The sequence below is a fragment of the uncultured Arcobacter sp. genome (assembly GCF_937982575.1).
Lineage (GTDB): Bacteria > Campylobacterota > Campylobacteria > Campylobacterales > Arcobacteraceae > Arcobacter.
Window position 1 is genome coordinate 1 of record NZ_CALJLR010000011.1, and the last position, 42041, is coordinate 42041.

Annotated in this window: 40 protein-coding genes and 1 pseudogene; 25 read left to right on the top strand and 16 right to left on the bottom strand. The window is 32.3% G+C overall.

From position 1 onward, the window contains the following. Nucleotides 1–158 precede the first annotated feature (158 nt). Nucleotides 159–1334 (top strand): calcium-binding protein, encoded by a 1176-nt coding sequence (locus Q0617_RS08875; protein WP_298752570.1) that lies wholly within the window; start codon nucleotides 159–161, stop codon nucleotides 1332–1334. A gap of 183 nt (nucleotides 1335–1517) precedes the next feature. Then, complete coding sequence (locus tag Q0617_RS08880) at nucleotides 1518–3161, top strand: cadherin repeat domain-containing protein (protein ID WP_298752572.1); 1644 nt, start codon at nucleotides 1518–1520, stop codon at nucleotides 3159–3161. A gap of 5 nt (nucleotides 3162–3166) precedes the next feature. On the opposite strand, the gene Q0617_RS08885 is transcribed toward Q0617_RS08880, so the two are convergent. From Q0617_RS08885 to Q0617_RS08900, 4 genes are read right to left on the bottom strand one after another with little or no spacing between them, the layout of a single operon-like run. Then, entirely contained in the window at nucleotides 3167–3778 is a 612-nt protein-coding gene (locus Q0617_RS08885; RefSeq protein ID WP_298752574.1) for a response regulator transcription factor, read from the bottom strand. A gap of 6 nt (nucleotides 3779–3784) precedes the next feature. After that, nucleotides 3785–5167 carry an HlyD family type I secretion periplasmic adaptor subunit gene (locus Q0617_RS08890; protein ID WP_298752577.1) on the bottom strand — a complete coding sequence of 461 codons (1383 nt, stop codon included), beginning with the start codon at nucleotides 5165–5167 and terminating at the stop codon, nucleotides 3785–3787. Next, nucleotides 5157–7337, bottom strand: coding sequence for a type I secretion system permease/ATPase (locus Q0617_RS08895; protein ID WP_298752579.1), 2181 nt, complete (start codon nucleotides 7335–7337; stop codon nucleotides 5157–5159). The genes Q0617_RS08890 and Q0617_RS08895 overlap by 11 nt, the downstream gene beginning before the upstream one ends. Further along, nucleotides 7327–8637, bottom strand: a complete 1311-nt coding sequence (locus tag Q0617_RS08900; RefSeq protein ID WP_298752581.1) for a TolC family outer membrane protein — start codon at nucleotides 8635–8637, stop codon at nucleotides 7327–7329. Before Q0617_RS08900 ends, Q0617_RS08895 begins: the two co-directional genes overlap by 11 nt. A gap of 540 nt (nucleotides 8638–9177) precedes the next feature. Between Q0617_RS08900 and Q0617_RS08905 the strand changes: the two genes are divergently transcribed. From Q0617_RS08905 to Q0617_RS08915, 3 genes are all read left to right on the top strand, one after another. After that, nucleotides 9178–9792 (top strand): DUF6088 family protein, encoded by a 615-nt coding sequence (locus Q0617_RS08905; RefSeq protein ID WP_298752583.1) that lies wholly within the window; start codon nucleotides 9178–9180, stop codon nucleotides 9790–9792. Further along, nucleotides 9785–10768, top strand: a complete 984-nt coding sequence (locus Q0617_RS08910; protein WP_298752584.1) for a nucleotidyl transferase AbiEii/AbiGii toxin family protein — start codon at nucleotides 9785–9787, stop codon at nucleotides 10766–10768. The genes Q0617_RS08905 and Q0617_RS08910 overlap by 8 nt, the downstream gene beginning before the upstream one ends. A gap of 94 nt (nucleotides 10769–10862) precedes the next feature. Then, a complete protein-coding gene (locus Q0617_RS08915; RefSeq protein WP_298752586.1) occupies nucleotides 10863–11036 on the top strand; it encodes a hypothetical protein in 174 nt (57 codons plus the stop codon). On the opposite strand, the gene Q0617_RS08920 is transcribed toward Q0617_RS08915, so the two are convergent. Next, entirely contained in the window at nucleotides 11037–12491 is a 1455-nt protein-coding gene (locus tag Q0617_RS08920; protein ID WP_298752588.1) for a VWA domain-containing protein, read from the bottom strand. It lies immediately after the preceding gene. 276 nt (nucleotides 12492–12767) lie between these two features. Between Q0617_RS08920 and Q0617_RS08925 the strand changes: the two genes are divergently transcribed. Next, nucleotides 12768–13715 (top strand): WYL domain-containing protein, encoded by a 948-nt coding sequence (locus tag Q0617_RS08925; protein ID WP_298752590.1) that lies wholly within the window; start codon nucleotides 12768–12770, stop codon nucleotides 13713–13715. Here Q0617_RS08925 and Q0617_RS08930 read toward each other — a convergent pair. Together Q0617_RS08930 and Q0617_RS08935 are read right to left on the bottom strand one after the other, a co-directional pair. Beyond that, a complete protein-coding gene (locus Q0617_RS08930; protein WP_298752591.1) occupies nucleotides 13672–14175 on the bottom strand; it encodes a hypothetical protein in 504 nt (167 codons plus the stop codon). The genes Q0617_RS08925 and Q0617_RS08930 overlap by 44 nt on opposite strands. 3 nt (nucleotides 14176–14178) lie before the next feature. Next, nucleotides 14179–15381 carry an RtcB family protein gene (locus tag Q0617_RS08935; RefSeq protein ID WP_298752594.1) on the bottom strand — a complete coding sequence of 401 codons (1203 nt, stop codon included), beginning with the start codon at nucleotides 15379–15381 and terminating at the stop codon, nucleotides 14179–14181. 168 nt (nucleotides 15382–15549) lie between these two features. Between Q0617_RS08935 and Q0617_RS08940 the strand changes: the two genes are divergently transcribed. From Q0617_RS08940 to Q0617_RS08990, 11 genes are all read left to right on the top strand, one after another. Beyond that, a complete protein-coding gene (locus Q0617_RS08940) occupies nucleotides 15550–16185 on the top strand; it encodes a DUF6088 family protein (RefSeq protein WP_298752600.1) in 636 nt (211 codons plus the stop codon). A gap of 90 nt (nucleotides 16186–16275) precedes the next feature. Beyond that, nucleotides 16276–16458, top strand: coding sequence for a helix-turn-helix domain-containing protein (locus Q0617_RS08945; protein WP_141050275.1), 183 nt, complete (start codon nucleotides 16276–16278; stop codon nucleotides 16456–16458). 3 nt (nucleotides 16459–16461) lie between these two features. Then, nucleotides 16462–19185, top strand: a complete 2724-nt coding sequence (locus Q0617_RS08950) for a DEAD/DEAH box helicase family protein (RefSeq protein WP_298752603.1) — start codon at nucleotides 16462–16464, stop codon at nucleotides 19183–19185. Then, nucleotides 19186–20712, top strand: a complete 1527-nt coding sequence (locus tag Q0617_RS08955; RefSeq protein ID WP_298752606.1) for a restriction endonuclease subunit S — start codon at nucleotides 19186–19188, stop codon at nucleotides 20710–20712. It abuts the gene before it with no gap. After that, on the top strand, nucleotides 20712–22199 hold the full coding sequence (locus Q0617_RS08960; RefSeq protein WP_298752609.1) for a class I SAM-dependent DNA methyltransferase: 1488 nt from the start codon (nucleotides 20712–20714) through the stop codon (nucleotides 22197–22199). The genes Q0617_RS08955 and Q0617_RS08960 overlap by 1 nt, the downstream gene beginning before the upstream one ends. Before the next feature lies 1 nt (nucleotide 22200). Further along, on the top strand, nucleotides 22201–23094 hold the full coding sequence (locus Q0617_RS08965; RefSeq protein ID WP_298752611.1) for a hypothetical protein: 894 nt from the start codon (nucleotides 22201–22203) through the stop codon (nucleotides 23092–23094). Continuing rightward, the gene (locus Q0617_RS08970) at nucleotides 23094–23945 is read left to right on the top strand and encodes a toll/interleukin-1 receptor domain-containing protein (protein ID WP_298752613.1); all 852 of its coding nucleotides are present in this window, start codon (nucleotides 23094–23096) and stop codon (nucleotides 23943–23945) included. Before Q0617_RS08965 ends, Q0617_RS08970 begins: the two co-directional genes overlap by 1 nt. Next, nucleotides 23923–25980: a DUF4435 domain-containing protein gene (locus tag Q0617_RS08975; RefSeq protein ID WP_298752615.1), complete on the top strand. Its 2058-nt coding sequence runs from the start codon at nucleotides 23923–23925 to the stop codon at nucleotides 25978–25980. Before Q0617_RS08970 ends, Q0617_RS08975 begins: the two co-directional genes overlap by 23 nt. A gap of 12 nt (nucleotides 25981–25992) precedes the next feature. After that, nucleotides 25993–27648: an RNA-binding domain-containing protein gene (locus tag Q0617_RS08980; protein ID WP_298752616.1), complete on the top strand. Its 1656-nt coding sequence runs from the start codon at nucleotides 25993–25995 to the stop codon at nucleotides 27646–27648. A 52-nt stretch (nucleotides 27649–27700) separates the two neighbouring features. Next, nucleotides 27701–27973 (top strand): hypothetical protein, encoded by a 273-nt coding sequence (locus Q0617_RS08985; protein ID WP_298752619.1) that lies wholly within the window; start codon nucleotides 27701–27703, stop codon nucleotides 27971–27973. Continuing rightward, nucleotides 27963–28799 (top strand): metallophosphoesterase, encoded by an 837-nt coding sequence (locus Q0617_RS08990; protein ID WP_298752621.1) that lies wholly within the window; start codon nucleotides 27963–27965, stop codon nucleotides 28797–28799. Before Q0617_RS08985 ends, Q0617_RS08990 begins: the two co-directional genes overlap by 11 nt. A gap of 108 nt (nucleotides 28800–28907) precedes the next feature. Here the strand turns inward: Q0617_RS08990 and Q0617_RS08995 are convergent, their stop codons facing one another. Then, nucleotides 28908–29111 (bottom strand): hypothetical protein, encoded by a 204-nt coding sequence (locus Q0617_RS08995; protein ID WP_298752624.1) that lies wholly within the window; start codon nucleotides 29109–29111, stop codon nucleotides 28908–28910. Nucleotides 29112–29139: 28 nt separating this feature from the next. Beyond that, nucleotides 29140–30066: a hypothetical protein gene (locus tag Q0617_RS09000; protein WP_298752627.1), complete on the bottom strand. Its 927-nt coding sequence runs from the start codon at nucleotides 30064–30066 to the stop codon at nucleotides 29140–29142. A 580-nt stretch (nucleotides 30067–30646) separates the two neighbouring features. Here Q0617_RS09000 and blaOXA point away from each other — a divergent pair. Further along, nucleotides 30647–31453, top strand: a complete 807-nt coding sequence (gene blaOXA / locus Q0617_RS09005; RefSeq protein WP_298752630.1) for a class D beta-lactamase — start codon at nucleotides 30647–30649, stop codon at nucleotides 31451–31453. Here the strand turns inward: blaOXA and Q0617_RS09010 are convergent. The 3 genes from Q0617_RS09010 to Q0617_RS09020 are packed head-to-tail and all read right to left on the bottom strand — an operon-like array spanning nucleotide 31448 to nucleotide 32717. After that, a complete protein-coding gene (locus Q0617_RS09010) occupies nucleotides 31448–31795 on the bottom strand; it encodes a hypothetical protein (protein ID WP_298752633.1) in 348 nt (115 codons plus the stop codon). The genes blaOXA and Q0617_RS09010 overlap by 6 nt on opposite strands. Then, nucleotides 31796–32203, bottom strand: a complete 408-nt coding sequence (locus Q0617_RS09015; RefSeq protein WP_298752636.1) for a hypothetical protein — start codon at nucleotides 32201–32203, stop codon at nucleotides 31796–31798. Then, nucleotides 32196–32717, bottom strand: a complete 522-nt coding sequence (locus Q0617_RS09020; RefSeq protein ID WP_298752639.1) for a hypothetical protein — start codon at nucleotides 32715–32717, stop codon at nucleotides 32196–32198. The genes Q0617_RS09015 and Q0617_RS09020 overlap by 8 nt, the downstream gene beginning before the upstream one ends. 99 nt (nucleotides 32718–32816) lie before the next feature. Here Q0617_RS09020 and Q0617_RS09025 point away from each other — a divergent pair, with 99 nt between their 5' ends. Together Q0617_RS09025 and Q0617_RS09030 are read left to right on the top strand one after the other, a co-directional pair. Next, a complete protein-coding gene (locus tag Q0617_RS09025; protein WP_298752642.1) occupies nucleotides 32817–34601 on the top strand; it encodes a DUF262 domain-containing protein in 1785 nt (594 codons plus the stop codon). Between the two features lie 51 nt (nucleotides 34602–34652). Then, entirely contained in the window at nucleotides 34653–34832 is a 180-nt protein-coding gene (locus Q0617_RS09030) for a hypothetical protein (RefSeq protein ID WP_295021066.1), read from the top strand. Here Q0617_RS09030 and Q0617_RS09035 read toward each other — a convergent pair. Next, nucleotides 34827–35558, bottom strand: coding sequence for a helix-turn-helix domain-containing protein (locus tag Q0617_RS09035; RefSeq protein WP_298752646.1), 732 nt, complete (start codon nucleotides 35556–35558; stop codon nucleotides 34827–34829). The two genes, Q0617_RS09030 and Q0617_RS09035, sit on opposite strands and share 6 nt — an antisense overlap. Before the next feature lie 75 nt (nucleotides 35559–35633). Between Q0617_RS09035 and Q0617_RS09040 the strand changes: the two genes are divergently transcribed. From Q0617_RS09040 to Q0617_RS09060, 5 genes are all read left to right on the top strand, one after another. Further along, nucleotides 35634–36311 carry a hypothetical protein gene (locus tag Q0617_RS09040; protein WP_298752649.1) on the top strand — a complete coding sequence of 226 codons (678 nt, stop codon included), beginning with the start codon at nucleotides 35634–35636 and terminating at the stop codon, nucleotides 36309–36311. 12 nt (nucleotides 36312–36323) lie between these two features. Further along, the gene (locus tag Q0617_RS09045) at nucleotides 36324–37736 is read left to right on the top strand and encodes a DnaB-like helicase N-terminal domain-containing protein (protein WP_298752652.1); all 1413 of its coding nucleotides are present in this window, start codon (nucleotides 36324–36326) and stop codon (nucleotides 37734–37736) included. A 69-nt stretch (nucleotides 37737–37805) separates the two neighbouring features. Further along, a complete protein-coding gene (locus Q0617_RS09050; protein ID WP_298752655.1) occupies nucleotides 37806–38168 on the top strand; it encodes a hypothetical protein in 363 nt (120 codons plus the stop codon). Further along, on the top strand, nucleotides 38168–39343 hold the full coding sequence (locus Q0617_RS09055; protein ID WP_298752659.1) for a site-specific integrase: 1176 nt from the start codon (nucleotides 38168–38170) through the stop codon (nucleotides 39341–39343). The genes Q0617_RS09050 and Q0617_RS09055 overlap by 1 nt, the downstream gene beginning before the upstream one ends. A 33-nt stretch (nucleotides 39344–39376) precedes the next feature. After that, a complete protein-coding gene (locus Q0617_RS09060; protein WP_298752664.1) occupies nucleotides 39377–39757 on the top strand; it encodes a YbgC/FadM family acyl-CoA thioesterase in 381 nt (126 codons plus the stop codon). On the opposite strand, the gene Q0617_RS09065 is transcribed toward Q0617_RS09060, so the two are convergent. The 3 genes and pseudogenes from Q0617_RS09065 to Q0617_RS09075 all read right to left on the bottom strand — a co-directional run. Continuing rightward, nucleotides 39737–40990: a hypothetical protein gene (locus tag Q0617_RS09065; RefSeq protein ID WP_298752666.1), complete on the bottom strand. Its 1254-nt coding sequence runs from the start codon at nucleotides 40988–40990 to the stop codon at nucleotides 39737–39739. The genes Q0617_RS09060 and Q0617_RS09065 overlap by 21 nt on opposite strands. Further along, nucleotides 40987–41643, bottom strand: a complete 657-nt coding sequence (locus Q0617_RS09070; protein WP_152299229.1) for a uracil-DNA glycosylase — start codon at nucleotides 41641–41643, stop codon at nucleotides 40987–40989. The genes Q0617_RS09065 and Q0617_RS09070 overlap by 4 nt, the downstream gene beginning before the upstream one ends. Before the next feature lie 130 nt (nucleotides 41644–41773). Next, nucleotides 41774–41986, bottom strand: a pseudogene (locus Q0617_RS09075) (desulfoferrodoxin family protein); the annotation flags it as partial. Between the last annotated feature and the right edge of the window lie 55 nt (nucleotides 41987–42041).

Below are 42041 nucleotides of genomic sequence, written 5' to 3' on the forward strand. Positions count from 1 at the left end.
GTGATAGTTTTACATATACAAATTCAGAGGGTAATACGGCTACGGTAAATGTAACCGTCAATCCGGTTGCTAGTGCACCAACTGTGACTGTTTTACCAGATTTGACTCCTGAAATTGTACAGGATTATGAAGATGAAACCTTTACAGAGTACGATCCAATGATCAATTCTAGTACCAGTACTGGTATTTTAGCATTTGATGGATATGCTAGAAGCGTTTCTATGAGCATTAAAAGTTTTGACGGAACAGAAGGAAAAGATACTGGAACCGTTGAATTGTTAAGAGATGGCGTAGTTATAGAAACTTATTCTTTAAATGATTATCTGACTACAAATCCTAGTGGATCAATAGGTATACCTCTTACTTTTACATCTGATGTTTATTTTAATGAAGTTCGTGTAAGCAATACATCTACAAATGATCAATTTCAAGTGAAAGATGTAACTCTTGTTTCCCCTTATTTAGTGACTTATAGTATTGATGCAAGTGCAACAGTGACAGATGATGGTGAAATTTTGAGTAATCTTATACTCAAAGTCCCATCTTCTTTAGATGGGGTATTAGTAGTTGACGGTTTTGCTCCTAATGCTATTTTGAGTGCAGACGGTGACTATAACTACTATTCTATTCCTGCAGACAATGAGAGTGTAGAATTAATATTTGATTTTGTTGATGAACTTACCGCGACGGAATTGACTGACTTAGGAACTTTAGTTGACACTATTACTGGTAGCGCAACTTCTTGGGAAAGTGGGGATGGTTTCGCACTTGCTGCAAGTAGTGGCAGTGATACAATTGCTGGAACTACTGAAGATAATGAAATTTTTGGAGAAGAAGGTGATGATGTTATTTTTGGAGGGGATGGAACTGATACTCTCTATGGTGGAGATGGTGATGATACAATAGCTGGCGAGGTTGGTGATGACTATATAGATGGTGGCGCTGGAGCAGATGCTCTATACGGTGGTGCGGGCAATGACACTATTGAATATGATACTTTAGATACACTGATAGATGCAGGAGATGGCAGCGATGCGCTTATAGGAAATGCAGAAACTATCAATCTTGCTAATGTAGACAATATTGAAGTGATTCAGCTAAGTTCTGGTGCGACGGTAATTGGTACTGGTGATGCTAATGCAATTAATCCAAGTGATGTTATGGATGCAACGGATGGAAATAATACATTAGTGATTGAATCTTCAGATGAAGGTGCATATACAATTAATGTGGATACTACTTTATTACAGTTTAGTGAAAATGTAGATGGTTATAATATTTATACCGATGATACTGTTACTTTAAAAATAGAAGACAGTATTATAGTAGAGTAATAATTTCTATTTTACTTGCAGTCAATCACGACTGCAAGTAACTCCTTTTTATCAATACTAAAGTACTATTTACATGTAAATTTATATATGTTAGTATTTTTGTATAAATAAAACTCGGAGGTGCAAAATGGCTACTGGAAAAATTGTAGGGCAGATACAGGTTACAGAGGGCAATATAAAATTGTGGGTATAGATGGAGTTGTTCGCGAACCTGTGTATGGCAGTTTTATGTACGAAGATGAACAGATTATAAGCGATGATGCAGGTGCTCTGTTTCAGATTAAGTTTTTAGCACTTCCGGAGGCATCAGCATATACCGGTGTATTTAGAATTTTGGCAGACGGTTCCGTTATCCACGGCAGAGATGCAATGCAAAGCATAGCTAGTGATGAGAGTTTGGTTGATATTTTAGAAACAGCTGAAGTTAAAGAAGATAGTGAAGATTTAGAAACAGCAGCCGGTGAAGAGGAAGCTGAAGGAAGCACTGCTTTTACTGAAACTGATATCGTTGCAGACTCTAGCGTACTGGGATTTAGCAGAGGTCCAAATAGTGCGCTTGGATTTGGCGTAACTGAATTTGGCACAGAAGATGTTGTTTATGACATTGGACAACTGTATGTTACTTCACCCGATATTACTCCATCTGAGGTAACTTCGCCTGATGTTAATCCATCTGATTTAACTCCGCCAATTTTTACATCTTCTAACATAGCACTTTTCAATGAGACGGACACAGCTCCTGTTTTGCAGGTTACGGCAAGCAGTGAAAATGGTGTCAGCTATAGCATCTCAGGAGGAGATAGTGAACTATTTACTATTGATCCAGTAAGTGGTGTTTTAAGCTTTAAAGAGGCGCCTGACTATGAAAATCCAAAAGATTTGGATAGTGATAATGAGTATAACCTATATGTAACAGCAACAGACTCAGCGGGGAACTATACAACTCAACTTTTATCAGTTCCTATTAACAATATTACAGGAAATGTAGAGACTGCTCCAGCTGATAGCTTAGTTCTGCATACATTTGACAGCCCTCCAGGCAATAATAATGAAGGTTGGATTGGCGAAGGTAATGAGAGCAATATGGGAGGAGGAAGCACTACAATTCCGCCAAATGAACTAGGATGGTTTACTCAAGACAGCGACACAAGATCGCATGATTTTGATCTGAGTGATCATGTAGATGAAGAGGTAAATATTTCGTTTACGCTCGGCGTAAATGAGTGGGAAGGTGATGATACCTTTATAGTAAGAGTTTATGACAGTGAAGATAGTGTCATACAAACTCAGACATACTCTCCTGATAGTGAGGGGCTTGGGTATTATGACTATGACTTTGATGTTACCGTTCCCGAAAATGGAATTATCAAGGTTGAATTTCAATCGCAAAATACTGAAGATCAGGGAGGAGACAAGGAGGCTTGGAGTATTGACAACTTTGAGATAAGTGGTCCTGATGGAGAACAGGTTCTCACATTTGAAGGAGAGAGTTCATCCGGAGGCACGATAGATATTGGGGTATTGTTAGATCAAAATAATGATTTTGAGGGTGATGCTCCAGATTCTATAGATGAAATCGATCTCTCTAGCGGTGATTATACTTTGTCAAATATCACATTGGCTGATGTTGTTGATATAACAGATGGTGACAATGTACTAAAAGTTACGGGAGAGAGTGGTGATGGAGTAAATAATTTGACAGATAACGGATGGATACCTGATCCTTCACCTACAGTTACAGAAGATGGTTATGCTACATATACAAATATAGATGATCCGAGTGTGCAGCTTCTTATCGATGTAGATATACCGATTGAAACAGTTTAATTTTGCTATTTAAACTTTAGTGCAAGAGAGATTCTGTCAGTTACATTTGCCTTTTCAAATATATTGTGAATATGGCTTTTAACTGTAGATAACGCAATTTTCTCTCTTTGCGCAATCTCTTTATTACTTAAACCTTCAGCCACCATAAATGTGATGCTTTTTTCTTTTTCTGTTAAAGATGATACAAAGTCAGGTTCATCTTTCTTTTTGTTTTGAATATATTTATTAATAATAAAATAGGTCAAATCAGGAAAAAGCCAGTTGTTTCCATTTTCAACTGTAGAGAGCATTTTTAGCAAGTTTTCTTTGTTTATATAGGAGTTTTCATATCCTTTGATGCCGTTTCCAAGCAGAGTTGATGCATGATAAACTTCAGGCACGGCATTAAAGAGTAAAATTATTGCATGCGGATACTCTTTTAACTTCACTAGCGTCTCTTCAATATTTAGTACACTCATCTCATCTAACATTACAATAACTCTGTTTTTCTCTTTTGTCAGATACTCTCTCAATTGATCAAAGTTATCTATATAAATTGTGTCATATGAATCTTTTAAAGCACTTTTCCAGTGCTTTAAAATAGATGACATCGTAGTAAATAGTATTATCTTTTTCATGGAAGCTTACCTTTCGCTTAGTACATTTTCCCGTGCACGCAATATTGGTTTTAATATATAATCCAGAACAGTTTTTTTACCGGTCATAATATCAACACTTGCAGTCATACCGACAATTATATTAAGTTTTTTATATTCATTTCCTAAGTAGTTTTTATCAGTTTTTATGCGGACAAGATAGTAGTTCTGTCTGCTGACTTCATCATAAATAGTATCAGCACTAATATGGGTCACTGTACCTTCAAGTGAACCGTATATTGCAAAATCATAAGCAGAAAATTTTACAATAGCTCTTTGACCAGGAAATAAAAAAGCAATATCAGCAGGTCTGATTTTTGCTTCAATAAGTAAATTGTCCTGTGAAGGAACAATTTCTATAATATCCATTCCTGGCTTAACAACACCGCCTACTGTATTTACAAGTAGTCGTTTAACTTTTCCATCAACAGGGGAGCGCACAAATGTGCGCTTGACTTTATCCTCTCTGGCAATATTTGCTCTCTCTATTCGAGACATTTCAGCTACAACTTCATTGAACTCCTCTTTAGCGGCATTGCGAAATCGCAATTCAACTTCTTTGATGTTATTTCTTTGCTCCTCTATAATAGAGTTGAGGCGCGGAATAGAGAGTTTTGTTGATCTCATTTGTCCTTCGATGCTGCTGGCTTCTCTTTGAAGTTTCAGATATTCAACTTCTGATACTATTCCTTTATCAACAAGCGGCTTATTGAGTTGCAGCTCTCTTGTGATAAAATTAAAATTTTTTGTAAGATTATCCAGTTTTGCTTCAGCCTCTTTTAACTCATCTTTTTTTTGTTTTAAGCGGCGCTGATAGATAAGTATATTGTTTTCGAGCTGCTCTTTGTTGCTTAGATATAAAGATTTTTCACGGTTTATAAGTTCAGGTGCATTTTTTTTAGCTGTTTCACTTACTTTAAAAGGTGTTCCGGTTGATTCTGCTAATAATCGAATCGATTTCGCTTGAAGTTCATTGTAGCGGAGTTTGCTCTCTATAAAACTACTTACAAAACTTGTGTCGTCTATTTTTATAAGAATATCGCCTTTTTTTACATTTTCTCCCTCTTCAACAAGGATTTCGCTTACAATTCCGCCTTCAAGATTTTGTATGACTTGAATTTGGGTAGATGGAATAACTTTGCCTTCGCCGCGAGTTAGATCATCAATTTCCGCATAGTATGCCCAGTAAATAAGCCAGCCAATGAAAAAAGCACCGATCCATAACATTATTTTGGTTGATAGTGTACTCTGGTTTAAAAGCGCAGCACTGACAGAGTTCATATACTCTAAATCTTCTTCATTTTTTATACGAAGATTTTTAATATCTTTTTTTTTGTAAGAGTACTCTACAAAGTTATCTTCAAGACCCATGAGCTACTCTTTTTTGTTGTGTTTGCAGTTGTTTTATAACATTATCATGCGTATCATCCAAAATAATTCTTCCTCTGTCAAGCAAAATCAATCTTTGTGTAAGCGCAAGCAGAATGTTTTTATGCGATATTAAAACCATTGTTCTCTCTTTTTGATAACTGTTTATAGCTCTGATAAAATGGTTTTCATGCGTGCTGTCCATAGAGTTTGTCGGTTCATCTAGCAGAATAATAGGCGCTTGGTGTATAAACGCTCTTGCGATTGAGATGGATTGTTTCTGTCCGCCGGAGAGTCCGTCGCCTCTTTCACCAACAGGCATGTCGTAACCCATAGGATGAGCATTGGCAAAATCGCTTACGCCGCTTAACTTAGCTACATGTAAAATATCTTCATCACTTGCCCCCGGGGAGCGTAAAACAATATTTTCTTTTAGCGTTCCTTGAAACAAAACAACATCTTGCGGTACATAGGAGATATTGCGTCTTAAATCTGCCGGATCTATCTGTTTTATGTCAATTCCGTCTATTAAAATAGATCCTTCCGTTGGCTCATACAAACCCAATATAAGTTTTTCGATAGTCGTCTTGCCGGATCCGTTTGTTCCTATAATGCCGACAGATTCTCCGGGATTTATAACAAAGCTTATATCTTCTAGGATTTTATTGTCAGTTTCAGGATAGGTAAAACTTACATGCTTAAACTCTATTTTTCCTTTAAAAGATGGACGCTGAACATAGTTTTTTGCTTCTTCGCGTTCAACTGAGAGCTTCATAATGGTATTGATAACATCATATGCAGTTTTTGTTTGTTGAAAATTCGCAATAAGTGCAGCCACTTGACCAAGCGGGGCAAGCGTTCTTGAGCCAAGCATAACAACAGCTATCAATCCACCCATTGTTAGAGATTTTTCTCCTATTGCATAAACTCCGCCGATTATTAAAGATGCAGTATTTAACTGAACTATAAAATTTACAAATGTTGAAATAGAGTTTGATAAAATTTTGGATTTTAGACCTTTTTGCGCAACATCACCTGTAGCCTCTTCCCATTTCCATTGATATTGACCGCTTATACCCAAGGCTTTTATCGTCTCTAATGCGGTGAGTGACTCAATTAAAACAGCATTTTTATGTGCAGAAGCTTCATATGTGTTTTGAACACTGCGTCTCATCGGTTTTTCAACAATGATGCTGTAAATGATAATAATTAAAGCACCAACGATAGGAATAAAAATCAACCAGCCACCAATTATATATATAATAAATAAAAAGATTAGGGTAAAGGGCAGATCAATAATGGTAGCAATAGATGAAGCGGTAAAAAACCCTCTAATAGAGTCGAAATTTTTTAAGTTGTTTGCAAAAGAGCCTATAGATCGAGGTTTTGATGCTATTTTTAGATTGAGAACATGCTCAAAAATAATAGAGGACATAATGACATCGCTTTTTTTGGCTGCATTTTCCAGAAAATAGGAGCGTAGAAATTTTAAAACTATATCAAATATATAAATTGCAATAATACCTGTTGCAAATACCCAAAGAGTATCCATAGCATTGTTGGGTACAACTCTGTCATAAACATTGAGAGTAAAAATCGGTGTTGCCATAACAAATAAATTTATTAAAAAAGAGGCAACAATCACATCTGCATATATACCGGAAAAGTATCTTAGTGTTCCCCAAAACCAGTGATGATTTTCATGTTTGAGTAAACGGTTATGTGAATCTTTATATTGATGATTGTGTTTAAGCAGATATGCAAAATTAATATATTCAGCTTCTAAAAATTCTGTTTTTACCCAGTTTTCACCTTCACCGATTTCAGGAAGTATAATTTTTGCATATTTTCTGTCGGGACTTATTTCTGTTAAAATACAAGCTTTTTCACTCTCTTTGTCACCTTTTAAAATCAAAATAACAGGCAGAAGAAGAGGGGATATATCTTTAAATGAGTAGTCTATTAACTTAGAGCTAAATCCTGCACGCTGCGCTGCGCGATGAAAAGCAGATTTTGAACCTTTGGAATCAAGTGAAAAAAGTCTAGGAGTAGTTCTTCCAGGCGGAATAGGAAGATCAGCAATCAATGCGTCTGCACTAAAAGGACGACCATAGAGCTTGGTGAAAATCACCAAGCACTCTAGGAGCGGATTCTCAATTTTGTTACTCAACAACTACATCCATCTCTTCTAAGATTTTACCAGTATATGCTAAAATTTGGTAGTATGCTATTAGACGGTCATACTCAGTTATAACTTTGCGGTTTTTTGCACTGTTGTACTCAAGTTCAATATTTAAAAGATCGATAATGCTTCTTCTTCCTAGTTCATGCTCTTTTTGATAATCAGAAACAGTTTCACCACTCGCTTTTATCGTGTTTTCTAGGTGAATTAATTGCTGTTTTGTTGATTCAAATGTTTGCCAAGCAATTTCTGTATAAGCTTTTATGTAGAGTTTTGCATCTGCTAGCGTACTGTTTTTATTAAGCAATCTGTGTTGATTTGCTTGTTTGTTTGCTTTGTCTGCAAAACCATTAAAGATGTTATAGTTGATAACAAGAAGAGCGTTATAACCTGACTCCTCTTCATAAGCAGCTGGGAATGGATCTCCGCTTCCTTTTGAAGTGCCGTCTATATTTTTGTCCCAGTAAGCTTCTAGTTTAATATCCGCTTGCGGATAATAAGATGCTTCTGAGCGTTTAATTGCAGCATTTGCAGCTTGAATGTCTGCTTGTGAAACATCTATTGTAGGATTGTTTTGCATAGCAATCTCAACTAAAGATTCCAAATCATTAGCAGGAATATTTTCAATTGATGGTTTTTGTAAATCTGAAGCAGTTACTTCACCCGGATATATTCGTTCAAAACTAGAGATAGAGTTGTCATAATTTTGCTGTGCTAAATATTGGATACTTAGAGCATTTTCATAACGAGCTAAAGTTTGTTTATAGTCAGAACTGCGCCCAACTCCCGCTTTTACCTTTTCGTCTATTTGTGAAAGATATTTTTTATGTACTTCTACATTCTCTTTTGCGATTTGAAGCAGTTCATGATTTCTAAGAAGATCTATGTAGTATGTGGCAGTTTCAAGTGCCAGATTGTTTGCACTCTCTTTAACTTTATCGCTTGCAGATAAAACAAGTGCTTTTTGTTGTTTAAAAGCATATTTTGTGTCAAAACCTGCAAAAACATTTTGAACTAAAGTAACTGAAGCGTCTTGGCGTGTCAAATCAGACTTCTCTCTGCTGTTTGCTATAGTTTTTGTTTTTTCCGGACCAACTGAATAGGATAAATCAATTGATGGTAAATAGCCAGCTTGCGAACGAACAAGCAACTCTTTTTGAGTTAGATGATCCTCTTTTTTCATCTCAATTTGAGGGTGTGTCATAACTGACTTTTGAACCGCCTCCGTAATTGTCATAGCGCTCAATACTGCCGGTATCAAAGTTATAAGAACGAGTGATAAACCTTTCATTTGTTATCCTTTAATGTTAAATATGTTTTAGTATACTGTTGAATATATTAAGTTGTTCTTAACCTAATATAACTTAATTTAGTTTATGCATAGATTTTCAATAATTGTAAAAATATAGATACATTTTTATAAACAAGAGAAATATTAAGAAAGGATTAAATATTGAAAATACGAGTTTATTACGAGAAAGGAAACTTTTACTAAAAACCCCTATAAAGCCCATAAATAAAGGGTTTTGTATTTTCATAACTCTTCAAAATTTACCCTTTAAGAAAATCTTTTTGTCACAAGAAATGACACATCAAATCCACTTTTTGACACTCAAATTTTACATATCTTTCTAGAGTTATCTTTGGCTATCTTTTTTATCACATTATTTGTATTTCCTATAAAATAGAGTTGTCTTGGTTATCTGACTTATCTTAATAGTCTTTATATATTACATGATAGAAATAGATGACGATTATTACTTTATAAAGCTTAATAAAATCTAGAAAAAGATATACTTTTTTCTAGAAATATATTTTAAAGGAAATCCTATTGAAGCTCTATGATAGTGTATTTTATTTCATCTCTGGACATGGTAGGGGTTGGGCATTTTCATCAAATGATTTGATTAAAAAGTTTGAACGGCAACAAATAGATAATGTACTTTCAGATTTAGTAAAAGCCAAAAAAATCAGAAGAGTATCACGAGGGATTTACGACTATCCTAAATATAGTGAGCTTCTTCAAAAAGAGTTAAGTCCAGATATCGAGCAAGTTGCACGAGCAATTGGGAGAAAATTTAACTGGAGAATAGAAGTTTCAGGTGAGAGTGCTTTGAATATTTTAAATCTCTCTACCCAAATACAAGCAAAATATATCTACTTAAGTGATGGTCCAAATAAAAGCTATAAACTTTTTAATGATGTAGAAATAGAGTTTAAAAAATCTGTTTTAAAAGATATTGGTTTTAGATACAAAGAGAGTTCACTTATCGTTCAAGCTTTGAAGTCTCTTGGCAAAGAGCATATTACAGATGAAATTATAGAAAAAATAAAAGAGCAAATAGAGCCTAAAATGGTTGAAAAAATATTAAAAGATACACAAAGCACAACTGTGTGGGTTTATGAGATTATCAAGCAAATTTGTAAAGGTGATAGCCATGAATAAAGTAGCAAATTTATCAAAAGAGGAAAGAAAAGAGCTATTTAGTGAAACTGCTACACTTATGAACACAACAAATGCCATAGTTGAAAAAGATTTTTGGGTTGTGTGGACTTTAGGCAAAATATTTGAAGATGAGAGGTTGAACAAAATTCTTATGTTTAAAGGTGGAACAAGCCTTTCAAAAGTTTTTAATCTTATTGGAAGATTTTCTGAAGATATTGATTTGATTTTGGATTGGAGACTGGTAACAAAAGAAGATCCATTACAAGAGCAACAATCAAAAAACAAGCAAGTGAAATTTAACGAACAAATAAATGAAAATGCAAAAATATATATCAAAAATGAGTTACTGCCAATCATTTCGCAAATTTTATCACCACTTTGCACTTGCAACATTGCTGAAGATGGATTTTCTATCAATGTACGATACCCAAACGCCTTTGATGATAGTTATTTAAGACCTGAAATTTTACTTGAAATTGGACCACTAGCTTCATGGTTACCATCTGATAGTTTTGAGATAGCATCATTTGCAGCCCTTAAATTTCCACAAGTTTTTGAAAAAGTAAAATGCAGTGTAAATACGATAGTTGCTAAAAGAACATTTTGGGAAAAAGCTACTATATTGCACCACGAAGCAAATAGACCAAATGACTCCGCTATGCCTATAAGGTACTCAAGGCATTATTATGACTTAGCAATGATGGCTGAAAATAGTGTAAAAGATGATGCACTAGCCGATTTGGAGTTACTTAAAAATGTGGTTGATTTTAAACAAAAGTTTTATCCTAGAACTTGGGCAAAATATGAAGAAGCTAGAATAGGAACACTAAAGCTTTTGCCACCAGAATTTAGACTTGAAGCATTAAAAAAAGACTATCAAGCTATGCAAAATATGATTTTTGATAAAAAATTATCGTTTGATGAGATAATCAATATTCTAAAAAAACTAGAAAGTGAAATAAACAACACTTTGTAAAAGTAGTTTTTTTCTAAAAATTATGAATACCTATAAAGATATTTATAAAAGGAAGAAAACAATGAACGATATAAACCCAACTACAGGCTTACCGATGTCAGGCGGAGGAATTGATGCAGGTGGCACACCTTATGGCAATAGCTCTAATGGTTTTGATGATGAAACTAGTGGCGGTAGCTTCAATAACATTGCTAACTACTGGAGCTGGAAAGTTGATGTTGTAATTATGCTGATTGTAATTGGTGTAAATATTTATTTTTGGAACTAGCTACAAAGAGATTTTTTCAATCTCTTTGACCAAGTAATCTTTATCATCCCAAAGATGAGGGATAATCTCTAACATTTTTGAAGATATCCCATTTGCTTCTACGACATCAGCACTTAGTTTTATTGGTGTTCCTGCTCCATAACCAGCCAAATCCCAAAACAGAAGTTTACATTCACTATTGACTCGATGTTTATATTTATCAAAATATGTTTTGAAACTTTCACTACTTCTGTAGTAATCATCAGAGTACATTTGACAATCAGTAAATATAATAGCTTTATCCACTTTGATACCATCTTTTAAAAGTCTCTCAAAAGGTTTACTAACATAAGTTGCTCCATAATTTGCTCTTGAATTTATTATCAAATCAAACGGCTTAGTTGTATCAAAGCTAAACTCCTCACATCTATCTGCCCAAAAATAGAGTTTGAGATTTTGAGGGTTTATTTTTGAAGCGATTGAGGCTGTAAATAAAAGTGCATGTTCAAATAGATTTAGTCCCAATGACCTTGAACTCATACTTCCACTATCATCAATCATGATTGCTATCGTTTCATTTGGGTCGATGATAGTATCATCATTTTTTGTTGCTATCAAAAATGCCTCTTGTAGCACTTCTTTAAAAAGTGTACTCTTTGGATGATTTTTCAATGCCATATAGGTTTGAAAATATCTAAATGGCAATACTTTAGAGTTTTTAATTCTGTATTCATTGACAATATAACTTCTCCAAGATAAAAAAAGCTTATAATCAAACTCACCCTCAAAGATTTTACCGCTAAGCTTTAAAACCTCCATAAAACCCAGCTTTTTTGTTTTTAGACCTTCTTCAAAGAGTTCTTTGGCACTTTTATCTTTTGAGATATTTGTATGAATCGTATCGATTTTAGGCAAACTCTCATCAAGCACTTTTTTATAAAGTTCAAGATTTTTAGATGGTTTAGCGATGCGTATGATATCCTTGAGTTTCACTTTTTTCTTTTTTTGTTCATATTTTTTGAGTTGGTACTCATCAAATCTTGCTTCATCTAAAATATCTCTAAAAGCTCTTCGTATGCTATTTGGAACCATTTTATTTGGATGTCTAGAGTTCCAAAGTGAAACTATTTCTGTCATATCATCAACTCTTGCAATAGAGCCATAGACTGCTTTTCGAAGACACCCACTTTTGTCGTTGTGTTCAGCTAATAATACAATCAACACATGCGATATACTTCGCAAGTTCGTTTGCGTCCTTGCAAAAATAGAGAGTTTAGCTATAAAATCACTTTGATTAGATGCTATAAGATTTTTGATAATTTCTATTTTATCGTTCTCTTTTTCATAAAAACTATCCCCACTCATAGTGGCATTAAGTACTATGCTAGAGAGTTCTATTTTTGCGTCGTTTAGATAGTTGATACCGTTTTCATAGTTGTTGACTTTAGTAGTAGCTGTTTGGTTAAATTTTGACATGTATTGCTCCTAAAAATAAAAAGGGAGATGAAAGTGACTTGGACATTTCCACAGATAATTACGATGTAATCCAAATCCGTAATACTCCCTATTTAAAAAGAAGATGAAACCAAAAAGAGGGGTTGCTCACTTTGAGATTTTAAATCTCAACGCACAGAGTCTTTCATTTGCTAATTTTATTCGTTGTAACTCTTTTTCTTAATGCTTCTTTTTAAACATCAAAATTGTACAATCTATTTTTGACATATACTGTCCGTTTAATAAAAAAGAGGTTTTATGAGTAAAGTATCATCCACATATAGAGTCATAGAGATTTTAAAAGATTTAGAAGATGGCAAACTTTTATGTTTGACCAATTTAGCTTACAAATACGACACAAGTGAACGAAGTATTAGAAGGGATTTTGAGCTTATTCGAGAGATATTTGGTGATGTTTTGATAAGCCCCCAAAAGGGTTGCTATATAATCGTGAGTAAAAGTTTACTTGATAATGTTCTGAATTCTACTGAACTTTATATGCTCAAAAATATCCTCAAACTCTCAGATAAATCAAAACTATCCCTTTCAAAAGATGTGGATGAAAATATCAAAAAAGCGATGCTCAAAGAGGAATCAGACTCCCCATACCTTTTTAAACAAAAGCCTTATGAAGAGATTTATGAAAACAAAGAGAAATTCAAATTTTTAGAACATGCTATAAAGTTTAGAAAAGAGATAAAGTTTCGCTATACCAACTTAGATAAAATCAACTATTTCACACTAAAACCTTATAAAATAGTCTTTTTGAATGAAAATTTTTATTTAGCTTCGGAGATAGAACTCAAACGAAATGGTGTAAATGTTACTATGAGTAGAATTGCTATGATTGATGAGCTTAGTACTACTGGAAATTCATTTTATCATAACCCTGATATTATGAATTTTATCCACTATGTGCAATCTCCTTGGGGAACATATAAGCCAAATTTTAAAGAGCATCTCAAAGAGGTGATCATAGAAGTGCCAAAAGAGCAAGCAAAATATTTCAAACTTAAGAAGTTTTTCCCATCGCAAAAGATTTTAAGGGAAGATGAAAATGGCACGATTCAAATATCTTACACAGTTACAAGTGAAAACGAAGTGGTAGGGCTTATCAAACAGTGGATACCTTATGTTAAAGTGATAAGTCCACAGAGCTTGATCAATCTTTTTGAGAAAGTTGCGAGGGATTTTTATATTCACTAAAATATTTTTCTTTAATTTCATCAATAGTTTTTAAGCCTAAAACAACATGACTTTCAAGATTTTTTGAATAAACATTTTGTAGTTCATCAATCAAAATAGTATTAGCAATATATGGGATAATCATTGTATCATCACGGTATGCAATATTATCAAAATCAAAAATGATGCTCATATTCGCTTTTTGTATATTTTCATAAAAATCAAAACCTTGACTTTTTATTAGTTTTGGCAAAAAAGTATCACTGTAAAAATTGGTACATTTTTTGATAATTTCAACCTCTTCAAAATATGATGGAGTGAACTTTTTTGTTTTCATATCAAGGGTGAATTGAGTTTCTTTAGAGGTCAACATAGCAGTTGTCAAAATATCTTCAAAATAATTGCCCCACCAATTCATAAGACTCATGAATGAATGTTGAAAATTATGAGCGACAGATTTTAAATTTTTTCTTTTTGCCATCTCTTACCCCTTAATATTTAAAATCGGTCTAATATGCTCAACCACATCCACTAAATCTTTTTGTAACTCCATCACTTCAAAAATATTTTTATAAGCCTTTGGTGCTTCATCGATAGTCTCATCACTATGGTTTGTGATGATATTTACCATATCGTTATGAAACTCATCAAGGCTTAGAGTTTTTTTAGCTTGCATTCGTGACAGCACTCTTCCTGCACCATGGGATGAACTACATAGTGAATCTTCACACCCTTTGCCTATCACTACAAAACTTCCATCTTTCATATTCCCTGGTATCACACCATATTCACCAGTTTCGGCTCCTGTAGCACCTTTTCTATGAAGTACAAAACCATCTTCATCTATGATGGCATGATTGTGGTTTTTGTTGATAAAAAGAAGCTCTTTTAGATTGCCTAGGATATTTTTTATTTTTTCTATCATCTTTTTTCTATTTTTGAGTGCGAACTCCAAAGCACAGTTCATATCTTTGATATACTCAAGTCCCTCACTAGAATCAATAGAAAAACCATAATGCCCCTCAAGATTGGTTTTGAGATGTTTTTCTAGCTCTTTTTGGAGAAACTTAGCTTTTGCATCTTCAAACTTTTGTGGATTATGCTCTTTAAAATTGCTATTTTTGACTTCAAACTGATTTCCAAGTTCACTTGTGTCGATACTTTTTGCACAGGCTAATTTCATATAGTGTTCAGCTATGATTTTTCCAAATCCACGGCTCCCTGAGTGTATCACTATCCATAATTTTTTATCACTTCCAACTCCAAGCTCGATAAAGTGATTGCCACCGCCTAAAGTACCAAGTTGAAATTTACCTATACTATCCAGAACAGTTTTAGCAAAGTCAGTACAAGGTGGCAAATCATCACAACTTTGAGCCTCTTGTTGTTTATGATGACCTATTGGGATATCTCGTAAAATTGCTTCTTTTATGGCATGTAAATCCAACTCCTTTGAAGTGATATCAAGTTTTACTGCGCACATCCCACACCCTATGTCATACCCTACATAAGCTGGAAATATCATTTTATCTGATTTGATAACTGCTCCAATTGGAAGAGTATAGCCAGTATGAGCATCTGGCATCAATGCACCTGAAATATTGCAAGGTAAACACATAGCGGTGTTGAACTGCTCTAGTGCTTCATCTTCTAAAATCTCTGCATATATTTTTATTTTTTTCATCATAGTTTTCCAAATAGTAATTTATGATGTGATAGTATCAAAATAAATTGACATATTTTGTCCGTTTTAAAATTGAGTATTTTCAAGATCTTTAATCAAATTAAACATATTGACATTTTTATATATTTTCAGTAAAATTAATTAAATTTATTGAAAATAAAGGAGCAAGAGATGACCAAGCCAATCACTCAAAGAGTAAAATCAAAAATATCTTCATTATCTGATGGTGTGGCTTTTGCTTCAAATAGTTTTTATTTTGTAAATGCTAACAAAAACAGTATAGAAAAAGAGCTTTCAAATCTGACTGCTCAAGGTGTTATTAGAAGATTTAGAAGAGGAATCTACTATAAACCTCAAAAAAGTAGCCTATTTGGTGAAGTTTTACCAAGTCCAAGTTCTATTGCTAAAGCTATTGCAAAATTAAGTGATGCACATATGGTCCCAGATGGTTCTATGGCGCTGCATATGTTAGGATTATCTGACCAAGTTCCTATGAGATATGTCTATCTCAATGACAAACTTCATAAAAGTGAATTTGTAGGGAAAACAGAGATTGTATTTAAAAGAATAAATTCAAAAAAATTAATAGCTAGTGATAAAAAAGCAGGTCTTATTTTAAGTGCTATGGAGTATCTCGGGAATGATGCTTTCGCTGACAAAAAACTTATTTTGGATTTTGCAAAAAGATTAGATAGCGATGATGTAAAAGATTTACAAAATGCTTCAAAAGGGTATCCTTTATGGGTGCAAAATAGAGTGAATAGTATTATTTCAACAATGACAACAGAAAATACTCCTATTAATTAGCGACAAAATTATTCATTACTATTCATCAATACAACTTATACTTAGCCAAATTTGAGTAAAATAAATTATATTTTATTCAAGGTGCTAATCATGGAAGACAAATGGCTTACTGTCAACGAAATATGCGAATACCTTCACACTACAAGAGATACTGTTTATAAATGGATCGAGCAAAAGCAAATGCCTGCAAATAAAGTGGGTAGAAAATGGCTTTTTAGAAAAGATGAAGTTGATGCATGGGTAAAAAGCGGTAAAGCTGCGGATGAGAAGTAACCTATGAGTACAAATGATATAAATCAAAATCCAGAACAACTAGCAAGAGACAATATAGATAAGTTACTTCGAAACGCAGGTTGGGCAATACAAAGTGCCAAAAAAATCAACTGGAATGAATCTCTTGGAATTGCTATAAAAGAGTACCAAACAGATGTTGGTCCAGCTGATTATGTTCTTTTTGTAGATAGAAAGCCAGTTGGAATTGTTGAAGCAAAAAAAGAAGATGTAGGGCAAAATCTCTCAACTGTAGAAGAGCAGTCATCCGGCTATGCCAATGCGAAACTAAAATATCTGGGCAACGATCCACTAAAATTTGTCTATGAAAGCACGGGAGCACTTACTAGATTTACCGACCTAAGCGACCCAAAACCACGAGCCAGAGAAGTATTTAGTTTTCACACTCCAAAAACTTTGCTTTCATGGTCAAAACAAGAGAAAACTCTAAGGGGAAGATTTTTTGATATTCCTGAACTTGAAACAGATGGATTTAGACCTGCACAAATCAAAGCAATAAGAAATCTTGAGAGCTCTTTTAAGCAAAACAAACCAAAAGCACTTATCCAAATGGCAACTGGAGCCGGTAAAACATTTACAGCAGCTTCATTTATCTATAGACTTTTAAAGTTTGCAAAAGCCCATAGGATACTTTTTCTTGTAGATACAAAAAACCTTGGGGAACAAGCAGAACAAGAGTTTATGAAGTTTGTTCCTCAAGATGACAATAGAAAATTTACAGAGCTTTACAATGTTCAAAGACTAAGTTCTGGCTATATAGCAAGTGATGCACAGGTTTGTATCTCCACCATTCAAAGACTTTACTCCATCCTAAAAGGTGAAGAGCTAGACGACAAAGCCGAAGAAGAAAACCCAAATGAATCAAGTTGGAAACCTAAAGAACCACTACCAGTAGTTTACAATGAAAAATACGGCATCGAAACCTTTGACTTTATCGTCATAGATGAGTGCCACCGCTCTATCTACAACCTTTGGCAACAAGTCTTAGACTACTTTGACGCATACCTTGTAGGGCTTACAGCTACACCGGATAAAAGAACATTTGGGTTTTTCAATGAAAATGTCGTGAGTGAATACACCTATGAAGAGTCCGTAGCAGATGGAGTAAATGTACCTTATGATGTCTTTGTAATAGAAACAGAGATAACAAAAAATGGTGCAAAGATAGAGGCAAAAGAGCTAATTGAGAAAAGAGAGAAACTAAGCCGAAGAAAAAGATGGGAGCGAACAGAAGAGGAAGAAATTTACATGGCAAATAAGCTTGATAAAGATGTGGTAAATCCAAGCCAAATTAGAAACATCATCAAAGCATATAAAGAGAACTTGCCAAAAATATTTCCAAACCGTATAGATGAAAACGGCGAAATGGAAGTGCCAAAAACACTCATCTTTGCCAAAACAGACTCCCATGCAGATGACATCATCAAAATAGTTCGTGAAGAGTTTGGAGAGGGAAACGACTTTTGTAAAAAGGTAACATACAAGATAGATGAAGACCCAAAATCGGTAATAAATAAGTTTCGCAACAACTACAACCCTCGAATAGCTGTAACTGTAGATATGATAGCCACAGGAACAGATATAAAACCTCTTGAAGTGTTGCTTTTTATGAGAGATGTTAAAAGTACCAACTATTTCCAACAGATGATAGGAAGAGGAAGCAGAACCATCAACGATGATGACTTGCAACAAGTATCACGAATGGCAAAGGTAAAAACGCACTTTGTAGTGGTAGATGCCATAGGTGCTACAAAGTCCAAAAAAACAGATAGCAGACCACTAGAGAGAAAACCATCCGTACCTATGAAAGACCTCCTTGGAGCAGTTTTAATGGGTGCTACTGATGAAGACCTTTTCACATCTCTAGCAAACAGACTTATAAGACTTGATCGTCAAATAACCGAAGATGAAAAAGAGAAAATAGTAGAGCTAAGCGGTGGCAAAAGTATCAATCACATCATCAAAGACCTGCTTAATGTCTATGACCCAGATGTATTAGAGACTGTACCACAAGAAACGCTTATAAAGGAGGTACAAACCACATTTAACGGAGAGCTAAACGACTACCTTGAAAATGTTAGACGTGTGCATGAACAAATCATCGATGTGGTCAATCTCGATACCGTACTAGTAGCAGACTGGGATAAAGACTCAACCGATAAAGCAAATGAAATCATCACAGAATTTCAAGCATACATACAAGAGCATAAAGATGAGATAACAGCTCTTAAAATTTTCTATAATGAACCACACAGAAGAAGAGAGCTAACCTCAAAGATGGTAAAAGAGTTACTTACAAACATTAAGGCAAATAAACCTCGCCTTGCTCCTAGCATCGTATGGGAAGCGTACAGACAACTAGAAGAGACAAACCCACAAAGCCCAAAAAGTGAGATAATAGCTTTAGTATCGATTCTTAGAAGACTCACAGGGCTAGATAGTAAGCTCACAGGTTATGACCTAACTATAGATAAAAACTTCCAAAAATGGGTCTTTGCAAAACAAGCAGGAAGCTTAAAATATACAGCAGAACAAATGGAGTGGCTACGGATGATAAAAGAGCATATAGCGACAAGCTTACATGTAGAGATTGATGACTTAGACTATACTCCATTTGATGCTCAGGGTGGACGAGGAAAAATGTGGCAACTATTTGGAGATGAGATGAATAAAATTATAGATGAATTAAATGAAGCATTGGCGGCTTAGATGAGACTAGATTGGGTTAATTGTCAATTTAAAGATATTGCGAAAATTAGAAATGGATATGCATTCAAAAGTAAAGATTTTAAAAAAACTAAAGAGCTTGAAAATGATATTCCGTTAATTAAGCAATCTCAACTAAATGGGGATTCTGTTGATTTAGCTAGTGCAGTTTATTTGCCGTATGAATATTTAGAAAAATATAAAAACTATATTTTAAATTACAGTGATGTATTAATAGGAATGTCTGGTTCTATAGGAAAACTGTGCATCTATAATCAAGAATTTCCATCATTACAAAATCAACGTACTGGTAAAATTGAAGAGTTAGCTTCAGGTCAAATAGCTAATAAATTCTTTTGGCTGTATTTGCAGACTGTGGAAGCAAAATTAACTGAGATGTCAAAAGGTGTAGGTGTTCAAAATGTTAGTGGAAAAACTATAGAGGAATTACCATTAAGTTTACCTCCACTTCTTGAACAAAAAGCAATCGTTGCAAAAATAGAGCAACTTTTTTCAGAGCTTGATAATGGAGTGGCAAACCTCAAAACAGCAAAAGCAAAACTTAAAATCTATCGTCAAGCAGTACTTAAAAAAGCTTTTGAGGGAGAGCTGACAAAAGAGTGGAGAGAAAAACAAACCAATCTTCCAACAGCAGATGAACTGTTAGAACAGATAAAAAAAGAGCGAGAAGTTCACTACAAACAACAACTTGAAGAGTGGAAACAAGCTGTAAAAGATTGGGAAGAGAATGGTAAAAATGGTAAAAGACCGACAAAGCCAAGAAGACTAGATGATCCAAAAGAAATTAGTGAAGACGAATTAGAACAGCTTAGCAAATTACCATCTACTATGTCATGGGCAAGATTAGGACAAATATTATGGTCTGTTAAAGATGGACCTCATTATAGTCCGAAATATTCACAAAGTGGTATTCCATTTATATCTGGAGGAAATATAAGACCGAATGGCATAGATTTTGAGAATGTTAAATATATTTCTACTGAATTGCATCAAGAATTATCTAAAAGATGCAAACCTCAGTTAAATGATGTCTTGTATACTAAGGGAGGAACTACTGGTATAGCTAGAGTTAATACGTATGATATTGATTTTAACGTTTGGGTTCATGTTGCAGTTTTAAAAACAATTAATATGATTGAACCATTTTACTTACAACATGCATTAAATGCTCATCATTGCTATAAGCAATCTCAACAATATACACACGGCGTTGGTAATCAAGATTTGGGCTTAACAAGAATGGTTCTAATAACATTGCCAGTTTGTTCAAAAGAAGAACAAAATCAAATAGTCCAAGAAATAGAATCTCGCCTAAGTGTTTGCGATAAGATAGAAGAGACCATCGAAACATCACTAGCCAAATCAGAAGCCTTACGACAAAGTATCCTCAAAAAAGCTTTTGAGGGAAAATTATTAAGTGAACAAGAGCTAGAAAATATCAAAAATCATCCAGAATATGAAAGTGCGGAAACACTATTAGAAAATATTAAAAAAGAGAGAAATAAATAATGAACGAATCAAATAATGCATCAAGCGTAGTAAGTAAAGTTTGGGGATTTGCAAGTATGCTCCGTGATGATGGAGTGGGGTATGGAGATTATCTCGAACAGCTTACCTATTTACTCTTTTTAAAGATGGCAGATGAGTACAGCAAACCACCTTACAATAGAAAGCTAAATATCCCGCAAGGGTACGGATGGGAGAGTTTGACTGAAAAAAGAGGAGCAGAGCTAGAGGTGCATTATAGTGAGCTACTTCGTGAACTCTCAACTGCCAAAGGGATGTTGGGACAGATCTTTACAAAAAGCCAAAACAAAATCCAAGACCCTGCAAAACTCTATAAAATCATAGATATGGTCAACCGTGAAAACTGGTCGATGTTTGGAAGTGATCTTAAAGGAAAAATCTATGAGGGATTACTTGAAAAAAATGCAGAAGATACTAAAAGTGGAGCGGGTCAATACTTCACACCACGGGCTTTAATCCAAGCGATGGTGGAGTGTGTAAGACCAGAACCAAATAAATCTATCACAGACCCAGCATGTGGAACGGGTGGTTTCTTCTTGGCAGCTTATGACTACATAGTAAAAAATCATGATTTAGATAGAGAACAAAAAGAGTTTTTGAAAAATAAAACATTCTATGGAAATGAGATAGTAGCAAATACAAGAAGAATGGCACTTATGAACCTCTTTTTGCACAATATCGGAGAGATAGATGGAGAGAGCTTTATATCGCCAAATGATGCACTGATAGCTGATGAGGGAAAAAGATTTGATTATGTTTTAGCAAATCCACCGTTTGGTAAGAAAAGTTCAATGACTTTTACAAACGAAGAGGGAGATGTAGAGAAAGAGGACTTAGTTTACAATCGTCAAGATTTCTGGGCGACAAGCTCAAACAAACAGCTCAACTTCATGCAACACATCAAAACACTTCTAAAGACCACAGGTCAAGCTGCAGTAGTTCTTCCTGATAATGTTCTCTTTGAAGGTGGTGCAGGAGAGACAGTGCGAAAAGAGCTTATGAAAACTACAGAGCTTCATACCATACTAAGACTTCCTACAGGGATATTTTACAAACAAGGTGTAAAAGCAAATGTACTCTTTTTTGACAATAAACCAGCTAGCAAAGAGCCTTGGACGAAAGAGGTATGGATATACGACTTTAGAACAAATATCCACTTTACACTAAAGAAAAATCCTATGAAGCTTGAAGATTTACAAGAGTTCATCAAATGCTATAACCCAACTAATAGACACAATAGAGAGGAAACTTACAGCGAAGAGAATCCAGAGGGAAGATGGAGAAAATTCAAATATGAAGATATCATCGCAAGAGATAAAACAAGCTTAGATATTTTCTGGCTCAAAGATAAAAGCTTGGCAGATTTAGACAATCTTCCAGATCCAGATATCTTGGCTAATGAGATTATTGATGATTTGGAAGCTGGATTGGAGAGTTTTAGAGAAATTGTTGGTGTGGTTGGGGAGTAAGGTGATAAAGTATAAAAATAGATTATTGGCTTTCTTTGATATTTTAGGATTTAAAGAAGAGCATCTTAGAAAAAAAGACATAGAAACTCTATACTGTGAATATAGTTCTTTTATAGATAAAGCAAAAAAAGCTATATTTGGGGATGTCAAAACAATTTATGGAAAAAACACTGTTTCAAACTTTGATAAGTCAATAATTTTTTCTGATTCAATATTACTAATATCTTATGACATAGAAGATATAAAAAATATCAATAAATTTCTACTGAGCTGTATTACACTTATGCAAGAAGCTATCAAGCATGGTTTTGTTCTAAGAGGAGCGATAGGATATGGAGAAGCAATATATAATGAAGAGAAAAATATTTTTTTAAGTAAAGAATTTGCTGAGCTTTATACACAAGAAGGTAAACAAAATTGGGCTGGTTGTGGAATATTTGTAGATTACCATATAAAAGAAAAAATAAATAATGCAGTTTTTGGAAGCAAACAATTAGGTGGATATAAAATATTTAATGAGTTAACACAAACAATGCTATATGAAAAATATTTTGAGACTGCTGTAAGAGCTTCAAGCCCAATATTAGAGTATGAAATTCCAAATATGGGTGAAACAAGCTTATGTTTAAATTATCTTTTTACAATGGATGAAAATGATATAAATAAACTTTGGCATCTGCTTGAAAATGAACCAAAAGGTAAAAATACTACTACTAAAACATTTTATAATTACATAATGTCCCTAGATGACAATGGGGTAGTTTTTAAAAACTTAGAGCCTATTTTCAAAATTAAAATAATGTTAACACAATCAGGTGCAAAAGTTAAATTTGAGGACAAGTGTGGAAATGGCACTGAGTATCATGGACAAAATATTAGCATAGGATTTATTTGATGACAACGATTAGAGAATATTTTGATACAGATGCAAAAGCATTAAATGCACAAAGTGAATGGGAAGTAAAGAATCAAGATGGCTTAAATAGCGTTATAGTCATAGGAAAAATATCTTATGTTATTGATACAAACATAAAGTACTGGTCTCTGTTTTTTCCACAGGAATCTACAATTGATTATATAAAATATATTCTCAGTCTGAATGATATTTCTCAATGCCATTGGGATGGTGAAATATCTCAGACAATAAGTTATGTGGACAGTCCTGAAGAGTATAGTTTTAAAGATTTTCATTTTACAAAGCAAATTTATATCTATATAGATCAGCTTTTAACAAAAGAACAGATAGATGAAATTCAGAAACATAGTAGATTATTTGGATTTAATACCATAGTAAGAGATAATTACTATTTTCAAGAAAAAGCAAAAAAAGAAATCCCTTTGGCTTTTATATCACATGATTCAAGAGACAAAGATGATTTAGTTAGAGAACTTGCAAAAGAGCTTTATCGTCTAGCTTGTCCTGTTTGGTATGATGAGTATACTTTAAAAGGTGGCGATAATTTAAGAGAGAGCATAGAAAAAGGTATAAAAGAAGCAAAAAAATGTATTCTCATCTTGTCTCCAAACTTTTTAGAAAATGAAAAATGGGCAAAGTCTGAGTTTGAAACTATTTTTGTCAGAGAAATATACAAAAAAGAAGATGTAATTATACCTATTTGGCATAATGTAAGTGAAGATGATATTTATGAGTATTCACCTAAACTATTATCAAAAGTGGGATTAACCACATCTATGGGCATTAAAGAACTAGCAAAAGAAATCATTGAAGCAATTAATAAATGTTGAGAGAAAAGATATGAAACAAGAAGTATTGAACAAAATAAACCAAAGAATAGTGTATATTGAAAAAGTTGAAGAACTTAAAAGCTTTTGGACTACAAATAGTGAATATATAAAAAAAATTACAGCTCATTATTTCTCATTCTCGAATCCTCAAAGTTATTCACAAAACCCAACTCACTGGGATAATCTAGTACAAGATATCATTAAAATTGAAACTAAACAAATTAAACAAAAACTTGAAAATTTAAGTAATGAATTAGAAGATACAACTTTTGTAGAAAAATATATCGAACTATTGAACAGACAACTCTCAATTAATAATCAATTTTCTCATCAATTTCAATCTTTAGAAAGTCTCAATAATTACAACAAAAATTTAGATATACAGAAAATTATATTTAATGAGCAAATAATGAATGTTAATCACAACATTTATAATAATTTTGTACAGTCAATTCAAAGTATAAAACAAAACTTGGATGCGACCAATCAATCATTATCTATTATTAATTTTTTTGATTTATTAAAAAATAGAAATGAAAATTTAGTATTAATAGGAGCTAACGGCTCTGGTAAAAGTACTTTTTCTCGTCAAATAAAAAATAATATAAAAAATCAATTCAGCTCTTTTGTTGCCGTAATACCTGCTCAAAAAACATTTGGAATTCAAAATAACAACAGTATACCTTTAAAAGCACAAGCTTATAATGAATTTTCAAGAAGCCACACACATGATAAACTGTTTAAAGACTATAATGATATGGGATTAGCAAATAGTGAATTTGGACAAATGATAAATTATTTAATTGCTGAACATCAAGAAGTTGCAAATAATACTCATAAAAATCATACTAAAGCTGGATTTGTTAGAAAAAATTCTATATTAGAAGATGTAATAAATATATGGCAATGCATAATATTGCATATTAAATTAGATTATGATGGGCAAGGTAACATCAAAGCAAAATCAGATACTGGGCAAGAGTATGATTTTATGAAATTAAGTGATGGTGAAAAAAATATATTTTATTGTATAGCAAGTGTGCTTTTGGTAGAAAAAGATGGCTATATCATAGTTGATGAGCCAGAAAACCATCTTAATATGGCTATTGTAAATAAGTTATGGGATAAACTGGAAAAAGAAAGAAGTGATTGTCAATTTGTTTACCTTACTCATAATCCAAGTTTTGCAATAGGTAGAACTCAAGCCAAAATACTTTGGATTAAAAAATATACTCCACCATCTAATTGGGAATATGTTGAAATACCAATAGATGATGTGTTACCTCAAGAGTTAATAGTTGAACTTATAGGAAGTAAAAAAAATATTTTATTTTGTGAAGGTAAAAAAGATAGTTATGACTATAAACTCTATTCGATTTTATTTAAAGACTTTACAATTTTACCAACTGGTGGACACCAAAAAGCAATAGATTACTGTAAAGCTTTTAATGAAAATAATTCATTTTTTAATCTTAGAGCAATTGCAATAATCGATAAAGATTTTTATGAAACTGAAGAAATTACTGCATGGAATAGAAATAAAATTTATACGCTTGATGTAATGGAGGTAGAAAATATTCTTTGTGATGATGAATTATTAAAATATATACAATTGAAAGTTCATGCAACGGATGAAGACTATAATTCTGCAAAAGAACAAATTTTTGTAAAAATCCAAGAATCAAAAGATAGACAAGCAATGGAGTATACAAGATTTAAAACAGATAAAATTTTGAATAGTTTAGTTGGTAAATCATCAGACCCTAAAAATCTAAAAGAACAGCTTGAAACCGCAATAGGAGAATTGTCTCCGCAAGAATTTTATAATCAACATATTCAATTATTAGATGCACTGTGCAGTTTAAGTAATTATGATGAAGCATTGAGACATTATAACAACAAGGGAATGTTAAGTTTTGTTGGAGATAGAATTTTAAAGGGCTACAAAGATAGAGTGATTGGATTCATAAAAGAAAGTGAAGAACTTCAAAAAAAATTATTGACAAAATATTTTAACGATATTCCAAAAGAATAAAGGAGCCAAAAAATGATAGATATTAATAAAAAACTCCAACAATTTTTAAGTACAAATGATGAAAATGAGATTTTAGAGTACAAAGAAGCTAAAAATCAGTACGATTTTGACAAAATTGGCAAGTATTTTAGTTCACTTTCAAATGAAGCAAATCTTATAGGCAAAAGTGAAGCATGGCTTGTATTTGGTATCAAAGATGATAAAAGTGTAGTAGGTACGAACTTTAGGACTGATACAAAAGCACTTCATAATCTAAAAGCAGAAGTTGCTAACCATACTACAAATAGAATCACATTTAAAGAGATATACGAAACTGAGCTAGATGGCAAAAGAGTTGTTTTATTTCAAATACCATCAGCTCCACTTGGTCTTCCTATAGCTTGGAAAGGGCACTATTATGGAAGAGATAGCTCGGAGCTTCAACCCCTTAATCTTGAAGAGCTAGAGAGAATTAGAAGTCAAAATAGTGATTTTGATTGGAGTATTCAAATATGTGAAGATGCAACAAATGAGGATCTATCAAGTGAAGCTATACAAAAAGCACGAGAACTTTACGCGATAAAAAATCCAAAACTTGCAGATGAGATAAAAGCTTGGGATGATACTACTTTTTTAAATAAAGCAAAGATAACTATCAAAGATAAAATCACAAACACTGCAATATTGCTTCTTGGTAAAAGTGAATCAGAATATTTGCTATCTCCTGCTGTTGCACAAATTAGCTGGATACTCAAAGATAAAGATAACATCGCAAAAGATTATGAGCACTTCACTTGTCCGTTTATTTTAAGTCTTGAAGCGGTTTATAACAAAATCAGAAATCTGAAATATAGATATATGGATGGAAATTCTTTGTTTCCACAAGAAGTTGAAAGCTACCATCCATTTATCATAAGAGAAGCACTCAACAACTGTATAGCTCATCAAGACTATACAATGGGTGGAAAAATCAATGTAGTAGAGTTTGAAGACAGAAAATTAGTCTTTGCAAACAAAGGGGCATTTATCCCTCAAACTATTGAAAATGTACTAAAAACAGATGCACCTGAAATAAAATATAGAAACAAATTTTTAGCTCAAGCGATGATAAATCTAAATCTTATCGATACCATAGGAAGTGGAATTGTCAAGATGTTTACAATCCAAAGTAAAAAGTACTTTCCACTCCCTGAATATGAGCTTTCAAACGACTCTGTAAAAGTAACTATAGAAGGAAAAGTGCTAGATATGAACTATGCTCTAAAGCTTGCAAGTGTTCCTGATCTTTCCTTGGAAGAGATTATTTTACTTGATAAAGTGCAAAAAGGTCATAGTCTAAGTTCTGATGAAGTTAAAGTTTTAAAAGCAAAAAATCTCATTGAAGGGAAACGACCAAATTTACATATATCATCAAGTGTGGCGAAATATACAAATCAAGAGGATGAGTATATAAAACTTAGAGGAATAGATGATACATATTGCCAAAGTATTATTTTAGAGTATTTGGCAAAATTTAAAAATGCTACAAGAGCAGATTTTGAAAAGATACTTTTAGACAAATTACCTGATGTTTTAGACGAAGAGCAAAAGAAAAACAAAGTAAAAAACAATCTTCAGGCATTAAGAAAAAGCGGTAAAATAGAGCCTGAAGGGCGAACTTGGCATTTGTCTAAAACAAAAAAAGTTTAGATGAAGTTAGACAAACTTTTAGACGAAGCTAGACGAAAAGAGTAAATAAAAAATGCCATTTTCAGATATTAAAGCAATAGTTGGTCAATTTTCAAATTTAGCAAATGAGGCTTTGAAAGTTTATACACCTATTGTAAATGAAATTATAGAAAAGCAAAACCAAGATGAGAATCATATTCAAAGAACTTTAGATTACCTACTGGATTTTTGTTTCGATGAGAAAATGTTAACTTTGTACAGAAGGTTATGCAGATATTATTGGGATATAAATCCACATGCCACAGCAAATTATATAGATTATTACCGAGAAATGTATGATAGTTGATATTTTAAGTGATTTACATCTTGATTTTTATTTCAAACCACACTTAACTACACCAGAAAATGTTTCTTCATTTTTTGAGCCAATTTTTACAAATAACGGCACAAGAACAATCGGTGATATTTTGATCATAGCTGGTGATATTGGGCATTATAATGCTCAAAATATAGAAGTGCTTAAAATATTGCAAAAAAAGTTTTACAACCATATCATCTGCGTACTTGGAAATCATGATTATTATCTTGTAAATGGTGAAGCAAGATATAGTTTTGAAAACAACTCATATAATAGAGTTGAAAATCTAAGAAAGCTTATCAATAAAGAGAAAAATATCTATTGTTTAGATGGTGATATTGTAGAAATCGATGGTATAAAGTTCGGTGGATGTGATAGCTGGTATGATGATAGCTATATGAAGCGATATTTTAAACAGTTTGATACAAATTATATCAACTTACTTTGGAAGGAATATATCAACGATAGTAGGCTTATTTATGGCATCAGTCATTTTGACACCATCTCTAAAATAGAAATCAAAAAATTAGAAAATATCTATCAAAAGTGTGATGTGATGATAACCCATGTCAATCCATCATTTGATGAAGAGCATATTGATAAAAAGTATCACAATAACCAAACAAACACATTTTTTACTTTTGATGGAAGTAAATATTTTCAAAATGGCACTATAAAATATTGGGTATTTGGACATACTCATGATCCAATAGAGTATGAGATAGATAATGTGAAATTTTTATGCAATCCACTTGGTTATCCAAATGAAAGTGGTTATGGTGAAAATATAAAAATGAAAAGCTTTGATATTTAAATTTGAGTTAGTTCAGAAAATTGTATTCAGCCCTCAAGAACTAGCGGAGTCGCTCCCATCTTAGGGCTTGATATTCAAAACAAATTCTACCAAAATTTAGCTCAAATTTCAAACCATTTGCACTCCAAAATCCTCTGGCTTGATTTGAAAATATGATGATATTTTTTGATACATTAGCTCATTTACTTCACTTAAAATCCCCTCACTTTGCTCATCTATGATGCTGTCTTTAATGTCATAGGCGAATAGCAATTTATTTTCTTCATCAAGCTTGATTGCTGTTAAATACTCTTTGATGATAAGTTGTTCCATTTTATTTTTCCTTTGTAATGATTTATTTTTAGTGTCCAAGATAATGCTCAGTGATACTTGCACGAAAGTGTTTCATCTCCCAGCTAACCCCTTGTAGAGCTTGTTCATAAGTGTAGCCGTGATTTTGATACTCTCTTACACGGTTTTGTGCAAAAGTCCATCTAAACCCGTGCGAACCATGATGAGGGATATTTAACTTTTGGCATGTGGTTTTGATATCATCTATGTACTCTTGATAAGAGATTTTAAAATATGAAGTATCATTTTGTAAAAAGAAGTTTTGCAAAGTTTCATAGGTTTTGGTTGAGATAAACACATCGCCAACTTTTCCACCTTTTTCTTTGGTTTCTATTACTCCCACATTTTTGCTCGTAATCTCATCAATTTTGATATCTTTTAGCTGCTCTTTTTTGATAAGTGTCACTCCCTCACTTCGTGCACCACCTTCAAGTTGTATGGTTGTAGCTAATTGGTGTTTTGGATTGGAAAGATTTTCTATGATAAGATGTGGATTATCATAAACCCTGTTATGATAGTTATTTGCCACAAGTTTTAAATCTCTAGCATTGTTTAAAAGCTCTTGCCTTATTTTAAAATCATAAATAATTGGAAATTGGTATTTCTCTTTTGAGTAACGATTAAGGGCACTCTCTAACTTTCCAAGAGCAGATGTGATTTTTTCTAAATACTGTTTTGAGGGGTAGTATTCTATTTTGTATTCAATATAGCTTTTGATATGCTCATCAGTTATAAGCTCACAATTTTTGAGTTTAAAATGCTCTTTGAGGTAGTTAAAAAAGTTATTCCAAACATTTCTATAACTCTCCATCGTTTTAAAGGATGATACACATCCATAGTGTTCATGATTTGGATTGATTCTATCAGATTTTTTTGCACCTTCAAAGAATATGAGCTTTGTAAGTACCGCTGTTTGATAATATACACTTCCTCTCATTTTTACTTTTCCATTTATCTATAATTTTTCCTGCCTCTATATTTACAGGTATGTGTTGAGTCCTTCTACTTTTTTTCACTTTGAAAGCATCAAACAAAGATTAGATTTTTGATAGACCTAATAAAACTAAATTTAGGCATTTCTCCTACTGCTAAAAGCAGCTATACAGTTTTGAAAAGTATCTGAAAACTTTACATTTTGCTTCACAGTTTTTAAATAGTCTAGAAAGAAAAGATTCTGGTAAACTCCTCCACCTAGCTCAACTTTAGTCATTGTTTGAATCAATGCTTACTTTTCGTAAGGGTTATAAAAAAGAAAATTCTAACACCTATTTTGTCAAGTATAACCGCTCGTGGAAAAAAAGATTTGCGATAAGATTTTTTGCTCCCCGTTTCCTTGTTTTTTTAGATTGTTTAAAAAGTGGCTTGTTTTAGGGGATTTTGAAATGATAGTTTACAAAGTTAGAAGAGGTGCAATTTACACCTTTTTTTACAAAGCTTTACAAAAGAGTTGACAGCCATTTATAGTAAAGCTTTGTATTTTTCTGATAAAATTTATCATAATTATAAGGAGTTTTCAAATGAAACCATTTATGCATAGTCTTATTTTCTCGTTTATACTTATCATCTTCACAACGACAACTCTTTTTGCAAATGAGCTCAATCAAAAGATAGAAGAAATTTTTAGCAAAGCAGATACCAATGCAACCTTTGTGCTTTATGATATGCAAAAGCAAAAGCTAATCATCCATAATCAAGCAAGAGCTCAAAAAAGATATACACCTGCATCAACTTTTAAAATTGCAAATTCTTTAATAGGATTAGAAACAAAAGCCGTTAAAAATATAGATGAACAAATACCATATCGTGGACCAGAGAATCCATTTATTGCAAGCTGGAAAGAAGATATGGGACTACGAAAAGCAATAGCCATTTCAAATGTGCCTATCTATCAAGAACTAGCCAGAAGAATTGGTTTGGAAAGAATGAAACATTATTTAAAAAGTTTTGAGTATGGAAACGCTGATACAGGAGAGATAATAGATCGTTTTTGGTTAGATGGACCACTCGAAATTAGTACTCTTGAGCAAGTGGAGTTTTTGAAAAAATTAGTAAAAGAGAAACTTCCTGTCTCCAAAGAGGCTCAAAAAGATGTAAAACAGATTTTACTGCTTGAAAGTGCTGATGATTATAAATTGTACGGAAAAACTGGTTGGCAAAATGCACCAGATAATGGAATAGGTTGGTTTATTGGCTGGATTGAAAATGCTGAAGGCAGTTATATTTTTGCTTTAAATATCGATATGAAAGGTGCAAATGATGCCCCAAAACGAATAAGTTTAACTAAAGATTGCTTATTCGCATTGGGATTGTTGAAAGATTTATAGACTTTTAGATTTTTCATCCCATTTGATTGTATTGCTGATATTCTTTTCCATAGCTACATCAAAAATTATTTCCGCAAACTCTTTATAAAGCTTTTTAATACTCTTTGGTGCTTTCTCTTTTTGAAATGCTTTTTTTACTTCACCTTGTACCATAGCTTTAACCACTGGTAATGGATAAAATGCTCTTAAGCAACGCATTGCACCATAGAATATTGTTTTAGAAGATGACTTTGGATTGCTATTAGCAAAATAAATTATCACATACTCTTTTTCATTTTTTGTAAAATCTTCACCAGTTTTCTCTTTGAACATATCTTTAAATTTATCGAATAAAAACGCCATTTATTGCTCCTTTTGTTTATTGTGTTTGTTTTGTCGTTTGATAATATTTTTTAGTTTTATGATCTCATCTTCTAAAGATTGTCTTACATAATGGGTTGACTTTATCTCTGTATGAAATTTAGAAAGGCTGTTGTCTATAAGTTTGAAACTATCTTGAATATCTTTTTGCTCTTTTGCATTTTCACTGGCAATTTTTAAAAGATATTTTTTGTACTCGCTAAATTGCTTCTCTATCTCATCAACACTTTGAGCTAGTTGGGTTTGAAACTCTGATGAATAGTTCATCAGAAGCTTTTGAATACCAAGAGCAAATCTATCTTGTAAAAAGTAAAATATTCCAGCTCCAGCTATCACTCCACTAAAAAATACAACCACCTGCATCATCATAAAAGTTGTTTGGTTATACATTTTTTGCATCCTTTTTTATGATGTACTCGTTTATATATTGTGATAGATAAGTGTGTGAGATAGTTTTTCGATATTTACTTTGCAGGTGTTGTTTGATATCTCTTAGGCTATATCCATCATCATGTAGTGCCAAAATAACTGAGTGAATCGATAAAAGCATCTGAAGCTTCTGTTTTGGTTTCTCTTTTTTGAGTTTTATTCTCTCTATTTTGGCGATACCTCCAAGTTCATTTAGAGTTTGATTTTTATTTTTTGATTTTAAAAGCTGCTCTTTGTCGTAAAAGTGCTTGATAGCAAGAAGAAACGAAGCCAAAGATAAAAGCTTTTTATCAATTCCTTCATTTTTGAGTTTAAAAAACTGATTTTTTTGCTCATCAAATATCAGTATCTGAAATTCGATGTTTTGTTTATTGAACCAGTTTATAAGTGTTTTTCGTTGCTCCTTGGAGAGTTTTGTGTGAAACTCTAAACTTGAAAGAGTTCCACTGTCAACAATGTTGTTTTTTTGTTCCATATTCACCTCGTTTGATTTTATTTACAAGGTATTCATAATTTTGATAATTGTTAGGTGGATATGGGTAAAATATAAAAATTTAGTTTGTGAGGGGATAATTTGCAAAAATATTCAGTTAATCAACATTTAATAGAAACAATTCTCGCTTGGGTTAATTCTGGTGAAATTGCAATTCCAGAAATACAAAGACCTTTCGTTTGGGATGCCTCTAAAGTAAGAGATTTAATGGATAGTTTATATCAAGGATATCCCATTGGTTATGTAATTGCATGGCGAAATCCAAATGTAAAACTAAAGGATGGTAGTACTAGTGAAGGCAAAAAAATTCTTATTGATGGGCAGCAAAGGATTACGGCTTTAACTGCTGCTATATTAGGACAATATGTAATCGATAAAACATACAAAAGAATTAAAATTAAAATTTCATTCAATCCATTAACGGAAAAATTTGAAGTTCAAAACCCTGCTATTTTAAAAGATAAGACATGGCTTCATGATATTTCAGAAGCTATTAATGGGGATTTATTTGAAATTGCTGATAATTACTTTGAATTAAACCCTGATGTTGATAAAAAAAATGTACGAAATGCTTTTTCAAATTTGATTAATATTCCTAAAAAACAGATAGGACTTATTGAACTAGCACCAGACTTAGATATAGAAACAGTTACAGAGATTTTTATTAGAATTAATTCTAAAGGTGTGGTTCTTAGTCAAGCAGATTTTGCCATGAGTAAAATTTCATCGAACACTGAATATGGTGGTAATGAACTTAGAAAATTAATTGATTATTTTTGTCACTTAACAATTGCACCAGAATATTATAAACATATTGAAGATAATGACAAAGAGTTTGCTAAAACTGAATTTTATCAAAAAATAAAATGGCTTAAAGATGAAAAAGAAGATTTATACGATCCTGATTATAATGATTTAATTAGGGTTGCTTTCACATCACAGTTCAATAGGGGAAAACTTTCAGATTTAGTAAGTCTATTATCGGGAAGAAACTTTGAAACAAGAACTTTTGAAACAGAAATTGCAGAGCAATCATTTGAAAAATTAAGAGCTGGCGTTATAAATTTCACGAATGAAACTAATTTTAAAAGATTTTTAATGATTATAAAATCAGCAGGTTTTATTGATAGCAAACTTATTAGATCCCAAAATGCAATTAATTTTGCTTATATTTTATATCTCAAATTAAAAGAAATTGGAACAAATGCAGTTGATATTGAAAAGTTTGTAAAACGATGGTTTGTCTATTCAATTTTAACAGGTAGATATTCTGGCTCACCAGAGAGTACATTCGATTATGATATTAAACAAATAAGCCATAAGCCAATGAATGAATATTTAAAAGAAAAAGAAGAAGCAGAGCTTTCAGATGCTTTTTGGAATGCATCTTTGCCAAGAAGCCTAGATACATCTGTTGCAAGTAGCCCATATTTTCACATATATTTAGCTGCTCAAGTTAAAGCAAATGATAAAGGTTTTTTATCAAAAGATGTATTAGTAAGTGATTTGATTTCTTTAAGAGGAGATATTCATCATCTATTTCCAAAAGACTATTTGAAGAAAAATGGATATGAAAGAAATAAATATAATCAAATAGCAAATTATGTTTACATGCAACAAGAAATTAACATAAAAGTAGGAAATAAAGCACCATCTGATTATTTTTCATTACTTATTGAAAATTTTAATAACAGCGATGCAAAATTCAGTGGACTAGAAAGTCATGAACAACTAAGTTACAACCTTAAAATGCATTGTATTCCTGAAATGATACTTTCTAATAATGCTTCAGATTACGAAGACTTTTTGAATGAACGAAGAAAATTAATGGCATTGAAAATTAAGGCATATTATTTTTCGCTTTAAATAATATTCTGACATTATGAATATAGCCAAAGATAACAAAAGGAGCTATCAATGGCTATATACAGCAAAATGGAAAAATTTAGAGGACAAATTGTATATCTTATCAGTAGAGGTTCATCAATTCGCTCAGCTTGGAGAATTATAAACTCTCATCTACCAGAAGAAGCGAAGATTAGCTACAATGCTTTTCATCACTTCGTTACAAAAAATATAAAAATAGATGCTTTATAGAAAATATTTCTCAACTATATTTATTGCATAGCTATCAATTTTGTAAAGTTGATCTTTTACATATTTTTTTAGTTCTGGAAGGCTTGAGATTATTTCGATAATTGAAACAGAATCTAAGTCAGATTTTGCCCATGTTATGAGTTTATCCAAATCAGTTCTTCTCACTAAAACACCAAATTTGAGTGTTTCTTTTGGATTAAACTCATAATTTTCAAGTAATTCGTAAAATTTTAGGTTTAAATTCTCAGTTGAGATTTTTATATCTGATTTTTCTAAATGTAGAAAAAACGAATATAACAACACTAACATTCTTTCCCCATCACCACTCATGATATTTGATAGTTTTTCAAAAAATGTCTGACCTTTTAATCTTTCAATTTTTTCTTTGATAGTTGTCAAAATATTTTTACTCAGCAAATAGTTTTCAATTATCTCTGTTAACTCTTCATCACCATATTTGAGTCTTGCTTCTACGAATTTATCGTATGTAGCATCAAATGGTGTTTGTGCATCAGCAAACAAAAACAAAGGTGATACACCAATGTCTATAAGCTTCTGAATTGTGTGTATATCAGGCTTTCTTTTGCCTGTTAAGTATTGAGAAATTGCATTTGGAGATAACTCTATTTTTGCAGCAAAATCTTTTTGTGAGAGTTTTAACTCTTTTTGAATAATAGAAAATTTTTCAGAAAAATCCATATATACCTCTTGACTATTTATCTTCATTTGTGATAATATACTCAAATGATTATTTATAATTAATACGACTAATTATATCATAAATTACATAAAGGAGCAAAAATGCATTCAAAACAGATAGCTGTCGAATATCTTGCACCAAAGATTAGCAATCCTGCAATGATATTCAAAGATATAAATATTTTTAAATCGATTCTACCTTGGGCAAAAGATAGTGCCAAAGAGTTTTTTGAAACACAAACATCAAAAATGTTTCTAACTTCATATGTTGATGATGTAGCACCTATTGTGGATGAATATCTTACAAATAGAGCTACTAAGATGTATGAAAAAGCAATCAAATCTCAAAACAAACTCTTTACCAATCTTTGCTCAAGTCAAAAAACAGTAGCTTGGATTATTGATAGATGGATAAATACTTTTATCAATCTTACTTCAAATCCTGCTTATAAAGAGTACATAGATATCTCAAAAATCAAAATCGCTTTTAATGATGAGATTAGTACTACTCATAGCAATATAGAGGATATTTTGGAGTTTGAAAAACTGCAAAAACTTCCAAAAGAGCAAATCATAAAAGCTTTGAAATTTATCTGGGAAGATGGATACTTTGATAGTTCACTTGATAAAGAGGATATCGAGGAGCTTTGTAAAAAGTTTGATTTGAGTATCAAAGATGTTTTTGGAACTGATGATTTAGTGAAGCTAAATCTAAAAAAAGAACAAACTGGGAGCGGCCACTCTCAGCTTGTTTTTGTATTTGAATCCGAAGTTGCATAAGGAAACAAACAGATGAAGTCTAACACAAATTACAGTTTTGACTGCTTAATTGGCATCGAAAGAGCCATTTTAAGCACACTTATAACCTATCCAGAAGTTGATAAAATCAATGAAGCCATATCAATAATTGAAGCGAATGATTTTTATTTTGAACAACATGGACTTATTTTTAATACCATAATCGATCAATATAACAACGATAGACCAATAGATGAAATAACAGTTTATCTTAGAAATAAAGCAAAAATCCAAGAGAATTATTATCTTGAAGTTATTTCTGCAAATCCACTAGCTTCTATAACTGATTATCTTAAACAACTAAAATTTTATAGTCTTGAGAGACAAATAACAGTTGTAGCTGCAAAAGTAAAAGAGGGAGATTTTAAAAAAATCAATGACTTGCAAGTGTTGCAAGATAAAATGGAATCACTTGGAGAGATAAGAGATTTAAAACCATTTACTGATAAATTTGAAGCATATATAAGCTCATTGGATTTGGATGTTGAGAGAATCAAAAACAAAAAAGTTGAATATTTATACGACAATTTTTTAGTGAAAAACGACATCATAATGATTGTGGCTCGTCCTGGAACTGGTAAGTCATTGGTATCGGTTGCACTTTGTAATATGCTTCTTAGTGAAGATAAAGTCAAAAGAGTTTTTTATCTTGATGGGGATAACTCAGAACTTACTATAAAAACAAGAAATATCCACCATCTAAAAGAAAAATTTGGCAATAGACTCAACTACTTAGTTGAACTATCAAGAACTAGCTTTATGCAAGTAATTAATGAACTAAAAAAGATTGATTTGACAGATTGTTTAATCGTATTTGACTCTATCAAAAACTTTATAACAGGGGATAGAAACAACCACAAAGATGTAACAGAGCTTATGAATATACTAAAAATCTTAAGAAAAAATGGTGCTACGATTATCTTTTTGCACCACCAAAATAAACTTCAAAAAGAGTTTAATTCAGAGTTTGCAGGAAGTAGTGCATTCGCTGAAGATGTTGCTTTAGCGTTCGAGCTTAGAAAAAATGAAGATAAACAGACCTATATCCTCATCCCCATAAAAGATAGAAACAACACATCAGATTATATTGCTTTTAAATACAACCAAGATAATACCCTTACAAAAGTTGATGTGGATTATGCGATGGAAACAAATGAGGATTTAGAAATCAAAGAAGAGATCATCAGATTTATCGCTTCAAGTAATGAAAAGCCAAAGTACAGTGATATTTTAAGCACTTTAACTGATGCAGGCTACAACAAAGATAAAGCAAATAAAATCATCCAAAATGGTAAAGATAAATACTGGAAAGCCACGAGAATTCCACGACAAAACAATAAATTGGTCTTTGAGCTACTAGATAACCCAGATAGCCAAGATAACTCCATAAATAGGAGTTTGAAATGAATGAGATTTATAAGATAGCTTACGATAACTCAAAAAATATGAATGTATTGAAGTAATAGGAGGAAGATTATGTATGACGGACAAAAATTAGATTTATTACTAGCAAAATTTGAAGATATACAAGATACTTTGCAAATGTTTATGCCAAATCTACAGCTCAAAAGAAATGTTTTGACATTTTTGGATATTACAGAGCCTACACTCAACCACTATATTAAAAACGGAGTTTTAGAAGAGGGGCTACATTATGAAAAAGTTGGCAAAAATAAACTTCGTTTCATTCCTGAAGCAATTATTGCATTTAAAAAATCAGGTATAAAAAGACAAGTAGAGATGAAAAAACCTCTCAAAGTCGAGATTGAAGAAAAACCAGTGATTTTGTCAAATCCAAATGCAAAAAAGATGTTTGAAAAAATGAAGAGGGCAGGATGATGAAAAAACAAAAATCAGTTAAATATATCTATCAAGATGTTAGATTTAGGATTATTGAGCGAAGTGGTCATTGGAATTTGGATTTTTTCATTGATGACAAGCGACAAAGAAGAAGTACCTCATTAAAAGCAAATAGTGATAATTTGCTTATCATTAAAAAAGAGATAATTCCGGAACTGATGCTTGGGCTTACAGGTACAAATATAGCCTTAGAAGAGGAGTTCGATGATCCAAAAGATATGACAGTGGAAGAGTTTGGGATAAAAAGTATCAATGCAAATAAACCAAATATTAAACCTCATGTATATGAGCGAAAAATGGCAACTTTTAAAAACTATGTGGTTCCATATTTTGGAAAAACCAAAATTAGTGCTATAAAACCTATGGATATTCAGGATTGGCAAAATAGATTGCTTACAACTCTCACACCATCAAGTGCTCAAAAGTATCGTTCAATCTTTTATAACATCTTACAAGATGCCTTTATCAATGAGATAATCGTCAAAAATCCAATGCAGTTAGTAAAAGCACCAAAACAAAAATTAAAGCAAAACACTTTATTTGATGAAGAAGAGGATGTGATGCCTTTTAACAATGCAGAGATTAAGCTTATTTTAGAAGATACACAACTTTTTGAACACAATAAAAACTTCTATAAACTGATGCTTTTTACAGGGATGCGACCAGGAGAAGCTGTTGCTCTTAGATGGCAAGATATATTGTTTGATAAAAAGCAAATCAAAATAATGCAAACAAGAGTAGCAGGAAAAGATGGCACACCAAAAACGATGTCATCTATGCGATATGTGGATATATTGCCTCAAACTTTGGAAGTGTTACTAAGCCAACAAAAGCTCACTGGAGATAAAGAGTATCTATTTTATACTAGAAGTGGCAAAAGATATTTTTCACACGATACCCTTGCTGCTTCATTTAAAAGATTGCTCACTCGAAACAAAATCAAAGAGAGAGTTCTGTATAATCTTAGACATACATTTGCTTCACAGATGATAAGTCAAGGTGTTGATATAGTTTGGGTATCAAAAACTTTAGGTCATAAAGATGTCTCAATTACACTTTCAACATACACAAAATTTATCCAAGAAGATGAAGCAACAAGGTTTCAGAAATTAGAGAAATTTGGCACAATTTTTGACACATTGGCTAACTCTTAGCTGTCAAAGTGCCTTAATATAGGGGTTTGTAAGGTGCAAATACGAGTTTATTACGAAGATACGGATGCGGGTGGAGTTGTATATCATTCAAATTATTTAAATTTTTGTGAAAGAGCTAGGAGTGAGTTGTTTTTTAAAAAAGGGCTGACTCCTGTTTTAGAAAATGGTCATTTTGTTGCAAAAAAAATAGAAGCTGATTATATAATAAGTGCTAAACTTGGTGATGAACTGAAAGTTAAAACTGAACTTATAGAGATGAAAGGCGCTTCTTTTAAACTTTTGCAAACTATTTACAAAGAGAATAAAAAAATATTTGAGATGAAGATTACTTTGGTGTATATAACTTTTGGAGGTAAACCCCAAAAAATTACAAAAGAAGTTAAAGAACTTCTTTTATTGCTCTTCGTAAACTGATTTATAAGGGATAAATCTTGAAAAAGAGGGTTGAAGCAGTTCTATAGGATAGATCATCTGATTCTCTTGTATTTCTATATCATACTCTCGTTTTTCTCCGTTTATAAGATGAGAAAAATAGTCTATCCCGACGCTAGTGGTGTAGTTAATCCAGTCATACATGATATCATTATCCAAAAGAGAGTTTGTTTCAATCAAAACATCTTTGTTCTGGGTTATAGAGTTTGCTATTATCATGTTTTTTCTATCTTGATACTGTGTCATAGAGAGCAGCAGCGGATTATAATTTGTTTGAGTTGATAGTACATTTGTTGCATTTGTGTCATAAAGTGTAAGTTGAGATAAAATCATACCGCTTTTGATAATAGGCGTATTTATAAAAAATGATCCTGCGTTTATTTTTTTATTATCTTTTAGCTGCTTTTCCAGATTTGTTATTCTTTGAGGAATAGAAAATTTTATAACAGTTAAATTTTTGTTATTTCTTTGTAATGTTGTATTTTCATCTTCGCTGTATTTATGCTTGAATTTATACTCTTGATGATAAGTTAGCTGCTGCCCAATTTCGGAGTTGTCATTAAATATTATAAGCGGAGAGAGTGCTTCTTTTAACAACAAATCACTTTGAGCGCGGTGATCTATCCCACCATAATAAAGATAATTAGATGTAGTGTTAGTATCTTTTTTATTTATAGTTGGAAAGTATATATTTATGTCTGGGTTAATGGTTGAAACAATCTCTTCACCTGTTTGAGTCAGTGGAGCGATAACATGGTAAAAGCCATCCTCTCGAATCTTGATTAGCGCTGTTAAAATTTCCTCATGACTTTCATCTTCTATATTATAACTTTTTAACTCATAGGGATGATTTTTTGACATTAAATAAGCAAATGATGCATTTGTTGTAGAAGCTGCATATCTGCCGATTTTTTTATAAGGCAGTAAAAGGGCGATGCGAATCTTGCTCTCTTGCATAAACCATTTTATATTAAGAGCAGAAAGATACCTTGCTCTCTCTTTTTCTAACTCTTCATTAGCAAGTTTTTCATCCGCATGTGCTAAAAAAGAGAATATATAGCCATTATCAAGATGTTCTTGCAAACACTTTTCATCACAAGGATAGGGGTCTAAGTTTTGTATACTTGTTTTTGGAAGCGCGATATTTGATATCAAAAAACTTTTTGCATAAAATACAAAAGGAAACAGTAATATTAAAAAATATAGTTTTTTCATAAATAACTCTTTATAGTTTTTAAATCATTATATGCTATTTTTTTATCATCCGGATTTCTAAGCAGATGATTTGGATGGTAAACTGGAATCAGTTTATAGCTTTTAAAGTCTATAACATGTCCTCGCACATTTTGAAAATTTTCATTTTCAGATGTAACTTTAGCATAAGCTTCTTTACCTAAAGTTACAATTATTTTTGGTTTTATAAATTCTATTTGTGAAAACAGGTAGTCTTTACATGAATCCCACTCTGAATTTGAAGGAAGATTTGAATTTAGAGGTTTACATTTTATAGCATGAGTGAAGTAGATATCTTCTATTTTTAAGCTTAAAACATTCTCTATCATATTTTTTAGCATTTCACCGCTTCTGCCACAGTAGTATTTATTAGAACTATCTTCGGTTAAAGAGACTGTGTAGTCGATTATCATTAAATCAGCATTTGTGTTTCCATAGCCGCTCATGCTTTGAGATCTTGATTTGCTAAGATCGCATAAGTGACATGTTGATATATCTTTTGTCAATTCATCAAGATTATTAGATTTTTTATTGAAGCTTTTTTGATTTATCAAAAATGAATCGCTATATTCAAAACCAAGAGCTTTTAATCTGTATAAATTTTGAAGTAAAAGTAAATTTTGAAAAGAGTTCAACAATAACCTTTTGAAATTTAAAATGTTGATGTAAGTATATTTAAAGTGTGGTTAAAACATACTTTTGGAGAGTAAAAATTTAATTAGTATTTTTTATCAAGAGAGTAATTTCTCTTGATAAATAAAATGATTATTTGACTATTTCTACAACTTTTTCTGTTGATTCCCAAATACCATGTTTTGTACAGTATGCTTGAGCAGTAAGTTTAAGTTTGTTTCCTGTAGGTATAATATTAAATGTAACAGTTGCATGTGCTTTCATATTAGCTAATGTTCCTGGAACAAAATCAGCACGAGCTAAAAGAGTCTCACCATTAAAAAGTGACATATTTGCTATATAGTGGGGACCGTTCATAATTCCGTGTCAATCGGGTAAAATTATATTTACTCAAGGAATG

Bases quoted from the DNA above. Each gene is read 5' to 3' on its own strand.
- Q0617_RS08875 (WP_298752570.1), top strand. From the start codon at position 159: ATGATCAATTCTAGTACCAGTACTGGTATTTTAGCATTTGATGGATAT.
- Q0617_RS08885 (WP_298752574.1), bottom strand. From the start codon at position 3,778: ATGAAAAAGATAATACTATTTACTACGATGTCATCTATTTTAAAGCAC.
- Q0617_RS08890 (WP_298752577.1), bottom strand. From the start codon at position 5,167: ATGGGTCTTGAAGATAACTTTGTAGAGTACTCTTACAAAAAAAAAGAT.
- Q0617_RS08900 (WP_298752581.1), bottom strand. From the start codon at position 8,637: ATGAAAGGTTTATCACTCGTTCTTATAACTTTGATACCGGCAGTATTG.
- Q0617_RS08910 (WP_298752584.1), top strand. From the start codon at position 9,785: ATGAATAAAGTAGCAAATTTATCAAAAGAGGAAAGAAAAGAGCTATTT.
- Q0617_RS08915 (WP_298752586.1), top strand. From the start codon at position 10,863: ATGTCAGGCGGAGGAATTGATGCAGGTGGCACACCTTATGGCAATAGC.
- Q0617_RS08920 (WP_298752588.1), bottom strand. From the start codon at position 12,491: ATGTCAAAATTTAACCAAACAGCTACTACTAAAGTCAACAACTATGAA.
- Q0617_RS08925 (WP_298752590.1), top strand. From the start codon at position 12,768: ATGAGTAAAGTATCATCCACATATAGAGTCATAGAGATTTTAAAAGAT.
- Q0617_RS08930 (WP_298752591.1), bottom strand. From the start codon at position 14,175: ATGGCAAAAAGAAAAAATTTAAAATCTGTCGCTCATAATTTTCAACAT.
- Q0617_RS08935 (WP_298752594.1), bottom strand. From the start codon at position 15,381: ATGATGAAAAAAATAAAAATATATGCAGAGATTTTAGAAGATGAAGCA.
- Q0617_RS08940 (WP_298752600.1), top strand. From the start codon at position 15,550: ATGACCAAGCCAATCACTCAAAGAGTAAAATCAAAAATATCTTCATTA.
- Q0617_RS08945 (WP_141050275.1), top strand. From the start codon at position 16,276: ATGGAAGACAAATGGCTTACTGTCAACGAAATATGCGAATACCTTCAC.
- Q0617_RS08950 (WP_298752603.1), top strand. From the start codon at position 16,462: ATGAGTACAAATGATATAAATCAAAATCCAGAACAACTAGCAAGAGAC.
- Q0617_RS08955 (WP_298752606.1), top strand. From the start codon at position 19,186: ATGAGACTAGATTGGGTTAATTGTCAATTTAAAGATATTGCGAAAATT.
- Q0617_RS08960 (WP_298752609.1), top strand. From the start codon at position 20,712: ATGAACGAATCAAATAATGCATCAAGCGTAGTAAGTAAAGTTTGGGGA.
- Q0617_RS08970 (WP_298752613.1), top strand. From the start codon at position 23,094: ATGACAACGATTAGAGAATATTTTGATACAGATGCAAAAGCATTAAAT.
- Q0617_RS08980 (WP_298752616.1), top strand. From the start codon at position 25,993: ATGATAGATATTAATAAAAAACTCCAACAATTTTTAAGTACAAATGAT.
- Q0617_RS08985 (WP_298752619.1), top strand. From the start codon at position 27,701: ATGCCATTTTCAGATATTAAAGCAATAGTTGGTCAATTTTCAAATTTA.
- Q0617_RS08990 (WP_298752621.1), top strand. From the start codon at position 27,963: ATGATAGTTGATATTTTAAGTGATTTACATCTTGATTTTTATTTCAAA.
- Q0617_RS08995 (WP_298752624.1), bottom strand. From the start codon at position 29,111: ATGGAACAACTTATCATCAAAGAGTATTTAACAGCAATCAAGCTTGAT.
- Q0617_RS09000 (WP_298752627.1), bottom strand. From the start codon at position 30,066: ATGAGAGGAAGTGTATATTATCAAACAGCGGTACTTACAAAGCTCATA.
- blaOXA (WP_298752630.1), top strand. From the start codon at position 30,647: ATGAAACCATTTATGCATAGTCTTATTTTCTCGTTTATACTTATCATC.
- Q0617_RS09010 (WP_298752633.1), bottom strand. From the start codon at position 31,795: ATGGCGTTTTTATTCGATAAATTTAAAGATATGTTCAAAGAGAAAACT.
- Q0617_RS09015 (WP_298752636.1), bottom strand. From the start codon at position 32,203: ATGTATAACCAAACAACTTTTATGATGATGCAGGTGGTTGTATTTTTT.
- Q0617_RS09020 (WP_298752639.1), bottom strand. From the start codon at position 32,717: ATGGAACAAAAAAACAACATTGTTGACAGTGGAACTCTTTCAAGTTTA.
- Q0617_RS09030 (WP_295021066.1), top strand. From the start codon at position 34,653: ATGGCTATATACAGCAAAATGGAAAAATTTAGAGGACAAATTGTATAT.
- Q0617_RS09035 (WP_298752646.1), bottom strand. From the start codon at position 35,558: ATGAAGATAAATAGTCAAGAGGTATATATGGATTTTTCTGAAAAATTT.
- Q0617_RS09040 (WP_298752649.1), top strand. From the start codon at position 35,634: ATGCATTCAAAACAGATAGCTGTCGAATATCTTGCACCAAAGATTAGC.
- Q0617_RS09045 (WP_298752652.1), top strand. From the start codon at position 36,324: ATGAAGTCTAACACAAATTACAGTTTTGACTGCTTAATTGGCATCGAA.
- Q0617_RS09050 (WP_298752655.1), top strand. From the start codon at position 37,806: ATGTATGACGGACAAAAATTAGATTTATTACTAGCAAAATTTGAAGAT.
- Q0617_RS09055 (WP_298752659.1), top strand. From the start codon at position 38,168: ATGAAAAAACAAAAATCAGTTAAATATATCTATCAAGATGTTAGATTT.
- Q0617_RS09065 (WP_298752666.1), bottom strand. From the start codon at position 40,990: ATGAAAAAACTATATTTTTTAATATTACTGTTTCCTTTTGTATTTTAT.